Origin of the sequence: Ensifer sp. LC11 (assembly GCF_001695835.1) — a bacterium.
In the GTDB taxonomy this organism is placed as follows: domain Bacteria; phylum Pseudomonadota; class Alphaproteobacteria; order Rhizobiales; family Rhizobiaceae; genus Ensifer.
On the sequence record NZ_MBSO01000013.1, the window covers coordinates 56,953 to 113,393 of the forward strand.

Sequence of the window (56,441 nt, forward strand, 5' to 3'; positions counted from 1 at the left end):
AGTAAGAGCGGAAACGAATTGCCCGGACCTCAAAATCCGGGCAATTTTCTTAATGGGCGCCGGGGATAACAAGAGCGCCTGATCGACTGTATCATTCGGGGATAGATGATGAAGTCTCTCGGCAGTATTCGGCGGTCCTTTGCCCCTTGGGCGGATCCCGCTTCCAAGCCATTCATTTCCGTCAAGAACGTGACGAAGAAGTTCGGCGATTTCATCGCTGTCGACGACCTTTCGCTTGATATCTACCCGCGCGAGTTCTTTGCGCTTCTCGGCGCCTCCGGCTGCGGGAAGTCGACGCTTCTGCGCATGCTTGCCGGTTTCGAACAGCCCACATCCGGTGAGATCATTCTCGACGGCCAGAGCCTCGCCGGCATCCCGCCCTATCGTCGGCCGGTCAACATGATGTTTCAGTCCTATGCGCTCTTTCCGCATATGACGGTGGAGAACAATATCGCCTTCGGCCTCAAGCAGGACGGCATGCCTAAGGCGGATATCGCAGCGCGCGTCGCGCAGATGCTGAAGCTCGTCAAGCTCGAAAAGTTCTCCCAGCGCAAGCCGCACCAGCTTTCCGGCGGCCAGCGCCAGCGTGTCGCGCTTGCCCGCTCGCTCGCCAAGCGGCCGAAAGTGCTTTTGCTCGACGAGCCGCTCGGCGCGCTCGACAAGAAGCTGCGCGAGGAAACCCAGTTCGAACTGATGGACCTGCAGCAGGAACTCGGCCTGACCTTCGTCGTCGTGACCCACGACCAGGAGGAGGCGATGACGATGGCCGACCGCATCGCGGTCATGAGCCATGGCAAGGTCATCCAGGTCGCGACCCCGGCGGAAATCTACGAAGCGCCGAACTCGCGCTTCGTCGCGGACTTCATCGGCGACGTGAACATTTTTGAAGGCGCCGTTGCCGGCGCGGAAGGCGGTTATGTCCGTCTCGAAGGCATCAACGGCTTTCCGATCCGCATGGCGTCTCCTGAAACGCCGGCGACGGGCGTGAAGTCGGCCGTTGCCGTCCGTCCGGAGAAGATCCGCGTCGGCCGGCAGCCGCCGGCACACGCACCGGTCAATGCCATCCAGGGCGAGATCTGGGACATTGGCTATCTCGGTGACATGACGGTCTTCCATGTCCGGCTGAAGGACGGAAGGGTGATCAAGGCGTCATCGCTGAACGCGGTGCGCGCCGTCGAGGATCCGCTCGGCTACGACCAGGAAGTCTGGATTTCCTTCGGCGAAGACGCCGGTGTCGTTCTGAAGGATTGAGACCATGGCCCGTGTCGCATCTGCCCTCTTCAGCCGCCTCGTCATCATCATCCCCTATGCCTGGCTGCTGTTCTTCTTTCTGATCCCCTTCTTCATCGTCTTCCGGATCTCATTGTCGCAAACGGCGGTGGCTATGCCGCCCTATACGCCGGTCTTTGATCTCCTCGGTGGCGTGTCGGGTATCATCGAAAAGGCGCGGGAGTTCAGTTTCGACAACTACGTCTGGCTGACGGAGGATGTCCTCTACTTCAACGCCTATGTGTCGAGCGTCATGATCGCTGCCGTCTCGACTTTCCTGACGCTGTTGATCGCCTATCCGGTCGCCTATGGCATGGCGAAGGCGCCGAAGACCATCCGGCCGACGCTGCTGATGCTGGTGATCCTGCCGTTCTGGACGAGCTTCCTGATCCGCGTCTATGCCTGGATCGCGATCCTGAAGCCCGAGGGCCTGCTCAATCAGTTCCTGCTTTCGATCGGCGTGATCGGTCAGCCGTTGATCATCCTCAACACGAACTGGGCGATCTATATCGGCATCGTCTATTCCTACCTGCCCTTCATGGTGCTGCCGATCTACTCGTCGCTGGAAAAGATGGATCACACGCTGACCGAGGCGGCACTCGACCTCGGCTGCACGCCGTTTTCCGCTTTCTGGCGCGTGACTTTTCCGCTGTCGCTGGCCGGCGTCGTCGCCGGCTGCCTGCTTGTCTTCATCCCGGCGGTCGGCGAGTTCGTTATCCCCGATCTGCTCGGCGGCTCGGAGACGCTGATGATCGGCAAGACGCTGTGGAACGAGTTCAACGCCAATCGCGACTGGCCGGTGTCTTCGGCGGTGGCGACGATCCTGCTTCTGATCCTGGTGCTGCCGATCGTCTACTTCCAGAACGCACAGGCGAAAGCCGACGGCGAGGGGAGGTAGGAGATGGGCAATTGGTCACGCTTCAACATCGCCTCCATCGTGCTCGGCTTCGGGTTCCTTTACCTGCCGATCGTGCTTCTGGTGATCTTCTCCTTCAACGAATCGAAGCTGGTCACGGTCTGGGCCGGTTTTTCGACCAAATGGTATGCGCAGCTCTGGCACAATCAGGCGCTGCTTGATGCCGCCTGGGTGACGATCCGCGTCGCGCTGCTCTCAGCGACCTGCGCAACCGTGCTCGGGACACTGGCGGCGCTCGCGCTCGTCCGTTACACGCGCTTTCGCGGCCGCATGCTGTTTTCCGGCATGGTCTACGCGCCGCTCGTCATGCCTGAAGTGATCACCGGCCTGTCGCTGCTCTTGCTCTTCGTCGCGATCGGCCTCGACCGCGGCTTCTGGACGATCACGCTGGCGCATATCACCTTCACCATGTGCTTCGTCGCCGTGGTCGTGCAGTCGCGGCTCTTGAGTTTCGACCAGTCGATCGAGGAGGCCGCACTTGATCTCGGCGCAACGCCGGTGAGAACCTTCTTCGCCATCACCCTGCCGGTCATTGCGCCGGCGGTGTTTTCCGGCTGGGTCCTGGCCTTCACGCTTTCGCTGGATGACCTGGTGATTTCGAGCTTTACCACGGGGCCCGGGGCCACCACGCTGCCGATGAAAATCTACAGCCAGGTGCGGCTCGGCGTGACGCCGGAAATCAACGCGATCTGCACGATCCTGATCGGGGTTGTCGCAATCGGTGTGGTGGTCGCCTCGATCGTCACCAAACAGCGCGAGGCGCAGCGCGATCGGGACGAGCGGGCGGCTTTCGCCCAGACCTGAACCGGAGCCGTTTCCGAAAAAAGCGTGCCGCGTTTTCCGTCCGAAACGACGTAATAGCCAAGCGAACGGCCGGCGTCCTCGACGCCGGCCGTCTCAATTGGGTTCGCCAAGCACCGACAACGGCGAGATTACCGCGTTCGGCCAGGAGCCGCCGACGAAGAAGCGCAACCGCTGCCCGGCATTGGCCGCGTCGGTCAGGGTGCCGGCAAGCGCCAGGCTGCCGCTGCGGTAGGGGATGACGCCATTGACCGAGAGGCTGCCAGCCTGTCCGGTGAAGAGAGCCTGGTTCAATCGCGCCGATCCTTGGGCGAAGCGCGCTTCGATATCGGCCGTTTGAAAGGCGAAGCTGCCGTCGCTCGCCTGGGCGAGCGAGAAGAACTCTCCCGTTCTGACAAGATCCGCGAACGCCTTGGCGTCGAAACCGGAAAGGCTGCCATTGGCGAGTGAAAGCTTGATGCGGCCGGAAGCCTCGGCTGCCTGCGGTGTCCAGAACGGGTGTCCGGTCTCAAGATTGAAGTTGACGTTGCCTCTGCCATTGGGGACCGGCCCGGTGAAGCCGAAGTCGGCGAGCGCCGCGGCAAGATCGGCATTCTTCAACACCAGCTCCAGCGTGCCGCCTTTTGCCAGTCCTGCTTCCGACACGGCGAGCCGGCCGCTGAGCCTGCCATTGGCATAGGTGCTGTCGGCGATGTCGATCGAGGCCCGGCCATGATCGACGATCACGCCGGCGGCCAGATCCTCCAGTCGCAACGGGCCGACCAGCGCCTCCTGCGCCGAAAGCCGCACGTCGGCGCGCCAGGTTTGTGCGAAGGCGCTGCTAAGCTGCTGGGCCAGCACTTTCGGTTCCACAGGCAATTGATCGATGAGCGGCTGCAATCCGTTGAGATCGATGCGATCGAAAGCAAGCGTGCCCTCTATCCGCGGCGCGTTGTCGAGCGAAGCCGAAATGTCGAGAATGCCGGTCGCATTCGCACCGCCCACGGTCAACTGCAAGTCGTCGAGCTTGAGCGAGGCACTTCCGGTGGCCACATTGGCGCTGAGGTTGAAGTTACTGTCGGGCAGCGCGCGTTCTGCCTTGCCCTGGAACCAGGCGGCGAGCGCTTGCATGGACGCGGTCGAAATCTGCAGCCGGCCGGAGACGATCGGCGTCTCAGAGAGATTGCCGAGACCCTCGAACGAGAGGTTCAGGGGAGCCGAGGTCATCGATGTCTTGAGCGTGGTGTTGCGGCCGGCGAGCAATGTCAGCGGTTCGTTGCAGTCTAGCGTCCAGGTCACGAGCTGGCCACCGAGGCCGCCGGAGAGTTGCGCGCTCAAATGCTCGGCGAAGGACGGCCATCTGACTGTGCCGGCTATGCCGGAAAATTCGCGCGTCTGGTTGGTCACGAGATCGATGATCTGCAGCCGCCCGTTCTCGACCGTGACATCGCCGAACGGCGTGTCGTCGCTGGAGGCCGGCGTTTCAGGCGTGGTCAACCAGTGCGGTCGCTGCCAGTTGAGCGTGCCGTCCGTCCGGCGTTCCAGCGTCACGACCGGCTCGATCAACCGGATGTCTTCGAGTTCAGGTTCGCCGTCGACCGCCGAGAACAGGCTGAACGACGCGGTGATGCTGCCGATATAGGCGAGTTTACGCGACGTTCCGTCTGTCGTCTCGATCGTCGCCGAGCGCAGGGTCAGGGTGGGGCTCGGCCAGAAGCGGATCTCGGGCTCGCCGTCGATCCGGCTTTTCCCGCCCGACCAGGCGTCGAGCATGTGCTCCACGGTCGGGCGCACATCGGTCGTCGAAATGAGGAGTGGCAGGGCGGCATTGTACCCGACGGCAAGGCCGACACCGATCGCTGCGGGCCACAGGAAATGGCGACGGCTCAGCCGCGACCGCAGGCGTGCGTCGCGCATCATATGCAGCAAATTCCGTGTCATGTCTGCCTGGTCGCCGTCGCTTGGGTCTCGCAAGCTTGGATAGGCCTTCGGCCCTCAGAAATCAAATGCGGCGGACAGGTAACAGACAGGTAAATGTCGTCGACGCGATGCTGACGCGACCGCAGGTGCTGTTTATTTTGCGATGCAGCATGGTATAGAGGGCGTGGAGCAGGAGTGGAGGAAAGCATGCAAGCAGAGCAGCCGTTGTGGGTCCCAGGTCCAGAAATCCGTGCGCATAGCCCGATGGCCGAGTTCATGGCCTGGTGCAGCAACCGCTTCGGCAAGTCCTTCGCGGATTATGACGCGTTTCATGCGTGGTCGGTGGCCGAGGGCGGCGACTTCTGGACCGCCGTCTGGGAGCATTGCGGGGTCATCGGCGAGCGCGGCAATGCGGCGCTCGTCAATGGCGACCGGATGCTTGATGCCCGCTTTTTTCCGGAAGCAAAGCTGAATTTCGCCGAGAACCTGCTTCGCGAAACCGGCGACGGCGATGCCCTTGTCTTCCGCGGCGAAGACAAGGTCAGCTATCGTTGGTCGTGGAGTGATCTGCGCGCCCTGGTGTCGCGCTTGCAGCAGGCGCTAAAGGCGGAAGGCATCGGCCCGGGCGATCGTGTTGCGGCGATGATGCCGAACATGCCGGAAACCATCGCGCTGATGCTGGCGACAGCCTCGATCGGAGCGATCTGGTCGTCCTGTTCGCCCGACTTTGGTGAACAGGGCGTTCTCGACCGCTTTGGTCAGATCGCGCCGAAGCTGTTCATCGCCTGCGACGGCTATTGGTACAACGGCAAGCGCCAGGACGTTGACGCGAAGGTGCGCGCGGTCTCTAAGACCCTTTCGGTGCCGGTGCTGATCGTACCCTATGCCGGCGATAGCGCCGCGCTCGCCTCCTCGATCAACAATGGCAAGACCCTTGAGGACTTCATCGCGCCGCACCAGGCGAAGGCTCCGGTCTTCGAGCGGCTGCCCTTCAGCCATCCGCTCTACGTGCTGTTTTCGTCGGGAACGACGGGGGTTCCCAAGTGCATCGTTCATTCGGCCGGCGGCACCTTGCTGCAGCACCTGAAGGAGCATCGGTTCCACTGTGGTCTGAGCCGCGGCGAAAAGCTCTTCTACTTCACCACCTGCGGCTGGATGATGTGGAACTGGCTTGCCTCCGGGCTTTCGGTGGGGGCGACCCTCTGCCTCTTCGATGGCTCGCCATTCTATCCCGACGGCAACGTGCTCTTTGACTACGCCGCGGCTGAGAACTTCGCCGTGTTCGGCACCTCGGCAAAGTACATCGATGCTGTGCGCAAGGGTGGCTTCGAGCCGGCCAAGACTCATGACCTGTCGAGCCTCCGGCTTTTGACGTCGACCGGTTCGCCCTTGTCACCCGAGGGGTTCTCTTTCGTCTACGAAGGCATCAAGTCCGACGTCCAGCTTGCCTCGATCTCAGGCGGCACCGACATCGTCTCCTGCTTCGTCCTCGGCAATCCCTTAAAACCGGTCTGGCGCGGCGAAATCCAGGGGCCGGGCCTCGGGCTCGCCATCGACGTCTGGAACGACGAGGGCCAATCGGTGCGCGGCGAAAAGGGGGAGCTCGTCTGCACCAAGGCCTTCCCCTCCATGCCGGTGATGTTCTGGAACGACCCCGAGGGCGCCAAGTATCGCGCGGCCTATTTTGAGCGTTTCGACAATGTCTGGTGCCATGGCGACTTCGCCGAATGGACCGAGCACGGCGGCATCGTCATTCATGGTCGCTCGGACGCGACCTTGAACCCCGGCGGAGTGCGTATCGGCACCGCGGAGATCTACAATCAGGTCGAGCAGATGGAGGAAGTGGCAGAGGCGCTCTGCATCGGTCAGGACTGGGAAGACGACGTGCGTGTCATCCTGTTCGTCCGCCTCGCGCCCGGCATTGCTCTGACCGACGATCTGACGAAAGCGATCAAGAACAGAATTCGCGTTGGGGCGTCACCGCGCCATGTGCCGGCAAAGGTGATCGCGGTCGCCGACATTCCCCGCACGAAGTCCGGCAAGATCGTCGAGCTTGCGGTTCGCGACGTGGTGCACGGCCGTCCGGTGAAGAACAAGGAGGCGCTCGCCAATCCCGAAGCGCTTGATCTGTACGTCGGACTCGATACCCTTAAAAATTGAGGGCACGTTAACGGATTCGCGCGATTGGAATTAACCAAGCCTTCAGACTTGCTGAAAAATCCCTAAAATTGCGGATGCGGCGGGTAAGGTCTTGTTAAGGATTGGGGGCGCATGGTCATGCCAACTTGAGGCCGGTCGATGTTGGATCGGCGTTCGGCAGCGATGCCATAGCAGGCATGATGTCGTTACTTCTCGAGCGCTTGTTGGTTCAGCAAATCAATTATCGAGGTGGCCTCCCAGCCACCTTTTTTTTGTGCCGTCGCTGGCGTCTCGGTCAGTGAGGCCGGCGCCGGATCGAGGTCAGGATCGGCGCTCGAGCGATCGCGACACGAGGATGACCGGGATCATTCCGGCGATGACGATGATCATGGCGGCGACCGAGGCGTCCTCGACCTTTGCCCGCGAGGCATCTTCATAAACGAGCGTCGCCAGCGTGTTGAAGTTGAAGGGCCTCAGCATGATCGTCGCCGAAAGCTCCTTCATGGTCTCAATGAAGACGAGCAGGGCGGCGGTCAGTACGGCCGGCCGCATCATCGGCAAAAGTACCGTGCGCAAGGTCTGCCCTCCGGTGCGCCCAAGCGCGCGCGCCGCCATGTCGAGATGCGGGGAAAGTTTCTGAAAGCCAGCCTCGAGCGTGCCTTCCGCCATGGTGAGAAAACGCACGCTGCAGGCGTAAATGATCGCAAAGCCGGTTCCGGTCATCATCAGGCCGGTCGAGATGCCGAAAGCGTCCCGCATGCTGGCATCGATCGTGTTATCAAGCGCGGCGAGCGGAAAGAGCACGCCGATCGCAAGCACCGTACCGGGCACGCCATAGCCGAAGGACGCGAGCCGTCCGGCGATATCGGTAACCCGCGAGCGTCCCGTGCGGGCAGCATAGGCGAGCACGAAGCCGAGCAGAACCGTGAACAAGGCAGTCGCACCGGACACCAGGATGCTGTGAAAGAGGGCGTTGAGGAGCCGCGGCTCGATGAACAGGTCGATGCGCTTGAGCGCAAAGTTGCCGAGGATCAGGAAGGGGACGGCGAAACCCGACAGGACAGGCAGAAGGCAGGCAAACATGGCTGCCCACTTCTTCCAGCCGGAAAGCGAGAGCCTTGCAGCGTCGTGGACGGCGGACGTCGTCTTTTGGCTGGAAAATCGCTGGCGCCGCCGCGCCGCCCGTTCGATCATCATCAGGCCGATGACGAAGACCAGCATGATGCAGGCGATCTGGGCGGCGCCGGCGAGGCTGCCGCGGTTCAGCCAGGTGTCGAAGATCGAGAAGGTGAGCGTCTGCACGCCGAGGAATTCAACCGCGCCGATGTCGTTGAGCGTCTCCATCGCCACCAGCGTCAGCCCGATCATGATCGCCGGGCGCGCCATCGGGATCTGGATGCGCAAGAACACCTTGAGCGGTCCGGCACCGAGCGTGCGGGCGACGTCGGCAGCCGCGCGGCCCTGCATCAGGAACATCGAACGGCAGGCAAGATAGATGTAGGGATAGAGAACCGAGCTCAGTACCAGCACGGCGCCGCCAAGCGAGCGGATATCCGGAAACCAGTAATCGCGGCTCGTCTTGAAACCAAAGATGGCGCGGATCAGCCCCTGCACCGGTCCGGTAAAGGTGAAGAGTTCGCCGAATGCATAGGCCGCGAGATAGGCGGGTATAGCCAGCGGCAGCACCAGGGCTGCGGAAAGGAAACGGCGCAGAGGAAACTCGCAGCTCGCCACCAGCCAGGCCGTCAGGATGCCGACGACGGCGGTCACCGCACCCGTGAGCAGGATGAGCAGAAGCGTTCGTCCCGTGGCACGGGGAATGACGTTTTCCATCAGATGCGGCCAGTCGGCACCGCCGCCCGAGATCGCCAGCCAGGCAATCGCGCTGATCGGCATCAGCACGATTGCCGAGGTCAATCCGGCCCAGAGCGCCAGCAGGGGATGGGAAAGACCGGTTCCCGCACGCGCGTGGCGGCGCTTGATGCTCTGAGACGTGGACTGCAATCGATCGATTCCGAAGCGGGATGCGGAAATGGCGCGCCGGCAGCCAGCAAACTGGCCGCCGCAAGTCAACATTTCCTTACAGCATTCGGCCTCAGTTCGCCAAGACGCGTTGTGAGGGGAAGGAGATTTCCACCAGCGTACCTTCGTTCGGCGCCGAGGTGATCGCAAAGTTCGCCCGGTTGGCTTCCGCCATCGCCTTGGTCAAGGGCAGGCCGAGGCCGGTGCCATCGCCGCGCTTGCGCGCACCCGTCGTCACCTGCCGGAACGGTTTCATGGCCTGTTCCAGCTCGCCACGCGTCATGCCGACACCGGTGTCGCGGATCCGCAGAATGACGCTGCCATTCCCCTCGTAGGAGGTCGATACGACAATCTGGCCGCCTGATGGCGTGAAGCGGATGGCGTTTGCCAGGATATTGAGGGCGATCTGCTTGATCGATCGGCCATCGGCAACGACATTCGGTACGGCTGCCGACAGCGAGGTGCGGATGATGACCCGCTGGCTGTTGGCCTGTGGCTGGACGAGCGACACGGCTTCCGAGACAGCATCGTTGATCTCGACTGCGCCGAAATCAAGCTCCATCTCGCCGGCTTCGATCTTGGAGATATCCAGGAGATCGTTGACGATGTCGAGCACATGGCGGCCCGAGCGGCCGATGTCGCCGGCATACTCGATGTAGCGCGGATGGCCGACAGGTCCGAAGTGCTCGCTGGCCATCATGTCGGAGAAGCCGATGATGGCGTTAAGCGGCGTGCGGATCTCGTGGCTCACGCGGGCAAGGAATTCGGTCTTGTGGGCGTTCGCCGTTTCCGCCGCGCGTTTGGCGTTCCGCAGCTCCTCTTCGGTGCGCTTCCACTGGGTGATGTCGCGGATCACGGCGCAGAAGCCGTTGGAGGCTGAAAGCCGGCCGATGGTCATGAACAGCGGAATGAAGCCGCCGCTCGCCTCGCGCCCGATGACCTCGCGGCCATCGTTCAGAACACTGGCCACGCCGTGCCCGGAAAGGCCGTGCAGATAGTCGATGACCGCCTTCTGGCTTTCATGCGCAAACAGGGCCGCGAAAGGCTTGCCTCGGATCTCGCCCTCGTCATAGTTGAACAGGGCGCTTGCCGAACGGTTCATCGAGCGGATGTCGCCGTCATGTCCGAGAATGACGACGCCGTCGGTCGCCGTCTCCAGGATCGACTTCATTTCGTCGATCTCGGTCTTCAGGCGGTCGATCTGTTCGCCGCCCGAGCGCGCCTCATCATCATTGGCGGGCTGGAAGCTGGCAACACCAGCCGGCGTCAGCGCCAGCATCAGCGCGCTCTTGCCGTCCCAGCGGATAGAGTGCAGGCGCGCGGTGACAGGACGCAGCTGCCCATCCTTGCGGATCAGCGTCATCGTGCCGTCGGGCTCCTGGTCGGTTGCCTCCTCGCCATTGGCAAACAAGGCATCGATGCCGCCTTCCCGCGCGAACTCACCGAGGTCGCCATAGGCGGTGAGCCGAAGGAATTCCGGATTGGCATGCAGCAGCCGGTCGCCGCGATGGACCAGCATGCCGATCGGCAGGCTGTCGAGGATCTCGCCGGTAAGGCCGATATCGGCCGTGTGGGGCTGGGCCTCCGTTACGCTTGTCGAAACGGCACTCGGCAGCGCAGGTGTTTCCGCATCGCTTCCGCTTGCCTGAACGGGCGATGCCTCTTCGATCTCCCGATTGTCAGCGGGCCTTTGCGACAACGTGACGTCTTCGCTTTCGGCCGGGGTGGGCATGCCGCCGGTCGCGTCCTCATCCGCCTTAACCGGCGACGCTTCCTCGGCCGGTTTACCGAAATTCTCGCCGAGCTGACGGGCGATCTCGCGAAACGCCGCCTGTTCCCCGCGGGTCAATCCGCTTGCACGGTGCTGGTCAAGCTCGATGATCTTGTCGGAGGTTCGCCGATCCTCCGTTTCAACGATGCGCAAGACCGGACGTTCCCCCTGGAAGGTGTCCGCAGCAGGAGTGATTCCATCGGAAGAGGGCTCGTCGGAGGAAACATCCCCGGTTGGTTCCGGTGCGCTTGGGAAGAGGGGTCGTCCTTCCGCCTCGGCGCCGTCGTCGCCGCTGGCAACATGTTCCATCGCCTGTTCCGGCGATTGCTGCCCGTCGGCCGGCGGAACGATCGAAGCCCTGACCTCAGTCGGCACGCCTTCAACCGGTGCGCCCTCAAGTGCAACGTCCTCAAGAGGGCCTTCGTCCCGTTCCGGCTGAAGCGCGTCTGCCGGTATCGCCACGTTCTCCAGCGCCTTTTCTTCAGCGCCGAATGACAAGCCGTTGGCATTCTCATCTTCGACGGCATCGGCGAGGCGCACGATGCCGAAACCGCGAAAGCCGTCGAACTCGCGTGACCGGGAATAGGTGGGCAATGCCGCAAGGTCGACAGGAACCTTGAGGCTGGTACCCTCAACGGGCCAGAAGATCGTCTTGCCGGACCAGGTATCGCGGCGCTGCAGCAGCGAATTGATCTTGTTTTCCGGATCAAGGCCGTAGCGGGCGGAGACGTCGGCAAAGGTGTTGCCGATGACATCGGCGGAGTGCGGGCCGACAGCGGCTGCGAACTCCTCGGAAATTTCGCTGAACCGGCCCTCCGCGTCGATCTTCCAGACGAAACGGACAGCCCGTGCGCCCGGCGTGAAGACGAAACCGGGTTCCACCGAAACGGTACTCACATCGGTTGTTTCGACGGCGTCTGCTGAAGCGGACGCTTCCAGGGCCGCGGGCGCATCGGTCACCGCCGGGACGACGTCGGTCGGCGGCGCTTGCTCGCCGCCATCGTCCACTGACTGGGCAGCGTCCGCTGCGACCGCCCTATCCGGCCCGTCCAACGGGGCAACCTGATCTGTCGCGAAGCCTGCCTCGCTTATGCTCTCGATCGCGCTATCGACCTCAGGCTCGACGTAGGCTGCATCGGGCTCGTCGGTGGTCTCGTGTTGCTCGACCTCAGCGGCGCTTTCGACCAATTCCTCTTCAGTTCCGTCAGAACTCGGGATTGCGGCGTTCGCCGTCTCGGTGCCCGGGCCGAGATCCAGAGCAGGGGAGGGCAGCCGAAGCTCTTCGGTTACCGGTACTGTTTCGTCCGGATCGAGCGTGCCGAGGATGGTTTCGACGGCAAACAACAGATGTAGCGACGGATCGTCGGCGATCTTGCCGACCGCCGCCGGCAGGTGCCCCTTCCGGGTGGCGACCGGGCGCTTGATCAGCCAGTCATGATCGCGGTCGACGGCGTCGACGAGCTGCTTGCGCGTCTCGTCCGACATGCCGAGATCAATAAATCCGGGTGAGTGCGCCACGATGCCGCCGTCGCCGTTAAGAACGGCCATGTGGGTATCCGGTCCGTCGAGGCCGGCGATCATGCGTGCCGCACGATCTTCCAGCGAAAGCGGCGCGCCCAAATGCGGGGCGGTAAAGAGCACGGCATCCTCATCCGGCCTGATCCGGATCATCTCCACGCTGACGTTGAGCGGCGTGCCGCGGAAGCCCGAGAACTTCCGGATCGAAAGCTGGCGGCGATCGCCGGCGCGCGTAAGCTGCGCGGCTGCGGCGCGCAACTGGCGCAGCGACAGGTCACGCTGATCCGGACCCGCATCAATGAAATCATAGATCGAACGGGCGCCGAAGAAGGCGGCGCCCTGATCGTTCGCCCAGAGAATGCGCTCGAAATCCCGTGAAAACAGGATCGCCGCATCGCCGCGGGCGAAATGCTCACGCACCCGCGCATGCACGGCGATATCGATGAAGGGATACTGTCTCGCGGGCATGAATGGGCCTATTGACGGATCACTTGCGGGTTAACACTCTATTAATACCCGGCCGGCCCGTAAGGGTCCAGCGAGGCCCGAAGCTTCATCACGCCTTTTACCGCGCAAGGTTAATGCTCAGGGTTTTTGTGCGCTGCACAATTTTATTGCAATGCACAAGCGGATCGATTATATAGTGCCCATCAATCAACGGCGCCTCAGAAGAGGGCCTGACACCAAGGAGCGCTTTCATGGCTACCAAGAAGACCGACGACGTATTTTCCCTTTCCTCGTTCGACCCGGCGAAGTTCACCGACAGCTTCCGCGATTTCGCGGAAAAGGGTGCCGCCCAGTCGAAGGACGCCTATGCCAAGATGAAGACGGCGGCTGAAGAAGCGACCAAGACCGTCGAAGCGACGCTTGAAAGCGCCCAGACCGGCACCGTCGAACTCGGCCTCAAGGCGATCGACGCGCTGCGCACCAATGCCGAAAATTCGCTGTCGCACATGGAAGCGCTGCTCGGCGTGAAGTCGCTCTCCGAGTTTGTCGAACTGCAGACGAGCTTTGTCCGCAAGCAGGCAGAACTCGCCGTCGAGCAGGCGAAGTCGATGCAGGAAGCCACCAAGAAGGTTGCCGAAAACGTTGCTAAGCCTGGCAAGGACGCCGCCGAAAAGGCGATGTCGTCCTTCAAGAAGGTCTAAGTCAGCCAGCCGCGCCGGCTGATCGGTGGCGACAGACTGCTATCGCCCTTGAGCTGCCGGCTGCGCATAAATCCAGAAGTCCGGATGGCTTGCCATCCGGACTTTTTGCAGGATAATCTCAAGTTTAGGCTTGCAATGCGGCGGAAGTCTCCGTATGTGAGCCGCCAAGCGACTGATGTCGCTTGATGTGCGGTTGTAGCTCAGTTGGTTAGAGCGCAGGTTTGTGGCACCTGAGGTCGTAGGTTCGATTCCCACCAACCGTACCATTTTTCCCTTATCCCATTGATGTTGAATGGCTTCTGTGAAGCTGTCGGCGCGAGCGTCGCGCGCTCAAATCAGCCTGGTCATGGCTCCATCATGGGACGGCTTTGAGCCATTTCACCGGGGTTGTCTCACTGCAACCCCGCGGCACCACGCCCTGTTCCTGCCTTCGTGATACCCAATTCGGACTAGTCAAAGCCACTGTCACAGTGCAAGCTGAACCGGCAATCGCGAGCTCGCTTGCCAGAGCTGGCGCGGCGATCCCCCGTGAGATGGCGCGCGCCCCGGCGGCTTCAGTTCGAATAGACATAGCTGCCTTCAGCCGGTAAAATTTCGCTACAGGATTCTCGGAAGGCGCCACGATCCATGGCCAACGAATCCATCACACGGCGGCTCGCCGCCATTCTTGCTGCTGATGTCGTCGGCTACAGTCGACTGATGGAGCGTGACGAGAAAACCACCTACACGCAGCTGATGACGCGCTGGAAGCAAGTGCTGGAGCCGCTCGTCGAGACCCACCAGGGCCGCATCTTCAAGACGACGGGCGATGGGGTTCTTGTCGAGTTCTCCAGCGCGGTCAACGCGGTGGAATGCGCCGCAGCGCTGCAGCGGGCGATGGCGGCCGCCAATTCGGAAATCCCGCCGGATGCGGCGATCGTCCTGCGCGTCGGCGTCAACATGGGCGATATCATGGTCGCCGACAGCGATCTCTACGGCGATGGGGTGAATGTCGCGGCGCGCATCGAGGCGCTTGCCAGGCCCGGCGGCGTGGCGATCTCGGACGGCGTTCATGAATATGTGCGTGGCCGCATCGATCTTGCCTTCGTCGACAGCGGTCTGCATGAGGTCAAGAACATCGAGCGCCCCGTGCATATCTGGAGCTGGTCGCCGGATGAATATGCCGACGCGCCGGTGAAGGTTGCCGCCGAAGCCCCGCCGCAGCTTCCCGCCCGACCTTCGATTGCCGTCCTGCCGTTCGACAATATGTCCGGCGACCCGGAGCAGGGTTACTTCGCCGATGGCATCACCGAGGACATCATCACCGATCTTTCGAAGGTGTCAGGCCTCTTCGTCATCGCCCGCAATTCCTCCTTCGCCTACAAGGGCAAGTCGCCGGATATCCGCAAGGTCAGCCAGGAGCTCGGCGTCCGCTATGTGCTCGAAGGCAGCGTTCGTCGCGCCGCCAACCGCCTCCGCATCAACGCCCAGATGATCGACGGCACGACGGGCGGTCATCTCTGGGCCGAGCGCTATGACCGAGGCATCGAGGACATCTTCGAGGTTCAGGACGAGGTAACCCGCACGATCGTCACCGCGCTCAAGGTGAAGTTGACCGCCGGCGAGGAAGAGCGGCGTGAAGGGCGCGGCAAGGTCGATCCGGAAGCCTATGACCTGCTCGTGCGCTCCCGCCAGGCCATTTTGCGTTTCGATGCGCAATCCTCCGCCGAGGCGCGCAGCATGCTCGAACGCGCGATTGCCATCGATCCGGGCGTTGCGGCGGCCTATGCGTCACTCTCGATCGTCGCCTTGACCGATTACATCAACCGCTGGAACGGCGGGACGTTCGACAATGTTTCGCGCGCCCTTGAGCTCGCCGAGAAGGCCGTCGACACCGACGACAACGAGGCTCATGCCCACCATGCCCTGTCGCTCGCGCTCTGCTGGGGACGGCGTTACGAGGAGGCGGAGGACGCGGCGCAGCGCATGCTCAAGCTCGATCCCAATTCCGCTGGCGGTCACACGGCACTCGGCTCGATCCGGGACTTCCAGAGCCGGTTCGAGGAGGCGCTGCCCTATTACACGCGGGCCCATAGACTTGATCCGCAGTTCGACCTCTCGCTGCACTTCCTGGGGCGGACCTTGCTCAACCTCGGTCGCTTCGACGAGGCTGAGATCGCTTTCAAGCGCCGGCTGGCGTTGGCGCCACGTTCGGACATGACGCGTTTCTATCTCGCCTGCCTTTACGGGCGTACCGGGCGCTCCGAAGATGCGCGGCGTTATTGGCACGAAGTCTTCGAGGTCAATCCGAGCTTCTCCATCGATCATTTCAAGCGGGCGATGCCCTACAAGGATCCGGCTGTACTTACCCGCCTGATCGACGGCTTGCGCGAGGCCGGAATCTCTCTCTGACCCTTGCCTTCCCGCGGACCGTCGCGGCCGCCGGCCGGTCAGATGAAGATCTGGTGTTCCGCCGTGACCAACTCCTGGAGGAAGGCCGCCACAGTGCGCACGCGCACGAGATCGCGCGCGCTTTCATGATAGGTGGTCCAGTAGGCGCGGCGAATGGTCGTGTCCGGCAGGATGCGTTTGAGTTCCGGTGTATGACGGGCAATGTAGTTGTGCAGGATGCCGATGCCGGCGCTGGAGCGCACGGCTTCGGTCTGGCCGGTGGCACTCGATATCTCGAAGGCTGCATCCCAGCTGCGCATGATCTCGGCGGAAAAGTTCAGCGACGGCGTGAAGATCAGGTCTTCGACGTAACCGATGCGGCGATGTCCCTTGAGGTCATCGATCGTCTGCGGCGTGCCGTGCTTTTCGAGATAGGCAGACGAGGCATAGAGGCCGAGCGTGTAATCGGTGAGCTTTGACGAGACGAGGCGCCCCTGTTCCGGCCGCTCGATGGTGATCGCGATGTCGGCCTCGCGCTGCGACAGCGAGAAGGAGCGCGGCACCGGCACCAGCTGCAGCTTCAGTTCCGGATAGCGGGCGGTCAAGCGCCCGAGGCGCGGCGCGAGGAACGAAACCCCGAATCCGTCGGGTGCGCCGATCCGCACCGTGCCGGCGATCGCCGTGTCGATCCGGCCGATCTGGGATTGGGCCGCGAGCATCTCCGTTTCCATCCGCTCGGCGGCCGCCAGGAAGATTTCGCCTTCGGCAGTCAGCTCGCAACCGTTTGGCCGTCGTACGAGGAGCCGCGTCTTCAAGGTTTCCTCAAGCGCCGTCACGCGACGGCTGAGCGTGGCGTGGTTGACACCCAGCCGCTTCGACGCGGCCAGGATCTGTCCGGTGCGCGCCACGGCTAGAAACATTCTGACATCGTCCCAGTTCATAGTGTTGCGGTCCTGTTCGCGCCGTTGGGCTTTAATTTCTGCACAACGGTTGCTGAATATCGGAAATTGATTTGTTGAAATCGTAGTGCGATCATGCCGCCACAATCAAGGTCTGGAGGAACCATTCATGTACGAACTCGGTCATTTCATCGATGGCAAGCGCGTCGCCGGCAAGAGCGGCCGCGTCAGCAACATCTTCAACCCGGCAACCGGCGAAGTGCAGGGCACTGTGGCGCTGGCGAGCGATGCGGAACTAGCGGCAGCCGTCGAAAGCGCCAAGGCAGCGCAGCCGAAGTGGGCAGCCACCAACCCGCAGCGCCGCGCCCGCGTCTTCATGAAGTTCGTCGAGCTTCTGAACGCCAACATGAACGAGCTTGCCGAGATCCTCTCGCGCGAGCACGGCAAGACGATCGAAGACGCCAAGGGTGACCTCATCCGCGGCCTCGAAGTCTGCGAATTCGTCATCGGCATTCCGCACCTACAGAAGAGCGAATTCACCGAAGGCGCCGGCCCCGGCATCGACATGTACTCGATCCGCCAGGCCGTCGGCATCGGCGCGGGCATCACGCCCTTCAACTTCCCGGCGATGATCCCGATGTGGATGTTCGCGCCGGCAATCGCCTGCGGCAACGCCTTCATCCTGAAACCGTCCGAGCGCGACCCGTCCGTTCCGGTCCGTCTCGCCGAACTGATGATCGAAGCCGGCTTGCCGGCCGGTATCCTCAACGTCGTCAACGGTGACAAGGGTGCGGTCGATGCGATCCTCACCCATCCGGATATCGCTGCCGTTTCCTTCGTCGGCTCGACCCCGATCGCCCGCTATGTCTATGGCACGGCGGCGATGAACGGCAAGCGCGCCCAGTGCTTCGGCGGCGCCAAGAACCACATGATCATCATGCCCGACGCCGACATGGACCAGGCCGCCAACGCGCTGATGGGCGCGGGCTACGGCTCGGCCGGCGAGCGCTGCATGGCGATCTCGGTCGCCGTCCCGGTCGGCGAGGATACCGCCAACCGCCTGATCCAGAAGCTGACCCCCATGGTCGAGAGCCTGCGCATCGGCCCCTATACCGACGAGAAGGCCGACATGGGCCCGGTTGTCACCAAGGAAGCCGAGCAGCGCATCAGAAGCCTGATCGACAGCGGTATCGAGCAGGGCGCCAAACTGGTGGTCGACGGCCGCGACTTCAAGCTGCAGGGCTATGAAAACGGCCACTTCATCGGCGGCTGCCTGTTCGACAACGTCACCCCCGACATGGACATCTACAAGACGGAAATCTTCGGACCGGTTCTCTCGGTCGTTCGCGCCAAGAACTACGAGGAAGCTCTCGACCTGCCGATGAAGCATGAATACGGCAACGGCGTCGCGATCTACACCCGTGACGGTGACGCTGCCCGCGACTTCGCCTCGCGCATCAACATCGGCATGGTCGGCGTCAACGTGCCGATCCCGGTTCCGCTCGCCTACCACTCCTTCGGCGGCTGGAAGTCCTCGTCCTTCGGCGACCTCAACCAGCATGGCCCGGACTCGATCAAGTTCTGGACCCGCACGAAGACCATCACCGAGCGCTGGCCCTCGGGCATCAAGGACGGCGCCGAATTCTCCATCCCGACGATGAAGTAACGGGACAACAGATCCTCCCGCCTCGGGGCCTCCTTCGGGAGGCCCTTTTTGTTGCATTAGAAGGTGAATTACAACTAATATGAGAGTGGGGGCCGGGAGTGCGCTGAGGCGTGTCCGGAACAGCCCTTGGGCGCACCGGTTCGAGGGGAACCATCCGGGCGATCCTTGTCAGTTAGGGCTTTCACACACGCGGCTCTGGCCGTTCGACCGGAAGTCGCAGGGTGATGGGTTGGGGAGACTCGTCATGGTGGCTACAGACGCCACGTCGTTTCCGGCTGCGCCGGCACAAGACGCTTCAAGCGATTTCCATCGGCTTTCATTCACCGGCAGCGGCAAGGAGTACTTCGGCATCTGGATCGTCAACGCGTTTCTGACGATCGTGACGCTCGGCGTCTATTCGGCGTGGGCGAAGGTCCGGCGCAACCGGTACTTCTACGGCAACACGGTGCTGCTCGGGCGTGCCTTTGAATACCACGCCACCGGCGGGCAGATCCTGATCGGTCGGCTGATCGTCCTCGGCTACTTGATCCTCTACAACGTCATGCTGATTTTCGTTCCGGTCGTCGGCATCATCCTCGGCCTGCTGCTGCTGGTCTTTGTGCCCTTTCTGGTCGCTCGCGGCTTGCGTTTCAGCGCCCGGGTGACGAGCTACCGCAACGTACGCTTCGATTTTGTCGGCCGCGCCGGCGGCGCCTTTCTCGCCTTCATCGTCGGACCAGTCGTCGCGGTGATCTCGTTCGGTATCCTGGCGCCGCTCGCCAGCCGTTGGGCCTGGCGTTACATCGGCAGCAACATGCGCTACGGCGACCGGGCATTTGTGACCGAGCCACGCCTCGCGGACCTCTACAAGACCTGGGCTCTCGTTGCCGTCATGGTGGTCGTGGGGCTGCTGGTATTCTTCTTCTTCGCGTCCCTCACCTTATCAACGCTTGTCGTTGCGCCCGGCACTGGTCTTGGCCAAATGCCGAGGCTCCAGTTCGGTTCCTACGTGTTCGGCATTCTCACCTACCTTGTCGGCGCTGCGCTCTTTACCGCAATCGGATTGTTTTATCGCGCAGGGATCCGCAACGCCGCCTGGTCTGCGACGATCTTTGATCGCAAGCACAGGCTATTGAGCAATATGTCGCGCAGTGACTACGCCTGGGTCGTCATTTCAGGCTTCGTGGTCACCATTTTGACGCTTGGCCTGATGCGTCCCTGGGCGGCGGTGCGCGTCGCGCGTTACGTCAACGACCACACGGCGGTACGGTTCAACGGCAATGTCGGCGAAATATTTGACCGTATTGAAGCGCAGGGCTCCGCCGTCGGTGCCGAGTTCATGGATATCGAAGGCTTCGACATTGGCTTCTGAGGACAGACTGATCGCGATCGGCGAATGGCACCCGGCCGGCTCCAGCCGGTCGGTGCCGTCAAGGCTTGTCGACGATGGTGCAAACATCGTTGCACGCGACGAGGCAGGTGGCGCGCTGGCGTGCGCGGACCTTGCCGCTATCGAGATATCGCCGCGTGTCGGTGCCATTCCTCGTCGCGTCGCGTTTCCGGACGGTTCGCTGTTTGAAAGCGCCGACAATGATGCGGTCGATCGTTTCCTGAAAGGCAAGGGCAGGTCCGGTTTCATAAACGAGCTGGAACGCTTCCACCCGCGTCTCATCGCTGTCGTTGCCGCGACGGTGCTTTGCGGCATTGCCATTTATCGCTACGCCGTCCCTGCTCTCGTCGAAGTCGCGGTGCTCGTTACCCCGCCGATCGTGCCGAAAATCATGTCGGCGAGCACGATTGAAACGATGGACCGTATGCTCTTTGACAAAACGCAGCTGACCTCGGAGCGACAGGACAACATCCGAGAAGGCTTCAAGGCGATTGCTGCCCTTTCGAGTCGTGGCGACGCCGGCTACACCCTCAACTTCCGCAAGGGCGGCGTGGCCGGGCCCAACGCCTTTGCGCTTCCGGATGGCACGCTGGTCGTCACGGACGAGCTCGTCGAGCTTGCCGGCGACGATACCGAAATGATCGTCGGCGTGCTGGCGCACGAGATCGGCCACGTCGATCTCGAGCACAGCCTGCGACAGATCTATCGCGCCGCAGGCATTGCCGGTCTCATCATGATGATCGGCGGCGACGTCGGTTCGGGTACGGAAGATCTGCTGGTGCAGGGCGCGGGCCTTCTTTCGCTCTCCTATTCGCGCGGTGCCGAAAGCGCTGCCGACAGGCACTCGGTCGAGCTGATGCAGAAGGCGGGCAGGGATCCGACGGCGATCGCCCGCTTTTTCGACGTGCTCGAGGAAAAGCTCGATGATCACCTCGACACCAGCATTCTGTCGACCCATCCCGGCACGCCGGAGCGGCGCAAGGCGATCCTCGACTATGCCGCCGAAGTGCGCGCCAAGGCCCAATGAGCTGCGGCGCTTGCCGCGCCTCGTACCTCAAACGAAAACAGCGGGCCGCTGGCCCGCTGTTCGCATGGTGCAATCCGACTTGCGATCAGTCCTGCGGGCCGTCGTTGTAGCCGACCTTGTCGACCAGTTCCGAAGCCTTCTTGCGGTTCGCTGCGATGTCGGCGAGCGGCAGTTCGTCCGGCTTGATCGTGCCGAAGGACTTGACGACGTCAGACGGTTCGGCGCCTGGCAGAACAGGATATTCGAACACCTGTTCGGCATAGATCTTCTGGGCTTCGCCTTCCGACAGGAATTCCATCAGCTTCAGCGCATTGTCCTTGTTCGGGGCGTTCTTGGCGAGCGCCATGCCCGAGATGTTGACGTGCGTGCCGCGGTCTTTGGCGTTCGGGAAGAGCACCTTGATGGCGGCAGCCCAATCCTTCTGTTCCGGCTCTTTCTCGTTGGTCAGCATCAGACCGACATAGTAGGTGTTGCCGAGCGCGAGGTCGCATTCGCCGGCGAGGATCGCCTTGGCCTGGTCGCGGTCGCCACCGTCGGGCTTCTTGGCGAGATTGTTCTTGAGCCCGGTCAGCCACTTTTCGGCCTCGGCTTCACCATGGTGGGCGATCATCGAGGCGAACAGGCCGATGTTGTAGGAGTGCTGGCCGTCGCGGGTGCAGATCTTGCCCTTCCACTTGGGATCGGCGAGCTCTTCATAGGTGATGTCGTCCTGGGCGACGCGGTCCTTGGAGGCATAAACGACGCGGCCGCGGGTGGTCAGGCCGAACCAGTTGCCTTCAGGATCACGGAAATGCGCCGGAATGTCCTTGTTGATCGTCTCGTTGGCCACAGGCTGGGTGACGCCGGCATCCTTCGCCTCGGTCAGGCGGCTGATGTCGACGGTCAGGATCACGTCGGCGGGTGAATTGGCGCCTTCGGCCTGGATGCGTTCGACGAGGCCCTTGTCGAGGAAGAGCACATTGGTGGTGATGCCGGTTTCCTTGGTGAAAGCGTCGAGCAGCGGCTTGATCAGGTCGGGCTGCCTGTAGGAGTAGATGTTGACTTCACCGTCTGCCCAGGCGGCGGTCGTGGCAAAGAGGGTTGCCGTCAGGGACAAAACGCCCATTGCTGCTCTTGAAACGGACATCGCTTCCTCCATTTTCTCAGTTGAGCTAAGTTAACAAAAATGCTCATCTTTCTTGACCGCGGCATGGCAAACAGTCAATCGGGAAACCGTAAACACTCAAGAAGAAGTGACTTTTGGAGCTTTTTGGAATTGTTCCAAACTATGATCCGTCCTATATGATGAGTTCGTGAACCTCTCGATGCCGGAGTGAATGATGCGTCTGACGAAACAAACGAACTACGCCGTTCGCATGTTGATGTATTGCGCTGCCAATGGCGAAAAGCTCAGCCGCATTCCCGAGATCGCCAGGGCCTACGGCGTCTCCGAGTTGTTTCTGTTCAAGATTTTGCAGCCCTTGACCAAGGCCGGCCTCGTGGAGACCGTCCGCGGCCGCAACGGCGGCGTGCGTCTGCCGAAGCCCGCATCGGCCATTACGCTGTATGATGTCGTCAAGGTCACGGAAGACAGTTTCGCGATGGCGGAATGCTTCGAGGCGGGTGAGATCGAATGCCCGCTCGTCGACAGTTGTGGCCTCAACTCGGCACTGCGCAAGGCGCTGAACGCCTTCTTCGAGGTGCTCCAGGGCTACACGATCGACGACCTCGTCAAGGCGCGTCCGCAGATCAACTTCCTGCTCGGCCTCGAAGAGCCCAAGCGTCCGCAGACCACGGCGGCGTGACATTGGAAGAATTGACTGCCGCCGCGTTTACTCTGGCGGCAGATACTCCCGCAAGATGAAGTCGATTGCTGTCGGGTCGATTTCGGCCTTGTCGATGCGAAAATCGGCACCGTATTCTTCCAGATTCTGAAAATAGGGGTCGGTAAGCGACGCCGAGATCACCCCGATTGGTCCGATATAGCCATGGTGTCTGAGCGCGGGGACGGTCTCGCGAAAATCGGCCTGTGGCTTGAGGCGGTTGTCGAGCAGGATCATAGACACCGGCTCCCCGGAACGCAGGAACTCCAGCGCACTTTCCATCGTCTGGCAGTAATGCAGCTGGATGTCGACGTTGCTGACCTTGCGGATCAGCGCGCGCAGGATCAGGTTTTCCGCCGGATCGTCGTCAACGAGCAGAATGTGGGCTTTTCGCGTCATGACCGATACTCTTGCTGATTGCGAGCGTCCTGTTCGTTGGGCGCGGCTCTCGTAAAGCAAAGCTGCGCATCGGCTGTCATTGTATGATCTGCTCTCGGATCGCCTTCGCCACCATCTGGGTGCGGTTGACGACGTCGAGCTTTTTCAGGATCGTTGCCGTGTGGGAATTCACCGTGTGCTCAGACACGGAGACGATGAGGGCAATCTCGCTCGCCGTCTTGCCGTGCGAGATCCATTTGAGAATTTCGGTTTCCCTTGGCGTGAGCCCCATGCCGGCCTTGTTGGCCAGCGCGACCCGGTAAAAATAGTCGAAGGCGCAGATAGCGTCGTAGGCAAGCCCGATATGTTCTGCACGGCCGATATCCTCGCCGTCGCCGAGAAAGAGCACGGCGTAGCGGGCGCCCGTGGCAGCAGCGTGCACCGGTACGCTGACCAGCAGCTCGAAGCCGAGCTGCACGAGCAGGTTCTGGCCGGGATCGCAGTTCGGATCTTCAGACCGCCAGACCGACGAAATCGCCGATCTGTGCAGTGTCTTGTAAAACAGGCTGTCACCGAAGCGATGGCGCTTGTCGTACTCCTCGGCAAGCCCCGACGGCAGGTCGTGCAACGCCAGCCGGGAGGACAGCATGCAGGCGTCGTTCTCGCTGCCGAGTTGGAGAATGCCGAAATGGCTGAAACCGAAGCGCAATGCCATCGTATGGAATATGCGGAAGAAGTCGACGCGATTGAGCGCTTTCTCGAGTTCGTCGCGAAGATCGTACCGCCTGTGATTTTCCAGCAAAGCCGCCACGGAATGGCTATCCCCTTGTCGTCGTGCGGCAGTCTAGCCCGCGCGCAGCAGCGATCAATCGGCAAAGTGCGTGGCGGCCGACAGCGAGCGTCATGCCCGTCCCTCGGCAGACCCGCCGAAAAATGAGGCGCCGCAAGAGGCGGCTGTCAGTCCCTCCCAAGGACATTTTGGCACGTCGATTGTCTCCCCCGAGATTTGTGTACATTTTATTGCACAATCGTGTTGGAAATTTCTACCATACTATCTTGGGATTGACGGAAGGCGGCGACGATCGAATCGCCCTCTTGTAGCGCATGATCGTGCCGGGCCGGGAAGGCGCCGCTGTTTCGCCGGATGGCTGTTCGCGCTAGAATAGGGTGCGCCGCTCCCGGTGCATGGCGACCACCAGGGAAGGGCGGCGCTGGGTTGCAGCAGGCCTGCAGAAACGGCCCGGAAACCGGGTTCGCGCCCGTCGCGCGGTGCCAGTTTGTCAGTCGATTCTAAAATAGTGGACAGATATCCCGGCTCTACCTGCGGACGAATTTTTCGCATAGACAAATTTCTGCGGCGACTTATTGCAATGCGACGCCAAATGTCGTTCCATCCGGCCTTGACCGGGGGGCAACGGCATTCCGCGTCAGGAAAACACGAGAACAAAAACAAATCTGGGAAGCAAAGCTCATGAAAAAGCTCACTACTCTGTTTGCAGCGACGGCGCTTGCCACGCTGATGGCCGGCTCTGCCTGGTCGAAGACGTTCGTCTATTGCTCGGAAGGTTCGCCTGAGGGTTTTGACCCGGGCCTGTATACCGCCGGCACGACGTTCGACGCGGCTGCGCACACGGTCTACAACCGCCTTCTCGAGTTCAAGAAGGGCACGACGGAAGTCGAGCCGGGTCTTGCTGAGAGCTGGACGATTTCCGACGACGGCCTGGTTTACACCTTCAAGCTGCGTTCGGGCGTCAAGTTCCAGACCACCGAGTTCTTTACGCCGTCGCGTGACTTCAATGCAGACGACGTGGTGTTCTCCTATGAGCGTCAGCTGAAGGCCGACAATCCGTGGAACAAGTACATCGCTGGCGCTTCGTGGGAATACGCTGCCGGCATGGGCTTCCCGGAAGTCATCAAGTCGGTCGAGAAGGTTGACGACCTGACGGTCAAGTTCACCCTGACGCGCAAGGAAGCGCCGTTCCTCGCCAACATCGCGATGCCCTTCGCTTCGATCCTGTCGAAGGAATACGCCGACAAGCTGCAGGCTGACGGCAAGATGGAGCAGATGAACCAGATGCCGCTCGGCACCGGTCCGTTCGCTTTCGTCGCCTACCAGCAGGACGCGGTCATCCGCTACAAGGCAAACCCGGACTACTGGGGTGGCAAGCAGAAGATCGACGACCTCGTCTTCGCGATCACTTCTGACGCTTCGGTTCGCTTCCAGAAGCTCCAGGCTGGCGAATGCCACCTGATGCCGTTCCCGAATGCTGCCGACGTTGAAAAGATGAAGGCAGACCCGAACCTGAAGGTCATGGAACAGGCCGGCCTCAACGTCTCCTACCTCGCCTACAACACCACCCAGGCTCCGTTCGACAAGCCGGAAGTCCGTAAGGCGCTGAACAAGGCGATCAACAAGCAGGCGATTGTCGATGCCGTCTTCCAGGGCGCAGCCCAGCCGGCCGTCAACCCGATCCCGCCGACGATGTGGTCCTACAACGACAAGATCGAAGACGACACCTACGAGCCCGAAGTCGCCAAGAAGATGCTTGAGGACGCAGGCGTCAAGGACCTGTCGATGAAGCTCTGGGCGATGCCGGTATCGCGTCCGTACATGCTGAACGCCCGCCGTGCAGCCGAGCTGATGCAGTCGGACTTCGCCAAGGTCGGCGTCAAGGTCGAGATCGTCTCCTACGAATGGGCCGAGTACCTCGACAAGTCCAAGGCCAAGGATCGTGACGGTGCCGTCATCCTCGGCTGGACCGGCGACAACGGTGACCCGGACAACTTCCTCGACACGCTTCTCGGCTGCAACGCTGTCGGCGGCAACAACCGCGCCCAGTGGTGCAACCAGGAATTCGACGCCCTCGTGAAGAAGGCGAAGGAAACCTCTGACCCAGCAGAGCGCACCAAGCTCTACGAAGAGGCGCAGGTCGTCTTCAAGCGCGAAGCGCCGTGGGCCACCATCGACCACTCGCTCTCGGTCGTACCGATGCGCAAGAACGTTGAAGGCTTCGTTCAGAGCCCGCTCGGCGATTTTGCCTTCGACGGCGTGGACATCACCGAGTAATTTAGTTAACTGATCCTTAAGGGGGCGTTTGCCAAGGGCAAGCGCCCCTCTTTGCATCCACTATAGCGACCCGAGTTCCACCTGGAGCGCAAACGGTCGCTGTGGCATTTCGACTTGCTGCATGCTTCGCCGTTAATGGGAAGGCATGCAGTGGTGCCAGCGGCGGGATACAATGCCGCGGCAACATGGCGCGGGGTTTAACATGTTCCGATTTCTCTTGGGGCGATTGGCTGTCCTGATACCGACCTTCGTCGGCGTCTCCATCATCGCCTTCTCCTTCATCCGCCTGCTTCCGGGCGATCCGGTTGCGCTGCTTTCGGGCGAGCGCGTCATGTCGCCGGAGCGACATGCTGAAATTTCACATGCGCTCGGTTTCGACCGGCCGATCGTGGTCCAGTACCTGGACTACCTCTGGGGTGTGCTTCAGGGTGATTTCGGCACCTCGATCGTGACCAAGAAGCCGGTCATCGACCAGTTCTTCGAACTGTTCCCGGCAACCGTCGAGCTGTCGCTCTGCGCGATCCTGTTTGCCGTCATCCTCGGCATTCCGGCGGGCGTGATCGCCGCGATCAAGCGCGGCTCTGCCGTCGACCAGGCGATGATGGGGACGGCACTCGTCGGCTTCTCCATGCCGATCTTCTGGTGGGGCCTGCTGCTCATCATGCTGGTCTCCGGCATGCTGCAGTGGACGCCGGTCTCCGGCCGCATCTCGCTGATGTACTTCTTCCCGCCGGTCACCGGCTTCATGCTTGTTGACTCGCTGCTTTCAGGTCAGGCCGGTGCCTTCAAGTCGGCGGTCAGCCACCTGATCCTGCCGACGATCGTGCTTGGGACCATTCCGCTCGCGGTCATTGCGCGCCAGACGCGCTCGGCGATGCTTGAGGTTCTCTCCGAAGACTACGTGCGCACGGCGCGTGCCAAGGGGCTTTCGACCTTCCGGGTCGTCGGCGTCCATGCGCTGCGCAACGCGATGATTCCGGTGGTCACCACCATCGGCCTGCAGGTGGGCGTCATGCTCGCCGGCGCGATCCTCACCGAAACGATCTTCTCCTGGCCGGGCATCGGCAAGTGGATGGTGGATTCGGTGTCGCGTCGCGACTACGCCGTGATCCAGGGCGGCCTTCTGGTCATCGCTGCGGTGATCATGCTGGTCAACCTCATCGTCGACCTGCTCTATGGTCTCATCAATCCGCGCATCCGGCACTAAGGAGGGCGTCATGTCTCAAGCTGCTGCAACAAGCACCGTTTCGACCGATCCGTCCCGCCGGGCGCGTCTGGCCGAATTCTGGTATTACTTCTCCGAGAACCGAGGCGCCGTCATCGGCCTCGTGTTCTTCCTGTTCCTCGTTCTGCTTGCGGTCTTTGCGCCGTGGATCGCGCCGCATGATCCGGTGGCACAATACCGCGATGCGGTCCTGGTTCCGCCGGTCTGGCAGGAGGGCGGCCGCGCCGGATATCTGCTCGGCACCGATGCCGTCGGCCGCGACATGCTCTCCCGCCTGATCTACGGCACGCGCTTCTCGCTGTTCGTCGGTGTCATCGTCACGACGCTGTCGCTCGTCGGCGGCATCGCGCTCGGCGTTATCGCCGGCTACTTCCGTGGCTGGGTCGATACCGTCATCATGCGCGTCATGGACATCATCCTCGCCTTCCCGTCGCTGCTGCTGGCCCTGGTGCTGGTGGCTGTCCTCGGCCCGGGCCTTGTCAACGCCATGATCGCGATCGCACTCGTCTTCCAGCCGCACTTCGTGCGCCTGACGCGTGCTGCCGTCATGAGCGAAAAGACCCGTGACTATGTGGTTGCCGCCAAGGTTGCCGGTGCCGGTCATGGTCGACTGATGTTCAAGACGATCCTGCCCAACTGTATGGCGCCGCTGATCGTCCAGGCGACGCTGTCTTTCTCGAGCGCCATTCTCGATGCGGCCGCCCTCGGCTTCCTCGGCATGGGCGCCCAGCCGCCGACACCGGAATGGGGCACGATGCTTGCCGAAGCACGCGAGTTCATCAGCAGCCACTGGTGGGTGGTCACGCTCCCGGGTATCGCGATCCTGATCACGGTGCTCGCGATCAACCTGATGGGTGACGGCCTGCGCGATGCGCTTGATCCCAAGCTGAAGAGGTCCTGATCATGGCGCTTCTCGAAATCGAAAACCTGGTCGTCGAATTCCAGACGGCTTCCGGTCCCTTCCGTGCCGTCAACGGCGTGTCGATGAAGGTGCATGAACGCGAAGTGCTGGCGATCGTCGGCGAGTCCGGCTCGGGCAAGTCCGTGTCGATGCTGGCGGCCATGGGACTTCTGCCCTGGACGGCAAAAGTGACGGCCGACAAGCTCACCTTCAACGGCCGCGACCTGCTCGGCATGTCGGCGAACGAACGGCGCAAGATCGTCGGCAAGGATATTGCCATGATCTTCCAGGAGCCGATCGCCAGCCTCAATCCGTGCTTCACCGTCGGCTTCCAGATTGAGGAAGTGCTGCGCATCCACATGGGTCTCGACAAGGCCGGGCGCCGCAAACGGGCGATCGAACTGTTCGAGGCGGTCGGCATTCCGGATCCGGCCGAGCGGCTCGGCCACTACCCGCACCAGATGTCGGGCGGCCAGTGCCAGCGCGTGATGATCGCGATCGCCATCGCCTGCAATCCGAAGCTGCTCATTGCTGACGAGCCGACGACAGCACTCGACGTGACGATCCAGAAGCAGATTCTCGACCTGTTGATGAAGCTGCAGGCCGAGCACAAGATGGGTCTGATCATGATCACCCACAACATGGGCGTGGTTGCGGAAACGGCCGACCGCGTCGTCGTGCAGTACAAGGGCCGCAAGATGGAAGAGGCCGACGTGCTGACGCTCTTTGAAAATCCGAAGAGCAACTACACGCGGGCGCTTCTCGCAGCTCTTCCCGACAACGCAACAGGTGATCGTCTGCCGACGATCTCCGAACTCTTCGTCGATGAAGGAGCGGCCCAATGAGCGTGATCCTCGAAGCGCGCAATCTGGTGCGCGACTACCACATCCCTGGCGGCCTCATCAAAAAGGCAAAGACGGTTCATGCGCTGAAAGGCGTGAGCTTCAGCGTCGAACAGGGCAAGACGCTGGCGATCGTCGGTGAAAGCGGCTGCGGCAAGTCCACGCTCGGCCGCATCCTCACCCTGATCGACCCGGCAACCTCGGGCGAGCTCTTGATCGAAGGCAAGAAGATCGACATCGCGAAGGGCGACATGACGGCGGAGATGCGCCGCAAGGTGCAGATCGTCTTCCAGAACCCCTATGGCTCGCTCAACCCGCGCCAGAAGATCGGCGACATCCTGATGGAGCCGCTGGTCATCAACACCGACACGCCGGCCGACGAGCGTCGCGATCGGGCAATGACGATGCTGAAGAAGGTCGGTCTCACCGAGCTGCACTTCAACCGCTACCCGCACATGTTCTCCGGCGGCCAGCGCCAGCGTATCGCCATTGCGCGCGCGTTGATGCTCAACCCGAAGCTCCTGGTGCTGGACGAACCGGTCTCGGCGCTCGACCTGTCGGTTCAGGCACAGGTGCTGAACCTGCTCGCCGACCTGCAGGATGAGCTCAAGCTGACCTACGTCTTCATCAGCCATGACCTTTCGGTCGTGCGCTACATCGCCGACGACGTCATGGTGATGTATTTCGGCGAGGCGGTCGAATATGGCAGCCGCGACGAGGTCTTCGCCGACCCGAAGCACAGCTACACCAAGACGCTGTTTGCCGCGACGCCGCGTGCCGACGTTGAGAGCATCAAGGCGCGCCTTGCCAAGAAGCAGGCGGCCTGAACCGCTGCGGGTTGATCGCGAATGAAACAGGAAGCCGGGACATCGTTCCCGGCTTCTTTGACTCAAGGGCACGATCGTGTAGAGGTGTCGCGCCGCCTTCACTTCTCGCCTTTGGGCGGCGGGCAGCCGCTTTTTCGGCCGGACTGACCTGTTCGGCCCAACCTCAGGAACACGTTCATGGAAATCAAGCGTTTCGAAACCGGCCCCCGTATGAGCCAGGCCGTGGTCTACAACAACACCGTTTACCTCGCCGGCCAGGTCGGCAACGCCGGTGATGATGTCGTGACGCAGACGAAGCAGGCGCTTGCCGAAGTCGACCGTCTTCTGGCGCTCGCCGGCACCGACAAGACCCGCATCCTCTCGGCCACCATCTGGCTCGCCGACATGGCCGACTTCCCGAAGATGAACTCGGTCTGGGACGCCTGGGTTCCGCAGGGCAACACACCGGCCCGCGCCACCGGCGAAGCCAAGCTCGCGACCCCGGAATATCTCGTCGAAGTGATTGTCGTCGCCGCTGCAGCCTAAGACCGGCGGTTCGGGCTTTCCCGTATCTTGTTTCAGCGCCGTCGGACCTGGTGTCCGGCGGCGTTTTTCGTGGCGCCGTTTGGGTCGTGCAGGGAACCAATCGGCGAGCCCGCACGTTTATCGTCCGAACCAAGAAACTGGCCAAAAATACGGGCCAACCGGGAGGACTGTCGATGCTCTACTGGCTGCCACGGGTCTGTGTCCTTCTCTTAGCGGGCGTCCTGATCGCTTTCGGTCTCATTCCGCACACCGCCGCAGGTGTCGCCAACACCTTGCTCATCATCATTCTCGGCCTCGGTCTGCTCTCGCTGACCTTGCATGTCTTTCCACCGGAACGTCATTGATCGTGCGCGATCCAGCCGGCGAGCCTCAATCTGAGGCGAAGCGTGCGGCCGGGCAGTCCGATGTCCTGGCCGGAAGACCAGACGCCGCTCGCGCGCCCGTGCCAGAAGAACAGCGAGGCATGATCGTGGAAACCTTGCGGCGTGTCGGTTCTTCGCACGACTACAGACGCACAAGACGCCTCGTCGAGGAGGAGGCTGCGGTCGCGACCGCAGCGCCGTCGACGGCGCCGAAGCGTGATGGCATCGACCTGATGGTCGCCTGGAGCATCGTCGGCCTCTTCGTCATTGCCGCGTCCGCTGCCATCTACACCCTGGAGACGATCCTGCTGCCCATCACCTTCGCGATCGTTGTCGGTATCGTCCTCGGGCGCACCGCTGACGCGCTGGCGCGCTATGGTTTGCCGCCGATCTTCGGCGGCCTGCTGCTGGCGATGATTTTCGTGATCGGTCTGTCCTTCCTTGTCAACGCGCTGCTCGGCCCGTTGACGGCACTCGCTTCCGAAGCGCCGAAGCTTGCCGAAGGCGTCGTGGCGCGCATCATGCCCTTTATCGACCGGTTTGAATGGTTACGGCTGGCGGTTGCCCGGAGCGTAGGTAACGATGCGATTGCCGATACCGTTATGAAGAACGCCGGCCCGATGCTCGCTGCCACCGCCGCGGGACTGACACCGGCCCTCGTGCAGACTTTGATTTTTCTGGCAGCGCTCGGTTTGTTTCTGCTCGGCCGGCTGCAACTGCGCAAGGCCATCATTCTCGCCTTTGCCAGTCGCGAGCGGCGCCTCAGCGCCATCCGCATCATGAATGCCATTGAAGATGCGCTCGCGCGCTATTTCTCCATCGCCAGTCTGATCTATCTGGCGCTTGGAACCATGACGATGGTCATCGCGCTCGTCGGTGGCCTCGCCATGCCGCCGCTCTGGGGACTGTTTGCCTTCGTCTCGAGTTTCATTCCCTATCTCGGCGTGACGGTGATGACGCTGAGCCTGCTCGCGGCGGGGCTGATGACACATGAGGTCTTGTGGCTGGGGGTGGCGCCGGCCGTGGCTTTCTTCATCGTTCACCTCGCCATGGAAAATCTCGCAATTCCGGCCATCCTCGGCAACGAGCTCGAGGTCAACCCGTTCCTTGTGTTCATTGCGATCGTCTTCTGGACATGGATGTGGGGCGCGGTCGGCGCCATGCTGGCGCTACCGCTTTCTCTCATCGTCCTCGCAATCGTCGAAGAAATCCGTGAGCACCCGCCGGAGCGGCAGCTGCCTGGCTGAACGCCCCCACGGGAAAAGATCAGCGCCGAGCCGAGCGGGCGTGTTCGTCGAAGAACAGCGCCTGGCTGATCAGCGCCTTCACCATGTCCGGATTGAACGGCTTGGTCACGAGGAAGGCTGGTTCCGGCCGCTTGCCGGTGAGCAGCCGCTCGGGGAAGGCGGTGATGAAGATCACCGGCACGGCAGCTTGCCTGAGGATCTCGTTGACCGCATCGATACCGGAACTGCCATCGGCAAGCTGGATGTCGGCAAGCACCATCTTCGGAGAGGTTTTGCGGTAGAGGTCGAGCGCTTCGTCGTGGGTGCGCGCAATGCCTGTGACCCGGTGGCCGAGGCTGGTCACCATGTCTTCGATGTCGAGCGCGATCAATGGTTCGTCTTCGATGATCAGGACGTCGGTTGCGACCTGCCGTGAGATATCCTCGGAGGCGATCGTCAGAAGCTTTGAAAACTCGCCCTGGCTGAGGCTCATGATCTCCGCTGCATCGGCGATCGAAAACCCTTCGACCGACACGAGCAGAAAGGCCTGCCGCGGTGACGGTGCAATCAACGAGAGGTTGGCGGCCGCCTGCTGTTCCCAGGCGAACGGCGATGTGTTTTCCGTCCGGTCGATCGATATCTTCTCAAATTGCGTGCAGAACAGCTTGTAGAGGCCGATGCGGTCGTTGGCTGTTTCCGGAAAGAGGCTGATGTCTTCGATCAGCGCTTCGAGAACGGCGGCCACATATCCGTCGCCTGCGGCCTGCGATCCGGTGACGGCGCGGGCGTAGCGGCGCAGGAACGGCAAGTGTGGCGCAATCCGGGTCGAAAGTGACATCAACAACTTCCTTAAGTGCAAGGCGATTCGTTTTTCTGAGGATAGGGGACACGCGGCGGAATAGGTGGATGTTTTGAACACGTTTTTCGGCTTAGAGCAAATCCGGGAAATGTTCGAAGCGGTGTGCCCTCCGGTTTGGCGGGCAATGGAAAACCGAAAGCGATGACACGGGCGGTGGGGCGAACCATGGGCGAAGAGAGCGGAAAAAACGATGGGCCGGATGGGCCGACCGGGGGTGCCGCCGACACGCTTGATCTGCGTGGGTCGCTCGGTGCCAGATTGAAGGCGCTCTATCAGGCTCTGGAGCAGGAACCCATTCCCGAACTGTTTATCGATCTACTTCAAAAGCTGGATGAGGCGGAGGCCGCGCCCGAAGGTGCGCCGATTGGACGGGTTCCAGTTTAAGGGAAAGAAACGGGCGTCAGCCCGTTTCTTCGTGCCTTTGCGCTGTGATCAGCAGGCCGCTTCGTAGCGGCGGCCGTAACGGTCGCGATAGATGCAGCGGCCCGGCTCATTGGCATTGCCGATCAGCGCACCGGCAACGCCGCCGATCGCTGCGCCCACGGCTGCACCCCTGACGTTGCCCGTGGCTGCACCGCCGATGATGGCGCCGCCAGTTGCGCCGATCGCTGCGCCTTTCTCCGTTTGCGTGCACGCGGCGAGGGGGAGGATCAGGCTTGCTACGATAAGTATCTTCTTCATGACGCGTTCCTATCAGAGGGTTGCTTTGTTGAACTGAGAATCAATTTGTCGGAAATCGATTTGCCGGGACTGATGATGATGAGAATGACGACAATGAGGCGTCTTCCGTTCCCGGTACCGCGCCGTTTCGTCCGGCTTCGATGTTACCTTAACGATCTTTGCCCCGCTCGCGATGGGCGAGCCCACCTGCATGTTTCCTTCAGCCGTTGACGACTTAAGGACAAAAACATGCGGAAGGTCAAAGTGCTGCAGCGACCTTTGCGCATCTGAGATGCGCGGCGCCTTAGCGGTGTCTCCCTGCCTGGCCAGTCTGTCCTCCATCGCTCCGCCGCGGTCGCAGCACTTGTTATCGTTGCGAAAACGAGAACCGGCGCGTTTTGTTCCATCATTGGATCAGGTAGGGCGCGGCCGTGATGGTTGCGCATCGAGATCAGCGCCCGGCGCTCTCTAGCCGCTCCGCGGTCCAGTCCGCGTTCCCGGCGGGAGTTGTTCGGGCGCAAAAAGCGGCACAAACGCACCGCGCGCACGAAAGTTCCAGGAAATATTTGATGTCCGTTTGCGGAACCGGAGATCGTGCATGGCCGTTTTCCGTTCACGTTTGACGGTAGGGAGCATGCGAATGGAACACATTGCCGCGATCATGGTCCTGGTCGGCTGCATGCAGACGACAGAGGCCTGCCGCGAAGTGCCGGCGCCGACAGTGGCTTTCGAAACGGTAGAAGAGTGCCGCGAACTGCTGGCCCCGGCGATAGAGGCGACGGCAGAGACCTTCAAGCGCGCCTATGGCGCCTGCGCAGAAGTCGATCCCGCCCTGTTCGTGGAAGACGCGACTATCGAGTGGCAGGTCACGCCGCGCGGTCAGCTCCGGGTCGACGTTAGGGTTGACGATGGCAGCTACGCCGTCGCCGCGCGCCACGACCGTGCGAAGGCTCGCAATTGAGTTCACGGGTTGCTGCTTGGGCGACCGCACCAACTGAAAGGCTAAGGCATGAACTGGGATATCGTTGAAGGCAGATGGCACGAATTGAAGGGTAAGATCCAGGCTCAATGGGGCAAGCTGACCAATGATGACCTCGATGTCATCGATGGTCGCCGAGAAGAACTCGCCGGGCGGATTCAAGCGCGATACGGAATCGCCCGCGATGAGGCGGAACGCCAGATCGATGAATGGATGTCCCGCAGCTAGAGCGGTTTTGGCAGGCGGGCCGCTGCTTCCCGCCCCATGAGCAATGTGTAAGAACAAGCAACGCGTAAAAACGGGGAAAAACAAGAGCCGCCCGGCATAGGCCGTGGCGGCCTTCGCTTCAAAGCGGGATCGAACTACTTCTTCTTCGCCATCGACTCGCGCCGGCGAAGCTTTTCAAGAAGACGCTCAAGCTTGGCGCTCTGTTCTTCACCGTCTCGGGTGTACAGATCGCGCATCGTCTTTCCGATGTGAAGATTTTCATCAGGACGGCTTGCCTTCTTGCGACCAGCCTCAACCGCCGTTTTCCAAATATGTGCTACCGGCATCTTCATTTCGACCCTGCGTGTTCCATGGGTGGAGAACGTCAGAGCATTGCGAAGGTTCCGGGCGTTTCTGGCGCAAAGCGTCTCGTTTTGGGACTCTTTTGTCTAGGATGGTAAGTGAATGGTTAATGTCGTTGGATCCGAAAGCTCTGATGTATGGATCTTGTCCGGTTTTCTGGAACAAAGAGATAGTTTTGGCGTTTGCATTGCAGTAATGCAGGCAAGGAGAATTGCTATGTTATACTATGCGCTTGTCTTCCTCGTTGTGGCAATCATAGCGGGTGTACTTGGTTTCGGCGGGATCGCGGGTACGTCCGCTGGTATCGCGCAGATCCTTTTCTTCCTCTTCCTCATCTTCCTGGTGGTCTCGCTCGTCGCCGGCCTGGTCCGTCGAGGCTGAACAAATCCTGGGAGAGAATTGCAACGCATTCGAGAAGGGCGGCGCCGGCGTCGCCCTTGTTGCGTATTGTCGGCGGATCGTCTGCTTGCCCTTGCAGGTCCGCTTGGCTATTGATGCCGCAACCGTCGTTTTCGCCTTGGGATACCGAACATTATGAAATCGCTGGAACTGCTCGTTGAGCGGATCACCCTCCTCGAGCAGATCATGAACGCGCTGAAGAAGAAATGATGCTGGTGTCGTGGCTTCCTTCAGCGAAGCCGCGGTTCGTCGTGATTGCCTAACGGGGTCTGCAAAATGAAGACTGACGTAGTGGTTCTGGGCGCCGGCATCGTCGGCATTTCCGCCGCCATCCATCTGGCACGACGCGGAAAGTCGGTGGTCCTGCTCGATCGTCGCGGCGCCGGGGAGGAAACCTCCTACGGCAATGCGGGCCTGATCCAGCGCGAGGGCGTGTTTCCGTACGGCTTCCCGCATGACTTCGGCGCGCTCTTCCGTTATGCGCTGAACAACACCATCGACGCCCATTATCACGTCCGTGCCCTGCCGGGCCTGGTGCCGTTCCTGGCGCGCTACTGGTGGCACTCGGGCTTTACCCAGCACCAGCGCATCGCCCATCTGTACGCGCCGCTGATCGAGCATTCGATTAGCGAACACCAGGATCTGATCGAGGCGTCCGGCGCTGGCGATCTCATCCGCAAGGACGGATGGATGAAGGTGTTCCGCACCGAAAAGCAACGGGACGCCGCCTTTAAGGAGGCGGAAAAGCTCTCGGCTGGTTTCGGTGTCAACCACCAGAAGCTCTCAACAAGCGAACTGAAGACGATCGAGCCGTCGATCAAGGCCGATCTCGTCGGCGGATTGCGCTGGAGCGATCCCTGGTCGATCCGCGACCCGCACAGCCTCAACAAGGCCTATCTCTCCTATTTCCAGTCGCTGGGTGGGCGCCTTGTTTCCGGCGATGCGGCGACAACCGAACATATTCTTGAGGGCCCCGGCTGGCGTGTTGCAACCCCTGAGGGGCCGCTGGAGACCCGCGAAGTCGTCGTGGCGCTCGGCCCCTGGGCCGACACGGTCACCCGCAAGCTCGGCTATCATATCCCGCTCGCGGTGAAGCGCGGCTACCATATGCACTACGGCACGCAGGAGGGGGCGCAGCTCAACAACTGGGTGCTCGATGCCGAGAAGGGCTATTTCCTGGCGCCGATGCTGCGCGGCATCCGTTTGACGACCGGAGCGGAGTTTGCCTGGCGCGATGCACCGAAGACGCCGGTGCAGTTGACGCGGGCCGAGCGGGTGGCGCGCGAATTCTTCCCGCTCGCCGAACGCCGCGATGAAGAGCCATGGATGGGCGCGCGCCCCTGCACGCCGGACATGATGCCGGTTATCGGTAGGGCCCCCCGTCACGAGGGCCTGTGGTTTGCCTTTGGCCATGCACATCACGGCATGACGCTCGGGCCGGTGACCGGCCGGGCGCTGGCCGAGGCCATGACCGGAGAAAAGACGGTCATCGACATCGCGCCGTATCGCCCGGGGCGCTTCCTGGCCTGAAGCAGGCAGATATGGGAAACTGGATTTTGCCGATGAGAGGGCCGGAAGCCACGCTCCCGGCCTTTCCGCATTTCTGTTTCAGGGTCAGGCGTTGGTGCCGCCGTCGATGGTGAATTCGGCGCCGGTGACGCTGCGGCTGTCGGGGCCGGCGAGCCAGGCGACGAGGCCTGCCACGTCGCTTGCCTCATTGAAGCGCGGGATCGCCATCAACCCGCGTTGGGGACCGGCGTGATCACCGTCGGCGGGGTTCATGTCCGTATCTGTCGAGCCGGGGTGGACGACATTCACGGTGATGCCCTTTGACCCGAGGTCGCGCGCCACCGCCTTGCTAAATCCCACCAGAGCGCTCTTGCTCAGCACATAGAGACTCATGCCAGGCCAGGGAACGCGTGCGGCAAGGTTGCTGCCGATCGAGATGACGCGCCCGCCTTCCGGCATGTGGGCGGCGGCAGCGCGCGTCGCTAGAAACACGGCTTTGACGTTGACGTCGATCGTCCGGTCGAAATCCTCCGCAGTCACCTCCGTCACCGTTCCGGCATCGAAGACGCCGGCATTGTTGACGAGGATGTCGATGCGGCCGTGTTTTTCGGCAACCGTTTTGACGGCGGCTTCGACCGCCCCCGGATTCCGGTTGTCCGCCTGGAGTGCCAGCGCTCTGCCGCCATCCCTGGTGATCTCCGCCACAAGTGCCTCGGCCTTCGCCTTCGACTGGCTGTAGGTCACAGCCACCGTTGCGCCGTCGGCTGCCAGCCGTTTTGCGATTGCCGCGCCGATGCCGCGGCTGCCGCCTGTCACCAGGGCCACCTTATCTTTCAGACTCGTCACTGGGTTCTCCATATTTGTAGTGGTCAATACATATATGGAGAAACGACTTGCTGTTTGTTGTCAAGCGATTTATGTATTGATCGTTACAGAAAGGAATTCGCTTTGATGTCGAGCCGCGGACGACCACGCAACTTCTCCCGGGAGGAGGCGCTGAGGAGCGCCATGCAGCTCTTCTGGGACAGGGGTTATGACAACACGTCGCTGGCGGATCTCACCCGGGCGATGGGATTGAACCCGCCAAGCCTTTACGCCGCTTTCGGCAGCAAGGCGCAGCTCTTCCTAGAGGCGGTCGACCTTTATGGCCGGACCGATGGTGCCGGGATCTGGGATGGCCTCGAGACGGCTCCGACCGCAAAGGCGGCGGTGCACGACCTTCTAAGGCGCACTGCGGAGAATTTTACCCGGCGTGGCGAGCCGAGAGGCTGCATGGTGGTCTTGTCCGCGCCGCAGATGGCGGGCGGAGATACGGAAGTCTGCGACGCACTGAAGGTGCGCCGGCTGGAGAAGCAGGCGGCGCTGGAGCAGCGTTTTGAACGCGGTGTTGCCGAAGGGGACATGCCATGCGGCATCGACTGCCCGGCGATCGCCGCCTATGTCGCCTCGCTGCAGCACGGCATGTCGATCGAAGCGCGCGATGGTGCCACACGGGAAACCTTGCTGGCGATTGCCGAATGCGCCGTTGCCGGCTGGGACGCAATGATCGCAGCTTCGATCAAGCGAGACTAAGCGACAGATGGCCCGCGCAGCGTCCAGTCATGCTTGTCGACCGTGTCGCTGCAGGCGGCCGGAGCATTTCTCCGGCCCTTCTGGTCATGCGCGAACGTTATTGCGCCGGCTGTGTCATTCCAGGCGTCGTGCCCGGGGTTGATCCAGGGGTCGAGCCCTGCGTTTCCGGTGTTTGCGTACCCTGCTGCGGCGTTGTCGTGGTATCAGCGGGCGGCGTGGTCCGGCTGGTGGTGTCGGTCGTCGATTGACCCGCCGGTTGATCGGTGGTCGCCGGCAGCGGTGTGGTTGCGGTATCGCGGCTCAGCTCGGCCGGCAGCCAGGCGATCAGCGCCAGTACGAGACCGGCGAGCAGGATGATGACGATCGGCCAGTTGCTGCGCCTGCGGGGCTCCTCGGTCACTTCGCTCGTCTGTGTCGGCAAAACCGACTGTATTGTCTGCCCTGTCACCGGGTCGATCACCGGCTTGTCCTTGAACTCTTCGTGCTGGTTCATTGCATCAATCCTTTCTTGGCGTCCTCCAGGCTGGGGCGACCGCTCCTGAACCTTTCCGGGCAGTCGCAGGCACTGGATTTCGCACCGTCGCGAAGTCGAGCGACAAGGGCGCCCGAAGGGCGCGTGACACAACCGTAAACGCGCGAAAATTTGCAATGTTCCGGTGGTTACAACCCATGGGGCGCCTGAGAGGTGCGGCCGGCGTTACAGCGGCTGTTTCCGCTGCAAGAAAAAGGGCGCTCAGGGAGGGGGACGCGACATGACGGATCCAGCGCCTCGCAACGGCACCTTTGGCGCGGCGGCAATGATGCGCAATCTTGCGGGGCGAGGGCTGCCATAGGCCGCACGCTTGTCGGGGCGCGTTCGCGACGTCAGTGGCTAGGTCATGTTCCGCATGATCCAGAGCGACCGGCCCTCATGGGCTATACCGAACACCGCTTGAAGGCGCGCATCGTCCTTGAGCCTTTCAGCCTCGGCGACGTCGAGATGGAAGACCTCCTGGTCGGTTTCGTTCGCATTCGGCGTAATCCACCAGCGCCGACCCTCCTGACAAAGCCCGGCTTCCGGATGTTCCTGGATGTACTCGATCGCATAGGCTGCGTCCGCATTTCTGCCGGTCTCGAACATCTGCCTCTCTCCGCCTGATCTTGTTGGAGCCGGACGTGATTATGCGCCTATTCGGACGATGCGGCAGCAAAAACCGCCGGCCTATGGAAGCAACGATGTCTGCAAGGCCGAACGCGATCCTCTGGTCGAGGGCACGGACGGCTAGCCATCACCTTTGGGCGGCGGCATGACGACAAGCGGCTACTCACGCCCGAGCCGACCGTTCCGGTGGGCCATCGATTGCGTGATGGCGTACGCGGTTGGCGACCTCTTTCCAGGCAGGCTTGCGTCCAGAATGAGCGTCTTCGCGTCGCTGGCGCTGGTCGCGATCTCGAGCAATTGGGTTGAAGATTGAATGCGCCACATACGGTAGCCGGTGTGCTTTTTAGGCGCAGGTGGCTGGACGTCAAACCCGCAACCGACCGGGTCTTGGTCTTCGGGGCCGACAACGATGAATATCCGGTTGGAGTCCAAGCGGTAACAATGGCCCTCGAAGGCATAACCATAGGCTAAAACGATGGAATGCTGAGTGCTCGTCAATGGATCGGGGCCGGCATAAAGCTGAAATCTCAACTCGAGGTCCTGCTGGCCGATGCTGAGCTTTCCATGGTCATCTTCGCTGTTGAGTTTCACGCCGTACAGGATGAGCGCATCGGGAAAATAGAGCCCCGTTTCAGCGGGTGCAGGCAAGTGTTGTTCATTATCCATCTCGATTTCCTTCGTTTCACCAGAGAATTTCACGCCACCTCATGCAATCTTCAAATTGTTCGACAAAGGAGCGGCCGCGTCCCTGATCGGCCGCTGTCAAAAAGGCCTCTGCTGCCGTCTCGAAGGTGAGATCGTCCGGCTCGAGATGGCGCCAGGAGCGCACCACGCTTTCACCGACAATGTCTCTCGCCTCCTGCAGGGCGGCCTTGCTGGCGAAATGCTTCAGCTCGTAGTCTGCCCTGGACGTGCGCAACTTCGCTTCGATGATGTTCGCAGCCATCTGCTGGCGCAGATTGCTGAAGCGCCGCGGATCGAGGTCGGACAATCCCCGCTCGAACAGCAGAGACTGATAAGCCTCGATCAGGCAGTCGAAGAGCGCGCCGGCGAATGGCTTCGAACGATCGTGGACTTCGTCGCCGACATCGCCTACGCGCAGCGAATTGTTGAAGCTTCGGATCTGTCTTTCCTCGCTGAGCTCGGCAAAGCGGTCGAGCTCGTTATTGATCAGCAGATCGCCGCCGGTGCGGCGCAGAATTCGATCGGCTGCCGTGTCGAAATGGAGCAGCCCGAGCAGCGAAGCGAAATCGGCCATGGCTTCGTGATAGGCAAAGAAGTCGCTGCCGGCGCCGTCGCCTTCAAGCGGGCCCAGTTCGCTCAGAAGGATCAGGTGACCCATTTCGTGGGCGACGGAATCAAAGTTCAGCGCGAAACGGGACGTCGTCCTTTCGGGCTCGCTTTCCCCCAACTCCAGGAAGCCGAAGCCCGATTGTGCGTTGTCCCAATCAAAAATGTGCGGAATGATTTCGAGCCGGCTCAAGGTCGGTTCGAAGAACCATCTGATGTCCCGTCCGACATAACCCTCGAAGATATCCAGCACACGGCGCGCGCAGGCAAAACTGTGCGTTGCCAGAAATGCAGGCGAGTCCGGGGTGATGTGATCAAAGTGTCCGTCCGCGTCCGGTTCTGCAGGCAGATGGAGGTCGCCGGCATAGGGTGGCAGGATGGGATAGGCATAGGGCCGCTTCGGCTCCAGCGGATCGGCGACATACATCCGACGGTCGGACGGACCGGCCGAGATGCCGCCCGCCGATGGGCCGATCCAGACGACCTCAGGCTTCTCGTAGCCGGGAATATAGGGAGGTTGCGGGAAGACAAGAAATCGGGTGCCGAGACGCGGCGAAGCGGCTCCGTCGGAGCTGGTATCGGACGTGTGAGTGGCGGCATCCATTTTGCCCCTCCCTCGCGGTTTCAATAACACCTGCGATTGTAAATTTCGATTACCTTGTTCGTATTAATCCGCACGGGATATCTGGTCGAGCAGATCAGAGTCTTGAAGATCGAACGCAAAAGCCTCGGTCATTTCAAACGTCTCGTCCTTATTCGGGTCTCGTGGCAAGGACGCCATCCGTGACACCGCTTTTAGTAGCTCGATGGCATCAGATTTCTTCTGTTGGACGGAAGAAGATTCGAGGTGATTTCTTAATTTATCTATCTCAATGGTGTTTTTATTGTTTTCAGATCTGGAAAAGATGTTGTGATAGGTACGCTCGGAAAAGTGCAGCGATCGCGCTGTCTCTTCGAGCAAAGCGCGAAGTTCCCGCGTGATTATGCCCAGTCGTTCAGACTGTTTCAGTGTCAACCTGATGTCAATGAGGGCGTCGGTGAGGGCCCGTGATCCCAATTCGGGCGGAGCCATCGCCACGGCGACATCCGCGTCGTCAGCCAGTCGTGTGCGCCGGTACCATCGAAAGACGAAGCCGTGGCCGGCCATGCCATAGTCACAGAGTTCCGCCGCGCGAACGGCGCCCATGCTGGAGGCCCCGAAGACGCGTATGCCCTTTGCCATGGCCCAGAGGATCTCCTTGTGTCGGACTGCCGGCCGTTGCGCGAACTCACCGTCGATGATCGCGATTACCGAGGGGGCGTGTTCCAGCACGGCACGCACGACATCACCCTGGCCGGCGGGTGGAAGATAGATCGCGTCAAGCTGCTTTCGCGCCTCGGCAGCACTCAGCGTTGGTCCCAGGAAGACGACGATCTCAGTTCTCAACGCCCACCTCCAGCGGTGGTGCAACCACTCTGACCACATCGAGAGGGAGCGTTTGATCCGAGAACAGGACCACGGCGATAACCGCCTTGGCACCTGCGGCAACCATCGCATCCAGGATCGCCGTCAGTGCGTTTTCGCCGGAGAACCTGGGCTCTCTTTCAGCGAAGGACCGGCCCGGTCGTGACAGGCTTTCAAACCAGGCGGTAAGTTCGCCCCGGTCCGGCCGGGCATAGAAGCGGCCGGTGACATCTTCCCGGGTCGCCGAGATGGCGCCCAGGCGGGACTGGCACGCTTCAAGCAACGCCTTGGCCAGAGCCCGGTCGTGGCTGAGATCGCAGCCGAAGCCTGCGGCCGGCAACGGAGCCAGCGGAACGCGCGCGGGATCTTCCATGACATGGCACCAGTAGGCGGGCAGGCCATGGATGCCGGGGAGCGTCCATATGCCCGCAGCGAATCCTGCTTGACGAAGGCGGTCAATGATCTCCCCGGCCTCGCCCCCGCGGACGGTATCGACGCCAATCCGGAAGCGGTCGAAGAAGTGCGGCATCTGCATGGCCAGATGGCAGGCGTGGCGTTCGAGGATCTCGAGACAGGCGTGGCTCACAGCCCTCTGCAAGCTTGTCCCCGCGGCCAGGCCCGTCGTGTTTCTTTCAAACCAGTGCGGGTGCGGCGAGGGGACGAGGTAGTTCGTATCGACTGCCGCCAATGGCACGGGCCGAAACGTCCCGGACACCAGGTCCCAGCCTGTGATCCAGGTCAGCGCATCGGTGTCGGCGGCTGGGGCAGCAGCCGGGAGCAGATAGGACCACATCCCGTCCGCATTCATTTCGGCGAGGCTGGCCGTCCGTATGCGCTCAGCCGGTATGCGCTCCGACGCCCATCCCTCAAGCGATTCCATGAGGCCGGATATGGCAGCCTGAGCATAGGTGAGACCCTTGCCCTGGTTGACGGAAACCGACCGCGAGGCTGGTCGGATCACCTGCACGACCGGTATCTTGATCCGATCAAGCCCGGTCACGGATCCGAGCCGTGTGATGCCGAACGTTCGCTTGCGCGCGAGAATCCTCTCGACCGTTTCCCAGGTGTCGGGAATGGGCGGGAAGGGGCCGTGCAGCAATCCATGAAGAGGTCTGTCCTCGATCGCCGGCGCCGCCATCGCCAACTACCCGAAACGGTGTCGCAGATCGCGCCTGGCACGCTTCGCGAGCCATTCGGCGCCTTGCGCCTCGGCTGATTGCACGGCATAGCGCAGATCCCGTTTCGCGCGTGCCGGCGCATCGCCCAGCGTCAACGCCAGGTGCGCTCTGCGCCGATAGAGTTCCGCGAGCCAGAACCACTGGCCGCTCTTGCGTCCAAGCGCGATGGCGTTCTCGACCAGCGCGACCGCATCGGCAGGCCTTCCCATCCGCTCCAGGATCTCGGAGTGCATATCGCTGTGGATCGACAGGTTGTCGTCGGTTCCCGTCTGTTGCTGAAGGCGCAGGCCTTCTTCGAAGCGCTTAGCGCCCCGCTCAGGCGATGAGGCCATCGCCTCCGCCCAGCCACAATACATATTGGCGCGCGCCTGGCTCGCCACCAGGCCGTTGTCTTCGGCCAATGACAGCATCCGCTCTCCGAGCCTGTGCACGTCTTCGTATCGTTGCTGGCAACGGCGCAACACGATCCCGTAGTAGAGCCCATGTACCATACTGCCGACATGCTCCGTCCGATCGGCCCATTCCAGGCATTGCCTGATCGCAGTCTCGCTCGGCGCCTGCGCATCCGTCAGAAGGTAGGACAAGGCACTTTCGCCGAGGCCGCACACTTTCGCATCATGCCCACCGTAGAAGGCCCGATTTCGCGAGGCCCGTTCAGCGTCATAAAGTTCCAGGCCCTTGCTCACACAATCCAGGCAGAAGCCGTGATGCCCTGCGTGGAAGCTTGTTGCCCAGCCGCAATGATAGGCCTGGAGCCGGGTTTCGGGATCGTTGGCGTTCTGCATGTCGTCGACAAGGACACGGGCCCGCGATTGCTGCAGAGAGACATTGGGGGCAGTGAACCACCAGCCCCAATAGAGCGGAAGGCGCTCTTCGCGGTTTGCCGATCCATCTTTCCTCAGCAGTGACATGGCGCGCGCGTAGATTCTGCGGGCCAGTTGCGATCCCTCTCCCTCCAGCGCCGTCGCCACGACGCCCTGAAGCTGCAAAAGATCCAGCAGGAAATCGCGGCGATCCGCTTGGCGCGGCATTGCTGCGATCTCGCGGGCACAAAGATCGAGCGATTGGCGAGCCTCCTGCATGGCCGAACGCAAGATGCACGCCTCGGCCGCCTTCATCGCAAATTGCGCGGCCTCGCGGTGAAGGCCTGCCTCTGCGCATTGCCAGGCTGCGACCGCCGGCGGCAGGCCCGGCAGGTCTTCCTCGCTGAGCAATTGCGCGATGCGTTTGTGGATCCTGCGTCGGTCGCTGCGCAGCAGGCTGCCATAGGCCGCCTCATGCTGGAGGACGTGGCGGAACTGGTAGGCGTCCTCGGATGTGGCGGCTCGCTCAATCACGCCGTGCGAGACGAGCGCGGCGAGATCGTCGTCAAGCGACGGGGCCTTGATGCCGTCCAGCAGACGCTTCAGCAGGCTGACGCTGAACTCCTTGCCGATAACGCTCGCCAACTGCGCGACGCGGCGGGCGCTTCCAACCTTTGCAAGCTTGGCGGCCAGAAGATCGTTCAGCGACGAAACGCCTTCATCGACGAGGAGTTTTGTCCAGTCGGCGGCGATGGATGTTGCTACATGCCTGCCTCGAAGAAGGAGCGCGAGCTCCTTGGCATAAAGCGGCAGCCCGTCGCATTGCTGCAGAATGAAAGACACCAGGCCTGCGGGCGGCGTCCCGCCCCATATCGAAGCCACAAGGTTTTTCATCGCTGGTGTTCCGAGGCCCGTAAGGGTCAGGCACTCGGCCGTCTCGTGCGCAATCGGCCCGCGAGAGGTTTGTATCACCAGGACCGGCAGGCGGCGAGCGTGGGCGTGCAGGTGCTCGAGCAGCGCCAATGTCATGCTGTCGGCCCAGTGCACGTCCTCGATGACGATGAGCTTGGCTGTTTCTCCTGCGCAAAGGATATGCGCGGCCGCGCGAATGACGTCCTTCCTGAACGCCTCCCCGGAAATATCGGCAACCTGAATGTTTCCGGCCCTGCGTCGAGAAACGCCACCGGTAAACGCGCTGATCGACCGTGCAGTGCTCTCGTCGACAGCGAGACCGACGCCTTGCAACGCCTCCTGCAGGCGAGGGGCATTGCCGCTTTGCAGGGTGTCTCTTCCAACTTTTGCTTCGAGAAAGCCGATCAACGGCTGCAGGGGCTCGCCGGACAAGCGCATGTCGCATTGCAATAGAATGTCGGCGTCGTTTTCGTGCCGGACCGTGCGGCGCAGCTCGGCGACAAGCCTTGACTTGCCGATGCCGGCGTCCCCGATCACCGCGATAGACTTGCCGTTGCCTTCGCATGCGGCCTGCCACTCGCTCGTCAGCCGCGCGAGCTCTTTCTCCCGCCCTCCCATGGGCATCCCGCGCGCGGGATTGGGCGAAAAGCGCACGGATGCAGGGGATGTTGCCAGGGGCTGCCACAGGGGTGTCGGTTCCGAAAACCCTTTAAGCGCGGCGTTTCGCAGGAACGTATAGTCGAACTTGTTGCGCGTCAGCTGGTAGGTCGCCTCAGCAACGAGGACGGTGTCCGGCTGCGCTTCAGCCTGAAGCCGGGAGGCCAATATGGGCGCGGTGCCGACGATATCGTTGCCATCAGATGACAGAACGACGACGCTTGTCGCAACGCCGATGCGCAGTTGAAACGGCACTGTGCGCGCACGGCGGCTGTGGCGGTTCGCCATCTGGACGAGCTCGAGCGCAGCCTGGACGGCCCTCTCGGCGGCGTCCTCGATCTGTTCCGGATAACCGAAGTAGCCGCATCCGCCATCGCCAAGCCGTCGATTGAGATTGCCGCCGCAACGGCGAATGATGTCTTCCGAGCTGTTGTGGAGATTGGCGATGGAGTGGAGATACTTTTCCGGGTCGCTGCTCAGCAACAGTTCGGTCGAGCCGACGATGTCATAGAAAAGCGCCGTCACCTGGCGCCTTTCGCCGCCGAGCTGGAACTGCGTATCGGACCCCTTCATCATCGCCAACGCCCAACACCTGCCGATTTGCGGTCATCCCACCCCATTTGCCGCCCATAGGCAAGCTGCCTCAGCAAAGAATATCCTAATATTCCTAGATAAGGCGGCGCGGTGTTGGAAGGCGAAGGGGTTTTGTGATCCGGATCAGATGGCGCGTGACGCCACGCCGAAGCGGGATCTGGCGTGGCCGGAAATCGAAAAGTAAAGGGGGATTCATCGAGAATTGGCTGGGGAACCTGGATTCGAACCAGGACTAACGGAGTCAGAGTCCGCTGGTCTACCGTTAACCTATTCCCCAAGGTCGCTGTCGGGCGCCGCCCGTTGCGTCGGTGTGGCGGGCTTATAAACAAAACGGCGGCCAATGCAAATACCTTTTGGCAAAAAAATGCGGATCGCGATGTGGCGGGCGAGTTGATGCGCCAATATGCCGAGGTCGGTGGGGGGCGACCGTCGGTCGCGAAATTGCAGCGGGCAGTCGCAAGGGGAAGGGGGGCGCGGATCGGCAATAATGGTCGCGGCGCTCAGCCGGTCCGGCCTTAGCCCTTGGTGATGCAGTCAAAAACAGTTTGGCGAATGGGGTTTGCGCTGGTACAGTCGCGCCAACGAAAAATCGAGAGAGCGCCTTGAGCGGCCCTTAGGGCTTGCGCGGCGCCATGGTTGAAACACGTGAAAGACCCCGATCACGGCGAAAAGCCGTCCGAATCCGGGGCGTCGGCAGCAGGCCGCGGTGATGGATCGAAGCTCGGTCCGCGCAACGGCAAGGGCAAGCGCAAACGACGCAAGTCGTCTGCTACGCCGTCTGCAATTGCCAGCCAGCCCGGTGCTGCCGGTTTGGCAGGGCGTCCCGCAGGAGAGAATGATGCGGAGCCGGCGCGCAAGCGCAAACGGCGGCGTCGTTCGAAATCCGGTAAGCAACAGACCCCCGGTGCGTCCGCCCGAGAGGGTGGCGGCGTTCAGCTCGTCGAGCCGACGCTTGGCGAGCGCAAGGGGCACAAGCGCAACAAGAAGGCGCGGCATCGCCGCGGGCTCCAGGGCCGTCCGCTGACAAGTGGCGAGCGTCAGCCGACGCAGCAAAGGGCGGCTGACGCTGGTGGCAACGCGCGATCGGGTTCGCCCGCATCCAGCGGACAAACGGTCGGACAGCAAAGGCCCGGGCAGCGTGCCGAACAGCCGCGCACGCCTCATGTTGCGACCGGCGAGCCGCCGGCGCCGCTCTATGCCGCGCTCGACCTCGGCACCAACAATTGCCGCCTGCTGATTGCGCAGCCGACACGTCCCGGCCAGTTCCGGGTGGTCGACGCCTTCTCGCGCATCGTTCGCCTGGGCGAAGGGCTCGGCGCCAGCGGCCGGCTGTCGGACGAAGCGATGGAGCGCGCCGTCGAAGCGCTGAGGATCTGCGCCTTGAAGCTCGGCGCCCGCACCATCCGTCGCAGCCGGCTGATTGCGACCGAAGCGGCGCGTGCGGCCGAAAACGGTGAGAACTTCCTCGAGCGGGTGGCAAGCGAGACCGGTCTCGAACTGGAGATCATCAATCGCGAAACCGAGGCGCGGCTTGCCGTCTCCGGCTGCTCGTCGCTGGTTGATCGCGAGACGCGTTCAGTCGTGCTCTTCGATATCGGCGGCGGCTCGTCCGAAATTGCCGTCATTCGGATCGGCGACTCGAGGTCGAACCGGCTTGCCAACCACATCACTCACTGGACCTCGCTGCCGGTCGGCGTCGTCACGCTTTCGGAGCGCCACGGCGGCCAGCATGTCACGCCGGCAAGTTTCGAGGCAATGGTGCGCGAGGTCGAAGGCATGCTTGCCCGCTTCGACAGCCCGCCGGTCGAGGCGCTCGCAAATGGTGCATCCGGCAGCGGATTCCATCTGATCGGCACATCGGGCACGGTCACGACGCTTGCCGGTGTGCATCTGGATCTGCCGCGTTATGATCGCCGCCGGGTGGACGGGCTGTGGCTGACCGACGACGAGGTCTCGGCCATGCAGGCGCGGCTCCTCTCCTGGGATTTCGATGCGCGTGCGGCCAATCCCTGCATCGGTCCTGACCGGGCTGATCTGGTGCTTGCCGGCTGCGCGATCCTGGAAGCGATCCGCCGCCGCTGGCCATCGACACGCATGCGCGTTGCCGATCGTGGTCTGCGCGAGGGCTTGCTGACAGATATGATGGCGGACGACGGAGCCTGGCGCCGTTCGCGGCCGCGCCGCCATCAGCGCGGCACCAATGCCTCCGGCAGCCAGGAAGGAAACAAGGCATGACCAAACCCCCTGTTGGCGGTAACCGCAGCGGCCGCAAGCTTGGCCAAAAGGTCAAGAAGGGCAAGCTCAAAGCGTCCTCCCGCCGCTGGATCGAGCGCCACATCAACGATCCCTATGTGCAGCGTGCGCAGCTCGAGGGCTATCGCGCCCGCGCGGCGTTCAAGCTCCTGGAGATCGACGAGAAGCACAAGATCCTCAACGGCGCCAAGCGTATTATCGACCTCGGTGCCGCACCCGGCAGCTGGTCGCAGATCGCCGCCAAGGTCACCAATTCGACCGATACCGACCCGCGCGTTGCGGCGATCGACTTCCTCGAGATGGATCCGATCCCGGGCGTGCGTTTCCTGCAGATGGATTTCCTTGATCCTGAGGCGCCGCAGAAGCTGAAGGAAGCGATCGGCGGTACGCCGGATCTGGTGATTTCCGATATGGCGGCCCCGACCACCGGCCATCGCCAGACCGATCACCTGCGCACCATGCATCTGTGCGAGGTCGCTGCCTATTTCGCCGTCGACGTGCTCGCCGAGGGCGGCCATTTCCTGGCGAAAACCTTCCAGGGCGGCACCGAGCGCGAACTGCTCAACATGCTCAAGCAGAATTTCCGCCAGGTCATCCATGTGAAGCCGGCCTCCTCGCGCGCCGAATCGGTCGAGATGTTCCTGCTCGCCAAGGGCTTCAAGGGACGCCAGCAGGCGGGCAGCGAGGCGGAGAGCGAAGACGAGGCGGCAGAATAGCCATGCTGTTATACGTCACGGTGGGCAGCAACGATCTCGAACGCGCCGGCGTGTTCTACGATGCGGTGCTTCCGGCGCTCGGCTATCGCCGGCAGCGCCAAGACGAGACCGAGATCGGCTATGGCACGGAGGGCGACCGCATCCGCTTCTGGGTGGTAACCCCGTTCAATCGCGAGCCGGCGACTTTTGGCAACGGCGTGAGCATCGCGCTGACGGCGGAGACGCGTGCCGCCGTCGATGCGTTTCATGCTGCGGCGATTGCCAATGGCGGCACCGACGAAGGTGCGCCGGGGCTGCGCCCATTTCACGCGCATTTTTACGGCGCCTGGGTTCGCGATCTCGACGGCAACAAGATTGCCGCCGTCTGCGAGCGGCCGGAATAACCGGAACCCCGGACGCCGAATTCCCGGCGATTAGCGAATGTCCGAAGCCGCGGTAGACCCTCCGACCGGGCTGACATGCGCCGAATGGCAGCCTATCCCATCGCTTCCCAGCGCCGGCTCCCCCAAAAGACGGCGCGTGGTGGTTAATCTGCCGTTAAGGACTTGAGTGCAACTCTAGTGGTACTCTTTGGTCCATTAGGACCTCCTAAGGTTTTATACTCCACCGAGCGCCGGCTGCCGATCGACGATTGGCGAAGGGTCGAGCACGTGCTCGGTTGGCCTGCATGTGGATGTATCCTGGATGACGATGATTTCGCTTGCCGTTCGGCTCAGAAGCCGCGCGCATTTTTCTGTAAAGAGGAATGGTGGCGGCAAACCGGGGGTCATCATCGGCACCAGCGCCGGACGCAGGAGCCAGGCACGGCAGCGCGTGGGGATTTTGATCGCTGGTTTTGCCGTCGTCTTTCTGGTCGTCGGCGGGCGTCTCGTGCAATACGGGCTTTCGGAGCCGGCCGATACCGCATCGATCGGCGGTGGCGCCCATGTCATCGCCTCTCGACCTGATATTGTCGACCGCAACGGCCACCTGCTGGCGACCGACCTCAACATGATGTCGCTCTATGCGGAGCCGCGAAAGATCGTCGATGCCGACGAAGTCGTCGAGAAGCTCGCGACCGTCGTCCCCAACCTCGACTGGCGCGACACGCACCGCAAGCTCCAGTCCGGTTCGGCGTTCCAGTGGCTGAGGCGCCAGCTTACCCCGAAGCAGCAGTCCGACATTCTGGCGCTCGGCATTCCCGGTATCGGCTTCCGCCCGGAAAAGCGCCGTTTCTATCCCGGTGGCGTTACGGCCTCGCACATCCTCGGTCACGTCAATGTCGACAACCAGGGCCTGGCGGGCATAGAGCGATATCTGGACCAGCAGGGTTTTGCGGACCTTCGGGCGGTCGGCCTCACCAGCAACGCTTCGCTAGAGCCCGTACGGCTATCGATCGACCTGCGCGTGCAGAACATCGTGCGCGAGGTGGTGGCGAACGCGATGACAGCCTACCAGGCCGAGGCGGCCGGCGCTGTGGTTCTGGACGCCGAGACCGGCGAGGTTCTCGCCATGGCGTCGGTGCCCGACTACGATCCGAATGAGCCCTCCCGCACCTTGCCCGGCGGCGGCGTCGACAAGGAGTACGAAAAGGGCTGGTTCAACCGGATGAGCAACGCCACCTTCGAGATGGGCTCGACCTTCAAGAGCTTCACCCTGGCGATGGGGCTGGACGCGGGCAAGGTCAATCTGAATTCGGTCGTCGATGCTTCCAGGCCGATCCGCATGGGCGGCTTTACCATCAAGGACTTCAAGGGCAAGAACCGCCCGCTGTCGATCCCGGAGGTGTTCCAGTATTCGTCGAACATCGGCACGGCGGCGGTCGCCGACATGGTCGGCATCGAGGGCCACCAGCAGTTCCTGACGAAGATGGGCCTCTTGTCCCGCATGCAGACCGAAATGCCGGGGGTCGCCATCCCGACCCAGCCGCGCACGTGGAAGAAAATCAATTCGGTGACGATCTCCTTCGGTCACGGCGTGGCGACCACACCGTTGCAGACGGCCGTTGCCGCCGCGGCGCTGATGAATGGCGGACACCTGATCCCGCCGACATTCCTGCCGCGTTCGCAGGAGGAAACGAAGCTGGTTTCGCAGAGAGTGATCAAGGAAACGACCAGCGCAGACATGCGCTTCCTCTACAACTGGAACGGCGTGAAAGGGTCCGGCAGGCGAGCGCAAGTGGAAGGGTTCCATGTCGGTGGCAAGACCGGCACCGCCGACAAGGTCATCAACGGACGCTACGCCAAGGACATCAACTTCAACGCCTTCCTTGGGGCTTTCCCGATGGACAAGCCCAAATACATCGTGCTCTCGATCATCGATGCGCCGAAAACCGGTGAAAATGGCGGACGAACGGCGGCGGCCAATGCCGCCCCCATGGTCAAGACGATCATCGGCCGCTCGGCCCCGCTGCTTGGCGTCAAGCCCCGTTTCGGCGATCTGGGCGCGGAGCAGTGGCTGGCCAACTACTAAACCAGCGCTGTCCTTCGGGCATCGTCGAATAGCGTTTGCTCGCAGGGACTATTTTCCCGCGGCCGTCTCGATTTCGCGCGCCGGCAGCCGGTGCCCCGAGACCGTGGCGCCGGCGTTCTTGGCCATGGTCAGGAAGGGGATCGCTGCGATCAGGTTGGCGGCGGCGATGATCATGAAGGCGGTGTGGAAATCGTCGAGCTGCAGCGGCCCGCCGCTGAGCTTGGTCTCGATTTCGAGGATCGCCCCGGCAACGGCAACGCCAAGCGCCAGGCTGATCTGCTGCAGCACCGCGCTCATCGAGGTCGCCTTGCTAGCATCCGCGTCATCGATATCGGCGAAGGAGAGCGCATTGACGCTGGTGAAGAAGAACGAGCGGGCAAAACCGGCGATCAAGAGGATGGTGATCATCACCAGATAGGGCGTCTGCGGCGTGAAAAAGCCGTTGGCGAAGGTGGTGATGGCGGCGATGATGGCAGCGATGATCAGTGTTGTGCGGAAGCCGGCAAAGGCAAGCACACGCCGTGCATAAAACTTGGTGGTGATGGCGCCGACGGCGCCGATGAAGGTGATGAGGCCTGACTGGAACGGGTTGAGCCCGAAGCCCACCTGCAGCATCAAGGGCATCAGGAAGGGGACCGCGCCGACCGAAATGCGAAAGAGCGTGCCGCCGATCGAGGCGGCGCGGAAGGCGCTGTCCCGAAAGAGCTTGAGATCAAGAACCGGGGCCGGGTGTCGCCGCGCATGGCGGATGTAGAGCAGCGCCGAAATGGTGCCGATCGCCACCGACGCGATGCCGACGATGGGCGGCAGCGCCGGCAGGCTGATCACCGACAGGCCGAAGACGATGCCCGAGGCGGCGATGCCGCCAAGCACGAAGCCGAGGACATCGACCGGCGGCGGATTGCGCGTCTCCATTTCCGGCAGGTAGATGCCGGAAAGGATGTAGCCGGCAATCCCGACAGGCACGTTGATCAGGAAGATCCAGTGCCAGGAAAAATAGGTGGTGATGAAGCCGCCAAGCGGCGGTCCGGCAAGCGGCCCGACGAGTGCCGGGATCGTCAGCAGTGCCATTGCCGAGACGAGCTCGCTGCGCGGCGTGCCGCGCACCAGCACAAGACGGGCCACCGGCGTCATCATCGCGCCACCCATGCCCTGCAGGAAGCGTGAGAAGACGAAGGCGACGAGGCTGTTGGAGATGGCGCAGAGAACAGACCCGGCGATGAAGACCAGGATCGCTGCGCGAAAAATCTTCTTGGCGCCGAAGCGGTCGGCCATCCAGCCGCTCAAGGGAATGAAGATCGCCAGCGCTACCATATAGGCCGTCAGTGCCAGCTTGAGCGTGATCGGCCCGACGCCGATGTCGTGGGCGATGGCTGGCAGCGAGGTGGCGATCACGGTCGAATCCATCTGCTCCATGAAGAGAGCAACGGCGAGGATCATCGGGACGATACGGTTCATGGAGGTGCGCTTTGGAGACAGTCTGCGATAGGCGGACGCTAATGCTGGTGATGGCTTTTGTCGGGGCGAAACCGGTAATTGCGGATCAAAAGCCTGTGATCCCGGCTGGCCTTTGCTGTCAAGACGCTAGTTCTGGCCCAGGTTGCCGCTGAGGGCAACGGATCCAACAGGATAGCGGAGGCGGAATGGACCATGAGTGAGATGTCGATGAAACGCCGGACCTTGATGGGAGCGGGAACACTGGGTGTACTGGCGCCATCGCTGATGGCCGGCCTTGCCGTAGCTCAGGAAAAGGCGGACAACCGGGGAATGATCACACCTCCGATACGATCCCTCAAACTGGGTGCCTTCAAGGTCGTCGTCGTCAATGACGGGACACGTGTCAGCGACAAACCGCACGAAACCTATGGCACCAACCAGCCACAACAGGCGGTGGCCGATCTGCTCGCGCAAAATTTTCTGCCGACGGATACCCTGCTTAACAGTTATTCGCCGGTTCTCGTCGATACCGGAACGGAGGTGGTGCTCTTCGATACGGGCATGGGCGAGGGCGGCCGTGAAGCCGGTGCGGGCCGTCTCCTCGACGGCATGCGCGCCGCGGGCTATCAGCCGGAGCAGGTCACTGTCGTGGCGCTGACGCACATGCACGGCGATCATATCGGCGGCCTGATGGATGCAGGAAAACCGGCTTTCGCCAATGCCCGCTACGTCATGGGCGAGACGGAATACACCTTCTGGAAGGATCCGGCACGCGCCGGTACGCCGGCGGAGAACGGCCACAAGGCGGTGCTGGAAAAGGTGGTGCCGCTTGCCGAGAAGACGACCTTCATCGGCGACGGCGCCGAGGTCGTGCCGGGCATTACGGCCGTTGCCGCCTTCGGCCATTCGCCGGGCCACATGGTGTTCCGGCTCGATTCCGACGGCAAGGCGCTGATTCTGACCGCCGACACCGCCAACCATTTTGTGCTGTCGCTGCAGCGGCCCGATTGGGAGGTTCGCTTCGACATGGACAAGGCCAAGGCGGCGGAAACCCGCCGCCGGGTGTTCGACATGATCGCCACAGAGCGGCTGCCCTTCATCGGCTACCACATGCCGTTTCCGGCCGCCGGCTTCGTGGAGAAACAGGGCGAGGGCTACCGTTTCGTGCCCGTCAGCTATCAGCTCGACATCTGACCGGTTTCTGGGCCCAATCACGCGGAATTGCTGCTCTGCAACAAATATCGGCCGAAGGCGGGACATTTCCCGGCTTTGGCTATTTTCATCCTGACATATCCGTGTTACGAGCCCTCGCCAACTTCCAAGACACGCTTTGAAGTCGCCCGGTGGACAAATTGCAGCCCGTCCCCGGGGGTTTTCGTTTATTGAAGGGAATTGGCCATGGCGCGCATCATCGAAACAGCAACTGGTCTGGAGGCTTTGACCTTCGACGACGTTCTGCTCCTGCCCGGACATTCCGAAGTCATGCCGGGTCAGACCAACATCGCCACCACCATCGCGCAGGACATCGATCTCAATCTGCCGATCCTGTCTTCGGCGATGGATACGGTGACCGAAGGGCGCCTGGCGATCGCCATGGCTCAGGCCGGCGGCATCGGCGTCATCCACCGCAACCTGACGCCGGCCGAGCAGGCCGAAGAGGTCCGCCAGGTCAAGAAGTTCGAAAGCGGCATGGTCGTCAATCCGGTGACGATCGGCCCTGACGCCAAGCTCGCCGATGCGCTGGGCCTGATGAAGCAGCACGGCATCTCCGGTATCCCGGTCGTCGAGAACGGTGGCGCCGGTGGCCAGAAGCAGGGCCGCCTCGTCGGCATTCTCACCAACCGCGACGTTCGCTTCGCCTCGGATCCGAACCAGAAGATCCATGAGCTGATGACGCATGAGAACCTGGTCACGGTCAAGGAAAGCGTCGACCAGCAGGAAGCCAAGCGCCTCCTGCACGCCCATCGCATCGAAAAGCTGCTGGTCGTCGACGCCGACGGCCGCTGCGTCGGTCTGATCACCGTCAAGGACATCGAGAAGGCCCAGCTCAACCCGAACGCCTCCAAGGATGCGCAAGGCCGCCTTCGCGCCGCCGCCGCCATCTCGGTTGGCGATGACGGCTTCGAGCGCGCCGAGCGTCTGATCGACGCCGGCGTCGACCTGATCGTCGTCGACACCGCCCACGGCCACTCGCAGCGCGTGCTCGACGCCGTTGCTCGCGTCAAGAAGCTCTCCAACTCCGTTCGCATCATGGCCGGCAATGTCGCCACTGCCGCCGGCACTAAGGCGCTGATTGATGCCGGTGCGGATGCGGTCAAGGTCGGCATCGGCCCGGGCTCGATCTGCACCACCCGCATCGTCGCCGGCGTCGGCGTGCCGCAGCTGGCGGCAATCATGGGCGCCGTCGAAGCCGCTCAAGTCGCCGGCATTCCCGTGATCGCCGACGGCGGCATCAAGTTCTCCGGCGACCTCGCCAAGGCGATTGCCGCCGGCGCCTCCGCCGTCATGATCGGCTCGCTGCTTGCCGGTACGGACGAAAGCCCGGGCGAAGTCTTCCTCTACCAGGGCCGCTCCTTCAAGGCTTATCGCGGCATGGGTTCCGTCGGCGCCATGGCCCGCGGCTCGGCCGATCGCTACTTCCAGGCGGAAGTGCGCGACACGCTGAAGCTGGTTCCGGAAGGCATCGAGGGCCAGGTACCCTACAAGGGTCCGGTTGCGGGCGTGCTGCACCAGCTCGCCGGTGGCCTCAAGGCCTCCATGGGCTATGTCGGCGGCCCGACGATCAAGGAATACCAGGAGCGCGCCCAGTTCGTGCGCATCTCCGGCGCCGGCCTTCGCGAAAGCCACGCCCATGACGTGACGATCACCCGCGAGAGCCCAAACTATCCGGGCGCGCACTGATCGCGATTGCATTCGAAGGGCGCCGCGTCATCTCGCGGCGCCCTTCGCCGTTTCAGGGAAACCGTTTTTCGAGATTAAGCGTATTCAGGGAGTAGCGTGATGACGGGATTCGAGATGTTCTGGCCGATCGTGGCGCATGTCTTCCTC

General features: G+C 62.1%; 51 protein-coding genes and 2 tRNA genes (2 of these 53 only partly in view). 33 read left to right on the top strand and 20 right to left on the bottom strand.

Annotation, left to right across the window (positions count from 1 at the left end; translation table 11 throughout):
- The 4 genes from BBX50_RS11710 to BBX50_RS11725 all read left to right on the top strand — a co-directional run.
- Window positions 1–5: the final stretch of a polyamine ABC transporter substrate-binding protein gene (locus BBX50_RS11710; RefSeq protein WP_065775502.1), read on the top strand. 1,090 nt of this gene lie to the left of the window's left edge; the window shows 5 of its 1,095 coding nt (coding positions 1,091–1,095); its start codon lies beyond the left edge, outside the window; its stop codon occupies window positions 3–5.
- Window positions 6–108: 103 nt separating this feature from the next.
- A complete protein-coding gene (locus BBX50_RS11715; protein ID WP_065775503.1) occupies window positions 109–1,251 on the top strand; it encodes an ABC transporter ATP-binding protein in 1,143 nt (380 codons plus the stop codon).
- Window positions 1,252–1,255: 4 nt separating this feature from the next.
- Entirely contained in the window at window positions 1,256–2,167 is a 912-nt protein-coding gene (locus BBX50_RS11720) for an ABC transporter permease subunit (protein WP_065775504.1), read from the top strand.
- Between the two features lie 3 nt (window positions 2,168–2,170).
- Window positions 2,171–2,989, top strand: coding sequence for an ABC transporter permease subunit (locus BBX50_RS11725; protein WP_065775505.1), 819 nt, complete (start codon window positions 2,171–2,173; stop codon window positions 2,987–2,989).
- A 93-nt stretch (window positions 2,990–3,082) separates the two neighbouring features.
- On the opposite strand, the gene BBX50_RS11730 is transcribed toward BBX50_RS11725, so the two are convergent.
- Complete coding sequence (locus BBX50_RS11730) at window positions 3,083–4,906, bottom strand: AsmA family protein (RefSeq protein ID WP_065775506.1); 1,824 nt, start codon at window positions 4,904–4,906, stop codon at window positions 3,083–3,085.
- A 186-nt stretch (window positions 4,907–5,092) separates the two neighbouring features.
- Here BBX50_RS11730 and BBX50_RS11735 point away from each other — a divergent pair, with 186 nt between their 5' ends.
- On the top strand, window positions 5,093–7,045 hold the full coding sequence (locus BBX50_RS11735; RefSeq protein ID WP_065775576.1) for an acetoacetate--CoA ligase: 1,953 nt from the start codon (window positions 5,093–5,095) through the stop codon (window positions 7,043–7,045).
- Between the two features lie 300 nt (window positions 7,046–7,345).
- Here BBX50_RS11735 and BBX50_RS11740 read toward each other — a convergent pair whose 3' ends face one another.
- Together BBX50_RS11740 and BBX50_RS11745 are read right to left on the bottom strand one after the other, a co-directional pair.
- Window positions 7,346–9,028, bottom strand: coding sequence for an iron ABC transporter permease (locus BBX50_RS11740; protein ID WP_139108366.1), 1,683 nt, complete (start codon window positions 9,026–9,028; stop codon window positions 7,346–7,348).
- A gap of 91 nt (window positions 9,029–9,119) precedes the next feature.
- Window positions 9,120–12,803 (bottom strand): PAS domain-containing sensor histidine kinase, encoded by a 3,684-nt coding sequence (locus BBX50_RS11745; RefSeq protein ID WP_065775507.1) that lies wholly within the window; start codon window positions 12,801–12,803, stop codon window positions 9,120–9,122.
- A gap of 230 nt (window positions 12,804–13,033) precedes the next feature.
- On the opposite strand from BBX50_RS11745, the gene BBX50_RS11750 reads away from it, so the two are divergent.
- The 3 genes from BBX50_RS11750 to BBX50_RS11760 all read left to right on the top strand — a co-directional run bounded on the left by BBX50_RS11750 (window position 13,034) and on the right by BBX50_RS11760 (window position 15,874).
- Window positions 13,034–13,483 (top strand): phasin, encoded by a 450-nt coding sequence (locus tag BBX50_RS11750; protein WP_065372771.1) that lies wholly within the window; start codon window positions 13,034–13,036, stop codon window positions 13,481–13,483.
- Between the two features lie 189 nt (window positions 13,484–13,672).
- Window positions 13,673–13,749: transfer RNA gene (locus tag BBX50_RS11755), tRNA-His, on the top strand.
- 361 nt (window positions 13,750–14,110) lie between these two features.
- Entirely contained in the window at window positions 14,111–15,874 is a 1,764-nt protein-coding gene (locus tag BBX50_RS11760; RefSeq protein WP_065775508.1) for an adenylate/guanylate cyclase domain-containing protein, read from the top strand.
- Window positions 15,875–15,912: 38 nt separating this feature from the next.
- Here BBX50_RS11760 and BBX50_RS11765 read toward each other — a convergent pair whose 3' ends face one another.
- Window positions 15,913–16,794, bottom strand: coding sequence for a LysR family transcriptional regulator (locus BBX50_RS11765; protein WP_065775509.1), 882 nt, complete (start codon window positions 16,792–16,794; stop codon window positions 15,913–15,915).
- Between the two features lie 127 nt (window positions 16,795–16,921).
- Here BBX50_RS11765 and BBX50_RS11770 point away from each other — a divergent pair, with 127 nt between their 5' ends.
- From BBX50_RS11770 to BBX50_RS11780, 3 genes are all read left to right on the top strand, one after another.
- The gene (locus tag BBX50_RS11770; RefSeq protein ID WP_065775510.1) at window positions 16,922–18,418 is read left to right on the top strand and encodes a CoA-acylating methylmalonate-semialdehyde dehydrogenase; all 1,497 of its coding nucleotides are present in this window, start codon (window positions 16,922–16,924) and stop codon (window positions 18,416–18,418) included.
- Between the two features lie 244 nt (window positions 18,419–18,662).
- Complete coding sequence (locus BBX50_RS11775; protein ID WP_065775511.1) at window positions 18,663–19,769, top strand: DUF898 family protein; 1,107 nt, start codon at window positions 18,663–18,665, stop codon at window positions 19,767–19,769.
- Window positions 19,759–20,814 (top strand): M48 family metallopeptidase, encoded by a 1,056-nt coding sequence (locus BBX50_RS11780; protein ID WP_065775512.1) that lies wholly within the window; start codon window positions 19,759–19,761, stop codon window positions 20,812–20,814. The genes BBX50_RS11775 and BBX50_RS11780 overlap by 11 nt, the downstream gene beginning before the upstream one ends.
- Before the next feature lie 85 nt (window positions 20,815–20,899).
- Here BBX50_RS11780 and BBX50_RS11785 read toward each other — a convergent pair whose 3' ends face one another.
- On the bottom strand, window positions 20,900–21,940 hold the full coding sequence (locus BBX50_RS11785) for a Fe(3+) ABC transporter substrate-binding protein (protein ID WP_065775513.1): 1,041 nt from the start codon (window positions 21,938–21,940) through the stop codon (window positions 20,900–20,902).
- Between the two features lie 193 nt (window positions 21,941–22,133).
- On the opposite strand from BBX50_RS11785, the gene rirA reads away from it, so the two are divergent.
- Window positions 22,134–22,598: an iron-responsive transcriptional regulator RirA gene (rirA, locus tag BBX50_RS11790; protein ID WP_065775514.1), complete on the top strand. Its 465-nt coding sequence runs from the start codon at window positions 22,134–22,136 to the stop codon at window positions 22,596–22,598.
- Window positions 22,599–22,625: 27 nt separating this feature from the next.
- Here rirA and BBX50_RS11795 read toward each other — a convergent pair whose 3' ends face one another.
- Both BBX50_RS11795 and BBX50_RS11800 read right to left on the bottom strand, forming a co-directional pair.
- The gene (locus BBX50_RS11795) at window positions 22,626–23,015 is read right to left on the bottom strand and encodes a response regulator (RefSeq protein ID WP_065775515.1); all 390 of its coding nucleotides are present in this window, start codon (window positions 23,013–23,015) and stop codon (window positions 22,626–22,628) included.
- A gap of 76 nt (window positions 23,016–23,091) precedes the next feature.
- Window positions 23,092–23,805, bottom strand: a complete 714-nt coding sequence (locus BBX50_RS11800; RefSeq protein ID WP_065775516.1) for a helix-turn-helix transcriptional regulator — start codon at window positions 23,803–23,805, stop codon at window positions 23,092–23,094.
- 660 nt (window positions 23,806–24,465) lie between these two features.
- On the opposite strand from BBX50_RS11800, the gene BBX50_RS11805 reads away from it, so the two are divergent.
- The 8 genes from BBX50_RS11805 to BBX50_RS11835 all read left to right on the top strand — a co-directional run bounded on the left by BBX50_RS11805 (window position 24,466) and on the right by BBX50_RS11835 (window position 31,990).
- Window positions 24,466–26,061: an ABC transporter substrate-binding protein gene (locus BBX50_RS11805; protein ID WP_065775517.1), complete on the top strand. Its 1,596-nt coding sequence runs from the start codon at window positions 24,466–24,468 to the stop codon at window positions 26,059–26,061.
- 202 nt (window positions 26,062–26,263) lie between these two features.
- The gene (locus BBX50_RS11810; protein WP_065775518.1) at window positions 26,264–27,268 is read left to right on the top strand and encodes an ABC transporter permease subunit; all 1,005 of its coding nucleotides are present in this window, start codon (window positions 26,264–26,266) and stop codon (window positions 27,266–27,268) included.
- A gap of 10 nt (window positions 27,269–27,278) precedes the next feature.
- Complete coding sequence (locus BBX50_RS11815; RefSeq protein ID WP_065775519.1) at window positions 27,279–28,187, top strand: ABC transporter permease subunit; 909 nt, start codon at window positions 27,279–27,281, stop codon at window positions 28,185–28,187.
- A 2-nt stretch (window positions 28,188–28,189) separates the two neighbouring features.
- Window positions 28,190–29,032, top strand: a complete 843-nt coding sequence (locus BBX50_RS11820) for an ABC transporter ATP-binding protein (RefSeq protein ID WP_083213593.1) — start codon at window positions 28,190–28,192, stop codon at window positions 29,030–29,032.
- Window positions 29,029–29,856: a dipeptide ABC transporter ATP-binding protein gene (locus BBX50_RS11825; protein WP_065775520.1), complete on the top strand. Its 828-nt coding sequence runs from the start codon at window positions 29,029–29,031 to the stop codon at window positions 29,854–29,856. The genes BBX50_RS11820 and BBX50_RS11825 overlap by 4 nt, the downstream gene beginning before the upstream one ends.
- A 177-nt stretch (window positions 29,857–30,033) precedes the next feature.
- Window positions 30,034–30,381, top strand: coding sequence for a RidA family protein (locus tag BBX50_RS11830; RefSeq protein WP_065775521.1), 348 nt, complete (start codon window positions 30,034–30,036; stop codon window positions 30,379–30,381).
- 173 nt (window positions 30,382–30,554) lie between these two features.
- Entirely contained in the window at window positions 30,555–30,725 is a 171-nt protein-coding gene (locus tag BBX50_RS30470; RefSeq protein WP_201723459.1) for a hypothetical protein, read from the top strand.
- A 119-nt stretch (window positions 30,726–30,844) separates the two neighbouring features.
- The gene (locus BBX50_RS11835; protein WP_065775522.1) at window positions 30,845–31,990 is read left to right on the top strand and encodes an AI-2E family transporter; all 1,146 of its coding nucleotides are present in this window, start codon (window positions 30,845–30,847) and stop codon (window positions 31,988–31,990) included.
- A 19-nt stretch (window positions 31,991–32,009) separates the two neighbouring features.
- Here the strand turns inward: BBX50_RS11835 and BBX50_RS11840 are convergent, their stop codons facing one another.
- Window positions 32,010–32,807 (bottom strand): response regulator, encoded by a 798-nt coding sequence (locus BBX50_RS11840; RefSeq protein ID WP_065775523.1) that lies wholly within the window; start codon window positions 32,805–32,807, stop codon window positions 32,010–32,012.
- Window positions 32,808–32,993: 186 nt separating this feature from the next.
- On the opposite strand from BBX50_RS11840, the gene BBX50_RS11845 reads away from it, so the two are divergent.
- On the top strand, window positions 32,994–33,212 hold the full coding sequence (locus BBX50_RS11845) for a NepR family anti-sigma factor (protein WP_065775578.1): 219 nt from the start codon (window positions 32,994–32,996) through the stop codon (window positions 33,210–33,212).
- A 48-nt stretch (window positions 33,213–33,260) separates the two neighbouring features.
- On the opposite strand, the gene BBX50_RS11850 is transcribed toward BBX50_RS11845, so the two are convergent.
- On the bottom strand, window positions 33,261–33,509 hold the full coding sequence (locus BBX50_RS11850; RefSeq protein ID WP_065775524.1) for a glycine zipper domain-containing protein: 249 nt from the start codon (window positions 33,507–33,509) through the stop codon (window positions 33,261–33,263).
- Window positions 33,510–34,128: 619 nt separating this feature from the next.
- Here BBX50_RS11850 and BBX50_RS11860 point away from each other — a divergent pair.
- Both BBX50_RS11860 and BBX50_RS11865 read left to right on the top strand, forming a co-directional pair.
- Window positions 34,129–34,449, top strand: a complete 321-nt coding sequence (locus BBX50_RS11860; protein WP_065775526.1) for a hypothetical protein — start codon at window positions 34,129–34,131, stop codon at window positions 34,447–34,449.
- Window positions 34,450–34,497: 48 nt separating this feature from the next.
- Entirely contained in the window at window positions 34,498–34,695 is a 198-nt protein-coding gene (locus BBX50_RS11865) for a CsbD family protein (protein WP_065775527.1), read from the top strand.
- A 134-nt stretch (window positions 34,696–34,829) separates the two neighbouring features.
- On the opposite strand, the gene BBX50_RS11870 is transcribed toward BBX50_RS11865, so the two are convergent.
- On the bottom strand, window positions 34,830–35,027 hold the full coding sequence (locus BBX50_RS11870; RefSeq protein ID WP_065775528.1) for a hypothetical protein: 198 nt from the start codon (window positions 35,025–35,027) through the stop codon (window positions 34,830–34,832).
- A gap of 226 nt (window positions 35,028–35,253) precedes the next feature.
- Between BBX50_RS11870 and BBX50_RS11875 the strand changes: the two genes are divergently transcribed.
- Together BBX50_RS11875 and BBX50_RS11880 are read left to right on the top strand one after the other, a co-directional pair.
- Complete coding sequence (locus tag BBX50_RS11875; protein WP_065775529.1) at window positions 35,254–35,418, top strand: DUF1328 domain-containing protein; 165 nt, start codon at window positions 35,254–35,256, stop codon at window positions 35,416–35,418.
- A gap of 294 nt (window positions 35,419–35,712) precedes the next feature.
- Window positions 35,713–36,966, top strand: coding sequence for an FAD-binding oxidoreductase (locus BBX50_RS11880; RefSeq protein WP_065775530.1), 1,254 nt, complete (start codon window positions 35,713–35,715; stop codon window positions 36,964–36,966).
- An 84-nt stretch (window positions 36,967–37,050) separates the two neighbouring features.
- Here BBX50_RS11880 and BBX50_RS11885 read toward each other — a convergent pair whose 3' ends face one another.
- Entirely contained in the window at window positions 37,051–37,791 is a 741-nt protein-coding gene (locus BBX50_RS11885; protein WP_244515120.1) for a 3-oxoacyl-ACP reductase family protein, read from the bottom strand.
- Window positions 37,792–37,896: 105 nt separating this feature from the next.
- On the opposite strand from BBX50_RS11885, the gene BBX50_RS11890 reads away from it, so the two are divergent.
- Window positions 37,897–38,517 carry a TetR/AcrR family transcriptional regulator gene (locus BBX50_RS11890; protein WP_065775532.1) on the top strand — a complete coding sequence of 207 codons (621 nt, stop codon included), beginning with the start codon at window positions 37,897–37,899 and terminating at the stop codon, window positions 38,515–38,517.
- 97 nt (window positions 38,518–38,614) lie between these two features.
- Here BBX50_RS11890 and BBX50_RS11895 read toward each other — a convergent pair whose 3' ends face one another.
- The 8 genes from BBX50_RS11895 to BBX50_RS11930 form a co-directional block, all read right to left on the bottom strand.
- Complete coding sequence (locus tag BBX50_RS11895) at window positions 38,615–39,010, bottom strand: hypothetical protein (protein ID WP_065775533.1); 396 nt, start codon at window positions 39,008–39,010, stop codon at window positions 38,615–38,617.
- Between the two features lie 378 nt (window positions 39,011–39,388).
- A complete protein-coding gene (locus BBX50_RS11900; RefSeq protein ID WP_065775534.1) occupies window positions 39,389–39,637 on the bottom strand; it encodes a hypothetical protein in 249 nt (82 codons plus the stop codon).
- Between the two features lie 180 nt (window positions 39,638–39,817).
- The gene (locus BBX50_RS11905; protein WP_065775535.1) at window positions 39,818–40,324 is read right to left on the bottom strand and encodes a hypothetical protein; all 507 of its coding nucleotides are present in this window, start codon (window positions 40,322–40,324) and stop codon (window positions 39,818–39,820) included.
- Between the two features lie 16 nt (window positions 40,325–40,340).
- Window positions 40,341–41,552: a hypothetical protein gene (locus BBX50_RS11910; protein ID WP_065775536.1), complete on the bottom strand. Its 1,212-nt coding sequence runs from the start codon at window positions 41,550–41,552 to the stop codon at window positions 40,341–40,343.
- A gap of 63 nt (window positions 41,553–41,615) precedes the next feature.
- A complete protein-coding gene (locus tag BBX50_RS11915; protein WP_065775537.1) occupies window positions 41,616–42,374 on the bottom strand; it encodes a TfuA-like protein in 759 nt (252 codons plus the stop codon).
- Window positions 42,364–43,530: a YcaO-like family protein gene (locus BBX50_RS11920; protein ID WP_083213595.1), complete on the bottom strand. Its 1,167-nt coding sequence runs from the start codon at window positions 43,528–43,530 to the stop codon at window positions 42,364–42,366. Before BBX50_RS11920 ends, BBX50_RS11915 begins: the two co-directional genes overlap by 11 nt.
- A 6-nt stretch (window positions 43,531–43,536) precedes the next feature.
- Window positions 43,537–46,518, bottom strand: coding sequence for an AAA family ATPase (locus tag BBX50_RS11925; RefSeq protein ID WP_348271558.1), 2,982 nt, complete (start codon window positions 46,516–46,518; stop codon window positions 43,537–43,539).
- Window positions 46,519–46,739: 221 nt separating this feature from the next.
- Window positions 46,740–46,813, bottom strand: a tRNA-Gln gene (locus BBX50_RS11930).
- 368 nt (window positions 46,814–47,181) lie between these two features.
- Between BBX50_RS11930 and BBX50_RS11935 the strand changes: the two genes are divergently transcribed.
- The 4 genes from BBX50_RS11935 (at window position 47,182) to BBX50_RS11950 (ending at window position 51,956) form a co-directional block, all read left to right on the top strand.
- Entirely contained in the window at window positions 47,182–48,771 is a 1,590-nt protein-coding gene (locus tag BBX50_RS11935; RefSeq protein WP_065775538.1) for a Ppx/GppA phosphatase family protein, read from the top strand.
- Window positions 48,768–49,505: an RlmE family RNA methyltransferase gene (locus BBX50_RS11940; RefSeq protein WP_065775539.1), complete on the top strand. Its 738-nt coding sequence runs from the start codon at window positions 48,768–48,770 to the stop codon at window positions 49,503–49,505. Before BBX50_RS11935 ends, BBX50_RS11940 begins: the two co-directional genes overlap by 4 nt.
- Before the next feature lie 2 nt (window positions 49,506–49,507).
- Complete coding sequence (locus tag BBX50_RS11945) at window positions 49,508–49,888, top strand: VOC family protein (protein WP_065775540.1); 381 nt, start codon at window positions 49,508–49,510, stop codon at window positions 49,886–49,888.
- Between the two features lie 301 nt (window positions 49,889–50,189).
- A complete protein-coding gene (locus BBX50_RS11950) occupies window positions 50,190–51,956 on the top strand; it encodes a penicillin-binding protein 2 (RefSeq protein WP_065775541.1) in 1,767 nt (588 codons plus the stop codon).
- A gap of 48 nt (window positions 51,957–52,004) precedes the next feature.
- On the opposite strand, the gene BBX50_RS11955 is transcribed toward BBX50_RS11950, so the two are convergent.
- On the bottom strand, window positions 52,005–53,414 hold the full coding sequence (locus tag BBX50_RS11955; protein ID WP_065775542.1) for a DHA2 family efflux MFS transporter permease subunit: 1,410 nt from the start codon (window positions 53,412–53,414) through the stop codon (window positions 52,005–52,007).
- 192 nt (window positions 53,415–53,606) lie between these two features.
- On the opposite strand from BBX50_RS11955, the gene BBX50_RS11960 reads away from it, so the two are divergent.
- From BBX50_RS11960 to BBX50_RS11970, 3 genes are all read left to right on the top strand, one after another.
- Window positions 53,607–54,587, top strand: a complete 981-nt coding sequence (locus BBX50_RS11960; protein WP_139108363.1) for an MBL fold metallo-hydrolase — start codon at window positions 53,607–53,609, stop codon at window positions 54,585–54,587.
- A gap of 204 nt (window positions 54,588–54,791) precedes the next feature.
- Window positions 54,792–56,294 (top strand): IMP dehydrogenase, encoded by a 1,503-nt coding sequence (gene guaB, locus BBX50_RS11965; RefSeq protein WP_065775543.1) that lies wholly within the window; start codon window positions 54,792–54,794, stop codon window positions 56,292–56,294.
- Window positions 56,295–56,393: 99 nt separating this feature from the next.
- Window positions 56,394–56,441: the beginning of an MAPEG family protein gene (locus tag BBX50_RS11970; protein ID WP_065775544.1), read on the top strand. Its footprint extends 369 nt past the window's final position; the window shows 48 of its 417 coding nt (coding positions 1–48); its start codon is at window positions 56,394–56,396; its stop codon lies beyond the right edge, outside the window.

Bases quoted from the DNA above. Each gene is read 5' to 3' on its own strand.
- BBX50_RS11715 (WP_065775503.1), top strand. From the start codon at position 109: ATGAAGTCTCTCGGCAGTATTCGGCGGTCCTTTGCCCCTTGGGCGGAT.
- BBX50_RS11720 (WP_065775504.1), top strand. From the start codon at position 1,256: ATGGCCCGTGTCGCATCTGCCCTCTTCAGCCGCCTCGTCATCATCATC.
- BBX50_RS11725 (WP_065775505.1), top strand. From the start codon at position 2,171: ATGGGCAATTGGTCACGCTTCAACATCGCCTCCATCGTGCTCGGCTTC.
- BBX50_RS11730 (WP_065775506.1), bottom strand. From the start codon at position 4,906: ATGACACGGAATTTGCTGCATATGATGCGCGACGCACGCCTGCGGTCG.
- BBX50_RS11735 (WP_065775576.1), top strand. From the start codon at position 5,093: ATGCAAGCAGAGCAGCCGTTGTGGGTCCCAGGTCCAGAAATCCGTGCG.
- BBX50_RS11745 (WP_065775507.1), bottom strand. From the start codon at position 12,803: ATGCCCGCGAGACAGTATCCCTTCATCGATATCGCCGTGCATGCGCGG.
- BBX50_RS11750 (WP_065372771.1), top strand. From the start codon at position 13,034: ATGGCTACCAAGAAGACCGACGACGTATTTTCCCTTTCCTCGTTCGAC.
- BBX50_RS11760 (WP_065775508.1), top strand. From the start codon at position 14,111: ATGGCCAACGAATCCATCACACGGCGGCTCGCCGCCATTCTTGCTGCT.
- BBX50_RS11765 (WP_065775509.1), bottom strand. From the start codon at position 16,794: ATGAACTGGGACGATGTCAGAATGTTTCTAGCCGTGGCGCGCACCGGA.
- BBX50_RS11770 (WP_065775510.1), top strand. From the start codon at position 16,922: ATGTACGAACTCGGTCATTTCATCGATGGCAAGCGCGTCGCCGGCAAG.
- BBX50_RS11775 (WP_065775511.1), top strand. From the start codon at position 18,663: ATGGTGGCTACAGACGCCACGTCGTTTCCGGCTGCGCCGGCACAAGAC.
- BBX50_RS11785 (WP_065775513.1), bottom strand. From the start codon at position 21,940: ATGTCCGTTTCAAGAGCAGCAATGGGCGTTTTGTCCCTGACGGCAACC.
- rirA (WP_065775514.1), top strand. From the start codon at position 22,134: ATGCGTCTGACGAAACAAACGAACTACGCCGTTCGCATGTTGATGTAT.
- BBX50_RS11795 (WP_065775515.1), bottom strand. From the start codon at position 23,015: ATGACGCGAAAAGCCCACATTCTGCTCGTTGACGACGATCCGGCGGAA.
- BBX50_RS11805 (WP_065775517.1), top strand. From the start codon at position 24,466: ATGAAAAAGCTCACTACTCTGTTTGCAGCGACGGCGCTTGCCACGCTG.
- BBX50_RS11810 (WP_065775518.1), top strand. From the start codon at position 26,264: ATGTTCCGATTTCTCTTGGGGCGATTGGCTGTCCTGATACCGACCTTC.
- BBX50_RS11815 (WP_065775519.1), top strand. From the start codon at position 27,279: ATGTCTCAAGCTGCTGCAACAAGCACCGTTTCGACCGATCCGTCCCGC.
- BBX50_RS11820 (WP_083213593.1), top strand. From the start codon at position 28,190: ATGGCGCTTCTCGAAATCGAAAACCTGGTCGTCGAATTCCAGACGGCT.
- BBX50_RS11825 (WP_065775520.1), top strand. From the start codon at position 29,029: ATGAGCGTGATCCTCGAAGCGCGCAATCTGGTGCGCGACTACCACATC.
- BBX50_RS11830 (WP_065775521.1), top strand. From the start codon at position 30,034: ATGGAAATCAAGCGTTTCGAAACCGGCCCCCGTATGAGCCAGGCCGTG.
- BBX50_RS30470 (WP_201723459.1), top strand. From the start codon at position 30,555: ATGCTCTACTGGCTGCCACGGGTCTGTGTCCTTCTCTTAGCGGGCGTC.
- BBX50_RS11835 (WP_065775522.1), top strand. From the start codon at position 30,845: ATGATCGTGGAAACCTTGCGGCGTGTCGGTTCTTCGCACGACTACAGA.
- BBX50_RS11840 (WP_065775523.1), bottom strand. From the start codon at position 32,807: ATGTCACTTTCGACCCGGATTGCGCCACACTTGCCGTTCCTGCGCCGC.
- BBX50_RS11845 (WP_065775578.1), top strand. From the start codon at position 32,994: ATGGGCGAAGAGAGCGGAAAAAACGATGGGCCGGATGGGCCGACCGGG.
- BBX50_RS11850 (WP_065775524.1), bottom strand. From the start codon at position 33,509: ATGAAGAAGATACTTATCGTAGCAAGCCTGATCCTCCCCCTCGCCGCG.
- BBX50_RS11860 (WP_065775526.1), top strand. From the start codon at position 34,129: ATGGAACACATTGCCGCGATCATGGTCCTGGTCGGCTGCATGCAGACG.
- BBX50_RS11865 (WP_065775527.1), top strand. From the start codon at position 34,498: ATGAACTGGGATATCGTTGAAGGCAGATGGCACGAATTGAAGGGTAAG.
- BBX50_RS11870 (WP_065775528.1), bottom strand. From the start codon at position 35,027: ATGAAGATGCCGGTAGCACATATTTGGAAAACGGCGGTTGAGGCTGGT.
- BBX50_RS11875 (WP_065775529.1), top strand. From the start codon at position 35,254: ATGTTATACTATGCGCTTGTCTTCCTCGTTGTGGCAATCATAGCGGGT.
- BBX50_RS11880 (WP_065775530.1), top strand. From the start codon at position 35,713: ATGAAGACTGACGTAGTGGTTCTGGGCGCCGGCATCGTCGGCATTTCC.
- BBX50_RS11890 (WP_065775532.1), top strand. From the start codon at position 37,897: ATGTCGAGCCGCGGACGACCACGCAACTTCTCCCGGGAGGAGGCGCTG.
- BBX50_RS11895 (WP_065775533.1), bottom strand. From the start codon at position 39,010: ATGAACCAGCACGAAGAGTTCAAGGACAAGCCGGTGATCGACCCGGTG.
- BBX50_RS11900 (WP_065775534.1), bottom strand. From the start codon at position 39,637: ATGTTCGAGACCGGCAGAAATGCGGACGCAGCCTATGCGATCGAGTAC.
- BBX50_RS11905 (WP_065775535.1), bottom strand. From the start codon at position 40,324: ATGGATAATGAACAACACTTGCCTGCACCCGCTGAAACGGGGCTCTAT.
- BBX50_RS11910 (WP_065775536.1), bottom strand. From the start codon at position 41,552: ATGGATGCCGCCACTCACACGTCCGATACCAGCTCCGACGGAGCCGCT.
- BBX50_RS11920 (WP_083213595.1), bottom strand. From the start codon at position 43,530: ATGGCGGCGCCGGCGATCGAGGACAGACCTCTTCATGGATTGCTGCAC.
- BBX50_RS11925 (WP_348271558.1), bottom strand. From the start codon at position 46,518: ATGATGAAGGGGTCCGATACGCAGTTCCAGCTCGGCGGCGAAAGGCGC.
- BBX50_RS11940 (WP_065775539.1), top strand. From the start codon at position 48,768: ATGACCAAACCCCCTGTTGGCGGTAACCGCAGCGGCCGCAAGCTTGGC.
- BBX50_RS11945 (WP_065775540.1), top strand. From the start codon at position 49,508: ATGCTGTTATACGTCACGGTGGGCAGCAACGATCTCGAACGCGCCGGC.
- BBX50_RS11950 (WP_065775541.1), top strand. From the start codon at position 50,190: ATGACGATGATTTCGCTTGCCGTTCGGCTCAGAAGCCGCGCGCATTTT.
- BBX50_RS11955 (WP_065775542.1), bottom strand. From the start codon at position 53,414: ATGAACCGTATCGTCCCGATGATCCTCGCCGTTGCTCTCTTCATGGAG.
- BBX50_RS11960 (WP_139108363.1), top strand. From the start codon at position 53,607: ATGAGTGAGATGTCGATGAAACGCCGGACCTTGATGGGAGCGGGAACA.
- guaB (WP_065775543.1), top strand. From the start codon at position 54,792: ATGGCGCGCATCATCGAAACAGCAACTGGTCTGGAGGCTTTGACCTTC.